This is a genomic window from Lentzea sp. NPDC042327, from assembly GCF_040647275.1.
Lineage (GTDB): Bacteria > Actinomycetota > Actinomycetes > Mycobacteriales > Pseudonocardiaceae > Lentzea.
In genome coordinates this window covers 1-57,671 of record NZ_JBEZBX010000022.1, presented here as the reverse complement: position 1 = coordinate 57,671, position 57,671 = coordinate 1, and the positions used below count along the sequence as shown (strand labels likewise).

The following is a 57,671-nucleotide window of genomic DNA, read 5'->3' as shown; positions in this document are numbered from 1 at the left end:
GCTGTTGCGCGGCGGCCAGGTCGTGGTGGCACGGCCGGGTGACGTCGACGCCGACGTGATCAGGGCCGCCGCCGGTCGCGGTGTGACCGCGATCTGGCTGACCGCCGGACTGTTCCGGCTCGTCGCCCAGGAGGCACCGGACGCGTTCGCCGGGCTGCGGGAGGTGTGGACCGGCGGTGACGTCGTGCCCGCCGCGGCCGTGCGCGGGGTGCTCGAAGCGTGCCCCGGCCTGACCGTGGTCGACGGCTACGGCCCGACCGAGACCACGACGTTCGCCACGTCGTTCCCCATGACCGACACCGTGCCCGACGTCATCCCCATCGGCCGGCCGCTGGACGGCATGGCCGTCTACGTGCTCGACGAAGGCCTGCGCCCGGTTCCCGTCGGCGTGCCGGGGGAGCTGTTCCTCGCGGGCGCCGGCGTGGCCCGCGGCTACCTCGGCCAGCCCGGCCTGACCGCCGAGCGGTTCGTGCCCGACCCGTTCGGCCCGCCCGGCTCCCGCATGTACCGCACCGGTGACATCGGCCGGTGGCGCGCGCACGGCGTGGTCGAGTTCGTCGGCCGCACCGACGACCAGGTCAAGATCCGCGGCTTCCGCGTCGAGACCGGCGAGATCGACGCCCTGCTCGTGCGCCACCCCGGCATCTCCCAGTCGATCACCGTCGCCCGCACCGACGACGGCCGCAAGCAGTTGGTCGCCTACCTCGTGGCCGACGCCGCCCCGGCGCACGCCGAGCTGCGCACGTGGCTCACCCGCGAGCTGCCCGACTACATGGTCCCCTCGGCGTTCGTGGTGCTGGACGCGCTCCCGTTGAGCGGCAACGGCAAGGTCGACCGCCGCGCCCTGCCCGCACCCGAGGCCCGCACCGCAGCCGACCGCCACGTCGAGCCCACCACGCCGGTGGAACGGGAGCTGGCGCGCGTCTGGGCCGAGGTGCTGCGCGTCGACCGCGTGGGCATCGAGGACAACTTCTTCGAGCTCGGCGGCGACTCCATCCTCAGCATCCAGCTCGTCGCCCGCGCCCGCCGGGCCGGTCTGCGGTTGTCGTCCAAGGACGTCTTCCTGCACCCCACCGTCGCCGGGCTGGCCGCGACCGCGACCGCGGTGGCCGACACGGTGGCGGACGCGGTGGTGTCCGGACCCGCGCCGCTGACGCCGATCCAGGAGTGGTTCTTCGACACCGCTCCCGCGAGCCCGCACCACTTCACCATGTCCACGCACGTGGAGCTGGCGCCCGAGGTGGACGAACGAGCGCTGGCCACCGCCGTGGACGCCGTGGTGGCGCACCACGACGCCCTGCGGACCCGCTTCCGCCGCGACGACGCCGGTCAGCCCGGCAACGCCCAGCCCGACGCCACTCAGCCCGGCAACGCGAGCGCCACCCCCGAGACCGCCCGCTGGGTCCAGGACCTCGCCCCCACCCCGCCGACCGGCGTCCTCCAGGTGCTGACCGGCCTCGACGACCACGCCTGCGACGAGGCCGCACTCGCCGCCCAGTCGAGCCTGGACCTCACCGAAGGCCCCCTGCTGCGGGCCGTCCTGTTCCGCCTCGCCGACGGCCGCTGCCGCCTCTTCCTGACCGTGCACCACCTCGTCGTGGACGGCGTGTCCTGGCGCGTGCTGCTCGCCGACCTCGACACCGCCTATCAGCAGCTCGTCCGCGGCGAACCCGTCGCGCTGGAGCCCGTGCCCACCGCGTTCGCCACCTGGGCCCGCCGCCTCACCGACCGGGTGCGCGCCGGCGAGCTGGACGCCGACCTCGACCACTGGACCGGCTTCGCCGCCTCCGCCCCCGCCGAGCTCCCGCTGGACCACGACGGCGACCCCGCCGAGGACGTCCGGTCGGTCACCGTGCGGCTCAGCCCCGCCGACACCGACGCGCTGCTGCACCAGGTGCCCGGCGTCTACCGCACCCAGGTCAACGACGTGCTGCTCAGCGCGCTCGGCCGCGCGCTGGCCGGGTGGACCGGCCACGACCGCGTGCTCATCGGACTGGAGGGCCACGGCCGCGAGGACGTGCCCGACGACCTCGACATCTCCCGCACCGTCGGCTGGTTCACCAGCCAGTTCCCGCTGGCTCTGCACGTCCCGGCCGGTGGCTGGGGCGGTGTGCTCAAGTCGGTCAAGGAACAGGTCCGCGCACTGCCGCGCCGCGGCCAGAGCTACGCCGCGCTGCGCTACCTGGCCGCCCCCGGCTCGCCGGCCGCGGCGCTGCGCGACGACCCGCACCCGTTGATCAGCTTCAACTACCACGGCCAGTGGGACGTCGCGGCCGACGCCGACGGGCTCGTCCGGGCCCGCTGCGCCCCGCTCGGCCGCGACAGCGCCCCCGGCAACGCCCGCGCGTACCTGATCGACGTCGTCGGGCTGGTCGAGAACGGCCGGCTCGAGCTCACCTGGCTGTACTCCGGGCAGGTGCACGACGAGTCGACCGTGCGGGGCGTCGCCGACGCGATGGTGCGCGGGCTGGCGGAGATCGTCGAGCACTGCGCCGAACCGGGTGCCGGTGGCCGCACGCCGTCGGACTTCCCGCTGGCACACCTGGACCAGGTCGCGGTGGACCGGCTGGTCGGGACCGGTGCCGAGGTGGAGGACGTCTACCCGCTGACGCCGTTGCAGGAGGGCATGCTCTTCCACGGCCTGGCCGACCCGTCGTCCACGGCCTACTTCGACCAGGTGCGCCTGCGGCTGACCGGCGTCACCGACGAACAGGCCCTCGCCACCGCGTGGCAGCGCGTCGTCGACCGCACGCCGGTGCTGCGCGGTGCGCTGGTCTGGGAAGGCGTCGAGCGGCCCGTGCAGGTGATCCGCTCGCACGTCGACCTGCCGACCGCGCACCACGACTGGCGCACACTGTCCGAACAGGACCGCGCACGCGAGCTGGAAGCGCTGGCGGCACAGGACCTCGACCTGCGCCGGGCACCGCTCATGCGGATCGACCTGGCCCGGCTGCCCGGCGACGAGGTGCTGCTGGTCTGGACGTTCCACCACGTGCTGCTGGACGGCTGGAGCCTCGCCCAGGTGTTCGCCGAGGTGTGCGAGCAGTACCGGGCGATCACCGCGGGCAGCGCACCGGAGGTCGTCTCGCGGCGGCCGTTCCGCGACTACCTGCGGTGGCTGGACGCCCAGGACCGGTCCGAGGCCGAACGCCACTGGCGTGCCGTGCTGGCGGGCTTCTCCGCACCCACCGCCCTGCCGTACGACCGGCCGCCCGCCCGCGACCACGCCACCGAGTCCTCCACGGCGGTGCCCGTCGCGCTCACCGCCGAGCAGACCGACCGGCTGCGCCACACCGCCCGCCGCCACGGCCTCACGGTCAACACCGTCGTGCAGGGCGCGTGGGCGTTGCTGCTGGCGCGCTACAGCGGCGAGTCCGACGTCGTGTTCGGCACGACGGTCTCCGGCCGCCCCGGCGAGCTGCCCGGTGTGGAGCAGATGATCGGCCTGTTCATCAACACCGTGCCGGCCCGGGTGTCCGTGCGCCCCGACGCCGAGGTCGCGACCTGGCTCGCGGAGGTGCAGGCCGCGCAGACGGAGTCGCGGCGGTTCGACTTCGTGTCGCTGGCCGACCTGCGGTCGTGGAGCGACGTGCCGGCGGGGTCGGCGTTGTTCGACAGCGCCGTGGTGTTCGAGAACTACCCGCTCAACGACGTCACCGAGGTCGGCGGCATCCGCGCGACCGAGGTGCAGGCGCGGGACACGACGACCTTCGCGCTCACCCTCAGCGCCGTCCTCGACGACCGGCTGCGCCTGGACCTCGCCTACGACCCGCACCTGTTCGACGCCGACACGGCCCGGCGCCTCGCCGACCGCCTGCTCCTGGTCGTCGACGCCATCGCCGCCGACTCCGCGCGACCGGTGGCGGACCTGCCGCTGATGACCGGCGACGAACGCCACCAGGTCCTCACCGAGTGGAACGCGACCACCCGTGACGTGCCGGAGAAGTCGGTCGTCGAGGTGTTCGAAAGTCAAGCCAGGACCACGCCGGACGCCACCGCACTGGTGGTGGGGGAGCGGTCGCTGTCGTTCGCGGAGCTGAACGCGTGGGCGAACCGGGTGGCGCGTGCTTTCGTCGCCGCTGGTGTGGGGCCGGAGCGGCTGGTGGCGTTGTCGTTGCCGCGGTCGGTGGAGTTCGTGGTGGCGCTGCTGGCGATCTGGAAGGCCGGCGGCGTGTACCTGCCGGTCGACCCGACGCTGCCCGCGGACCGGGTGGAGTTCCTGCTCCAGGACGCTGATCCGGTGCTCGTGGTGCGCGACGCGCTGCCCGAGGCCGACCGCTCGGACGACCTCGCACCGGTGGGACCCGAGCACGCGGCGTACGTGATCTACACGTCCGGCTCGACCGGGCGCCCCAAGGGCGTGGTGGTCGAACACCGCAGCTTGGTGAACCTGCTGGTGAACCACCGCGAGGACTTCGCCGCCGGCAAGCGGTTGCGGGTGGCGTTGTCGGCGGTGTTCTCGTTCGACACGTCGCTGGAAGGCATCGTGCTGATGGCCGACGGCCACGAGCTGCACGTCCTCGACGACGACACCCGGCTCGACCCGCCCGCCCTCGTCCGGTACGTGACCGGCCACCGGATCGACTTCCTCGACCTGACCCCGTCCTACGCACGGCAACTGGTCGAAGCAGGCCTGCTGGACGGCGAACACCGTCCGCAGGTGCTGATGCTGGGCGGAGAGGCGATCGGCGAGGACCTGTGGCGGCGCCTCGCGGACGCCCAGGGCACCGCGAGCTACAACTTCTACGGCCCGACCGAGTCCACGGTGGACGCGCTGTCCGCCAGGGTCAGCGGGCACGGGCGCCCGGTCGTGGGACGTCCGCTGCTCAACACCCGCGCCCACGTCCTGGACGACGACCTGCGCCCGGTGCCCGTCGGCGTGCCGGGAGAGCTGTTCCTGGCCGGGGTGCAGGTCGCCCGCGGCTACCTCGACCGGCCGGGGCTCACCGCGGACCGGTTCCTCGCCGACCCGTTCGGCGGTCCGGGGGAGCGGATGTACCGCACCGGCGACCGCGTCCGGTGGCTCGCCGACGGCACCCTCGACTACCTCGGCCGCACCGACGACCAGGTGAAGATCCGCGGTTTCCGGATCGAGCCCGGCGAGGTCGAGGCCGTGCTGTCCCGGCACCCCGACGTCCGCGAGGCCGTCGTCATCGCCCGGCAGGACCACGGCCACCAACGGCTCGTCGCCTACGTCACCGGCGCCGCCACCGACCTGCGGACGTGGCTGGCCGAGCGGCTGCCCGACTACCTGGTGCCCTCCGCGTTCGTCGAGCTCGACTCGATCCCCCTCAACGCCAACGGCAAGGTCGACCGCCGGGCCCTGCCCGCACCCGACTTCACCGAGGCCCGCACCGAGCACGTCGCACCGCGCACGGACGTCGAACGCGACGTGGCCGACATCTGGTCCGAGGTGCTGGGCGTGCCCGGCATCGGCGTGCGGGACAACTTCTTCGAGCTCGGCGGCGACTCCATCCTCAGCATCCGGGTGATCTCCCGGCTGCGGGCCGCGTTCGACGTGGAGATGTCGCCGCGGGCCCTGTTCAGCCACCCGACCGTCGCGGGGATCGCCGCGCTGGTCGCGGAGTCGGCACAGGCGCGGCTGGACGAGATCCCCGTGGTGCCGCGCGACGGCGGTCTGCCGTTGTCGTTCGCGCAGCAGCGGCTGTGGTTCCTCGACGAGTTCGAACCCGGCGGCGTCGAGTACCTGTCGCCGTCGATCCTGCGGCTGCGCGGACCCCTGGACGTCGGCGCGCTGGCCGCGGCGCTCACCGCGCTGGTCGCGCGGCACGAGTCGTTGCGCACCACGTTCGAGACGGTCGACGGGCGCGGTGTGCAGGTCGTGCACCCGCCCCAGCCCGTCGAGGTGCCGGTGGTCGACGTGACCGAGGACGAGCTGGCCGACGTGCTGACCCGCGAGACGACCACGCCGCTGGACCTGCGGCACGGCCCGCTGGTGCGGGTGCTGCTCGCGCGGCTCGGTGCGGACGACCACGTGCTCTCCCTGGTGCTGCACCACATCGTCACCGACGGCTGGTCCAACGGCGTGCTGCTCGGCGAGCTGGGCGCCTGCTACGAGGCCGCGACGTGCGGCCGGGACGCGAAGCTGCCCGACCTGCCCGTGCAGTACGCCGACTTCGCGGTGTGGCAGCGCACCGCTGCGACCGAGGAGGTGTTGCAGGAGCACCTGGCGCACTGGCGGCACGCGCTCGACGGCGTGCGGCCGCTGGAACTGCCCACCGACCGGCCCCGCCCCGCCGTTCGCGGCAAGCAGGGCGCGCTGATGCACTTCCAGGTGCCCGCCGAGGTCACCGAACGGCTCAGGGCGCTGGCCCGCGAGCACGACGGCACGCTGTTCATGGCACTGGTCGCCGCCTGCCAGGCGGTGTTCGCCCGGTGGTCGGGGCAACGCGACGTCGCCGTCGGCACCGTCGTCTCCGGCCGCGACCGCACCGAGCTGGAGGGCCTGGTCGGGTTCTTCGTCAACACGCTGGTGCTGCGCAGCGACGTGGACCCGCGCCAGGGCTTCGGGCAGCTGCTCGGCCAGGTGCGGGAGACCGTCCTGGACGCCTTCGCCCACCAGGACGTGCCGTTCGAACGGGTCGTGGACGAGGTCCACCCCGTGCGCGACCCCAGCCGCACCCCGCTGTTCCAGGCGATGGTCGTGCTGCAGAACACCGGCGGCGACGAACCGCGCCTGCCCGGCCTGCGCGTCGAGGAGCTGCCGCCGCCGTCGGTCGCGGCCGGTTTCGACGTGTCGTTCCAGTTCCAGGAGGTCGACGGCCGGCTGGAGGCGGTGCTCACCTACGACACCGCGCTGTTCGACACCTCCACGGCCGAACGGCTCGTCGCACACGTCGGCGTGCTGCTCGACGGCGCGACCGCCGAACCCGGCCTCCCCGTGGCCGACCTGCCGCTGCTCACCGACGACGAGCTGCTCGACGTGCTGGAGCGGTGGAACGACACCGGCACCGCCAGCCCGGTACCGGCCTACCACGAGGTCTTCCAGGCCCGCGCCGCCCGCACCCCGGACGCGACCGCGCTGGTCGACGGCCTCCGGTCGTGGACCTTCGCCGAGCTCAACGCCGACGCCAACCGGATCGCCCACCACCTGATCGCCGCGGGCGTCGGGCCGGAGTCCGTGGTGGCACTGGCGCTGCCCCGCTCCGCCGAGCTGGTGCTCGCGATCCTCGCCGTGCTCAAGGCCGGTGGCGCGTACCTGCCGGTCGACCCCGAGCACCCCGCGGAGCGCATCGCGTTCGTCCTCGACGACGCCCAGCCCGTGCTCGTGGTGGCCGGGACCGACATCGGCGGCGACCTGCCGCACGTGCGGCTCGACGACCCCGCCGTGGCCGCGCGCCCCGCGACCGACCCCACCGACGCCGACCGCACGGCACCGCTGTGCCCGGAGCACGCCGCGTACGTCATCTACACCTCCGGCTCCACCGGCCGCCCCAAGGGCGTCGTCGTCGAGCACCGCAACCTCGCCGCGCTCGTCGCCGACCACCACGCCCGCCTGCTGCCCCAGGACGGCACGGTGCTGCGCGGCATCGCCACCGCCGCCTACACCTTCGACGCCTCCTGGGAGGGCCTGCTCCTGCTCGCCGGCGGCCACGAGCTGCACCTGCTCGACGACGACGTCCGGCTCGACCCGCGGGCCGTCGTCGAGCACATCGCCCTGCACGGCATCGACTTCCTCAGCTGCACCCCGTCCTACCTGCACCAGCTCCTGCCGGAAGGCGTGCTCGAACGGCCGCTGCTGCTCGCACTGGGCGGTGAGGCCATCAGCGAACCGCTGTGGCGCGCGCTGGCCGAGGCCGACGGCGTCACCGCGGTCAACCTCTACGGCCCCACCGAGTGCACGGTCGACTCGGTCTGGACGGAGGTCACCGACCGCGACCGGCCGGTGATCGGCACGCCGGGGCAGGGCCTGCGCGCCTACGTGCTCGACGACGGGCTGCGCCCCCAGCCGGTCGGCGTGCCCGGTGAGCTGCACCTGGCCGGTGACCAGGTGACCCGCGGCTACCTGCACCGGCCCGGCCTGACCGCGGACCGGTTCGTCGCCGACCCGTTCGGGCCGCCCGGCAGCCGGATGTACCGCACCGGCGACCTGGTCCGCTGGACCGCCGACGGCGTGCTGGAGTACCGCGGCCGCGCCGACGACCAGGTCAAGATCCGCGGCTACCGCGTCGAACCCGGCGAGGTCGAGGCCGCACTGGCCGGCCTGCCCGGTGTGGCGGAGGCCGTGGTCGTGGCCCAGGAGTTCGAACCCGGCGCCCACCGACTCGTCGGCTACGTCGTCGGTGCGGCCGACGCGGACTCGCTGCGCGCGCAGCTGAAGCGGCAGTTGCCCGACCACCTGGTGCCCTCGTTGTTCGTGCTGCTCGACGAGCTGCCCACCACCGACAGCGGCAAGGTCGACCGCCGCGCCCTGCCAGCCCCCGACGCCGCGGGCTCGCAGGACCACGTGGCACCGCGCACCACCGTGGAACGGGAGCTGGCCCGGGTCTGGGCCGAGGCGCTGCACGTGGAGCGCGTCGGCGTGCACGACAACTTCTTCGGCCTCGGCGGCGACTCGATCCTGAGCATCCAGGTCGTGTCCAAGGCCCGCCAGGCCGGCCTGGAGCTGGTCACCAAGGACCTGTTCACCCACCAGACCATCGCCGAGCTGGCGACCGTCGTCCGCACGAGCGGGCAGAAGACCGCGCTCCCGGAGATCGCCGGCCCGGCGCCGCTCACGCCGATCCAGCGCTGGTACCTCGACTCCTGTGGCGATGCCCCGCACCACTTCACCATGTCCGCGCACCTGGAGCTCACCGACGACGCCGACACCGGCGCGTTGGCACGAGCCCTGGCCGCGGTCGTGGCGCACCACGAGGGTCTGCGCACCCGCTTCACCCGCGTGGACGGCGAGTGGGTCCAGGACGCGGCCGACGCCGTGGTCGAGCTGGAGGGCCACGACGTGTCCACAGTGGAGGAAGAAGCGCTCGTCACGGCCGCCCAGGCCGGACTGGACATCGAGCACGGTCCGGTCGTGCGCGCGTTGTTGTTCTCCGGCAAGCGGTTGAGCCTGGTGGTCCACCACCTCGTCATGGACGGCGTGTCCTGGCGGATCGTGCTCGGCGACCTGGAGACCGCGTACCGCCAAGCGCTTGCGGGACAGCGGATCACCCTCGACCCGGTCGGCACCCGGTTCACCCAGTGGGCGCACCGGCTGGCCGAGCACGTGCGGTCGGGCGCGTTCGACGGCGAGCTGCCGCACTGGACCGCCGCGCTCGACGTGCCCGGTGACGTGCCGGTGGACCGCGACGGCCCCAACACCGCGGGCTCCACGCGCGTGGTGTCGGTGCGGCTGGACCGCGAGCACACCGACGCCCTGCTGCACCGCGTCCCGGACGTCTACCGCACGCAGGTCAACGACGTGCTGCTCAGCGCGCTCGGCCGGGCGTTGTCGGCGTGGACCGGACGGGACCGCGTCGCCGTGACGATGGAGGGCCACGGCCGCGAGGACGTCCTCGACGGCGCCGACATCTCCCGCACGGTCGGCTGGTTCACCACGCAGTACCCGGTCGCGCTCACCGTGCCCGCCGGCGACTGGGGTGCCGCCCTCAAGTCGGTCAAGGAACAGCTGCGGGCCGTGCCCGGCCGCGGCTTCGGGTTCGAGGCGCTGCGCCAGCTCCGCGCGAGCTCCCTGGCTGGATCGGCGTTGCCGCCGGTCAGCTTCAACTACCACGGCCGGTTCGACGTGGCGGCTGCCGGGGAAGGTCTGGTCCGCGGCCGGCTGGAGGACAGGGGAGCCGACGCGGCCGCCGACAGCACCCGGCCGTTCCAGCTCGACGTCGTCGGCGGTGTCGAGGACGGCGAACTGGTGCTGTCCTGGTTCTACTCCGAGCACCTGCACGACGAGTCGACCGTGCGGACCGTGGCCGAGGCCGTGGTGCACGGGCTGGCGGAGATCGTCGAGCACTGCGCCGAGCCGGGTGCCGGTGGCCGCACGCCGTCGGACTTCCCGCTGGCACGACTCGACCAGGCGGCGGTGGACCGGCTGGTCGGCACCGGCGCCGAGGTGGAGGACGTCTACCCGCTGACGCCGTTGCAGACCGGGATGCTGTTCCACACGCTCGTGGACGACACCTCGACGGCGTACTCGAACCGGTTCCGGCTGCGGCTGTCCGGGGTGACCGACCCGGACGCGCTGGCCGAGGCCTGCCGCCGGGTCGTGGACCGCACACCGGTGCTGCGCGGCGGCGTGGTGTGGGAGGGCGTCGAAACCCCCGTGCAGGTCGTGCGGCACCGGGTCGACGTGCCGATCACCGTGCACGACTGGCGCCACCTGCCCGTCGAGGAGCACGACACCGCGGTCGGCGGCGAGGAGCTCGACCTCACCACGCCACCGTTGCTGCGCCTGGCCATCGCACGGCTCACCGACGACGAGGTCGTGCTGTTCTGGACCGCCCACCACGTCCTGCTCGACGGGTGGAGCTTCGCGCAGGTGCTGGCCGAGGTGTGCGAGCAGTACACCGCCCTCGCCCGCGGAGCGGAGCCAGAGCTCCCGCCGCGCCGGCCGTTCCGCGACTACCTGCGGTGGCTGGCCGACCAGGACACCGCCGCGGCCGAACAGCACTGGCGGCAGGTCCTCGCCGGCGTCGAGTCACCGACCCCGTTGCCCTACGACCGGTCACCCGTGCAGGCCCACCGCGCCGAGTCCAGCGCGTCCGTCCACGTCGAACTGGATGCCGACCGGTCGGCCGCGCTGAACCGGGTCGCCCGCGCCGCCGGCCTGACCGCCAACACGGTGGTGCAGGGCGCGTGGGCGTTGCTGCTGGCGCGCTACAGTGGTGAGCCCGACGTCGTGTTCGGCACCACGGTCTCGGGACGTCCGGCGGAACTGCCGGGCATCGGGTCCATGGTGGGCATGTTCATCAACACCGTTCCCACCCGCGTCCAGGTCGACCCGGCCGCCGCGGTGCTGCCGTGGCTGCGGGACGTGCAGGCCGCGCAGACCGAGTCGCGGCGGTTCGACTTCGTGTCGCTGGCCGACCTGCGGTCGTGGAGCGACGTGCCCGCCGGTTCGGCGTTGTTCGACAGCGCCGTGGTGTTCGAGAACTACCCGATCGACGAGCTGCTCGACGACGCCCAGGTCGTGCGGGTGCTGGAGGTCGAGGGCGCCGACACGACCAGCTTCCCGCTGGCCCTCAGCGCCAACCTCGGCGACCGGCTGCGCCTGGAGCTGGACTACGACCCGCGTCTCTTCGACACCGGCACCGTCGAACGCCTCGCCGCGCGGCTCGCGTTGGTGCTGGAAGGCATCGCGGCCGACCCGCACCGGTCGCTCGGCGAGCTGCCGCTGATGACCGGCGACGAGCGGCACCAGGTGCTCGTGGAGTGGAACGCCACGGCCGGTGAGGTGACCGCGGCCTCGGTGGTCGAGGTGTTCGAGGACCAGGTGCGTGCCACCCCGGACGCCACCGCACTGGTCGTCGGCGACCGGTCGCTGTCGTTCGCGGAGCTGAACGCGTGGGCGAACCGGGTGGCCCGGTCCTTCGTGGCCTCGGGTGTCGGCCCGGAGCGGCTAGTGGCGTTGTCGTTGCCGCGGTCCGTGGAGTTCGTGGTCGCGCTGCTGGCGATTTGGAAGGCCGGTGGCGTCTACCTGCCGGTCGACCCGACGCTGCCCGCTGACCGGGTGGAGTTCCTGGTGCAGGACGCTGATCCGGTGCTCGTGGTGCGCGACGCGCTGCCCGACGCCGACGACCAGGACACCTCGAACCTGGCACCGGTGCGCCGCGACCACGCCGCCTACGTCATCTACACCTCCGGCTCCTCCGGCCGCCCCAAGGGCGTGGTGGTCGAGCACGGCAGCCTGGTGAACCTGCTGGTGAACCACCGCGAGGACTTCGCCGCCGGCAAGCGGTTGCGGGTGGCGTTGTCGGCGGTGTTCTCGTTCGACACGTCGCTCGAAGGCATTGTGCTGATGGCGGACGGCCACGAGCTGCACGTCCTGGACGAGGACGTGCGACTCGACCCGCCCGCACTGGTGCGGTACGTCGTGGACCAGCGCATCGGCTTCCTGGACCTCACGCCGTCCTACGCCCGCCAGCTGCTGGAGGCCGGACTGCTCGACGGTGAGCACCGCCCGCAGGTGCTGATGCTGGGCGGAGAGGCGATCGGCGACGACCTGTGGCGGCGGCTGGCCGACGTCCCCGGGGTCGCGAGCTACAACTTCTACGGCCCGACCGAGTCCACTGTGGACGCGCTGTCCTGCCGGATCACGACCGGCGCTCCGGTCGCGGTCGGCCGGCCGTTGCGCAACGTGCGCGCCTACGTGCTGGACGAGCAGCTGCGGCCGGTGCCCGTCGGCGTGCCGGGAGAGCTGTTCCTGGCCGGCGACCAGCTCGCCCGCGGCTACCTCGGCCGGCCCGGCCTGACCGCGGACCGGTTCCTCGCCGACCCGTTCGGCGAGCCGGGGGAGCGGATGTACAGCACCGGTGACCGGGCGCGGTGGCTGCCCGACGGCACCCTGGACTACCTCGGCCGCACCGACGACCAGGTCAAGATCCGCGGCCACCGGGTCGAACCCGGCGAGGTCGAGGCCGTGCTGTCGCAGCACCCCGGCGTGCGCGAAGCCGTGGTGGTCGCCCGTGCGGTCGACGGGCACCAACGGCTCGTCGCCTACGTCACCGGCGCCGCCACCGACCTGCGCACGTGGCTGGCCGAGCGGCTGCCCGACTACCTGGTGCCCTCGGCGTTCGTCGAGCTCGACTCGATCCCCCTCAACGCCAACGGCAAGGTCGACCGCCGGGCCCTGCCCGCACCGGACCTCCAGGCCGCCGCCTCGGCGTACCGCGCCCCGCGCACCCCGGCCGAGGAACACGTCTGCCGCATCTGGGCCGACGTGCTGGGCGTGCCGCGGGTCGGGCTCGACGACAACTTCTTCGAGCTCGGCGGCGACTCCATCCTCAGCATCCGGGTGATCTCCCGGCTGCGGGCCGAGCTCGACGCACCGGTGTCGCCGCGCGTGCTGTTCACCTCGCCCACCGTCGCCCGGCTGGTCGAGGAGATCGGAGCCGGGACGGGTGCGGCCGAGGACGTCATCCCGCGGACGCCGCGCAACGGCGCGTTGCCGCTGTCGTTCGCGCAGCAGCGGCTGTGGTTCCTCGACCAGTTCGAACCGGAGAGCACCGACTACCTGTCGCCGTCGATCCTGCGGCTGCGCGGTCACCTCGACGTCGGCGCGCTGAACAGGGCGCTGACCGCGTTGGTGGCGCGGCACGAGTCGTTGCGCACCACCTTCGACGGCGTGGACGGCCACGGCGTCCAGGTCGTGCACCCGCCGCACGTCGTCGAGGTGCCGGTGCTCGACGTCCCGGACAACCTCGACGAGGTGCTCGCCCGCGAGTGCACCCGGCCGTTCGACCTCTCCCGCGGCCCGCTGCTGCGCCCGCTGCTGCTGCGCGTCGCCGACGACGACCACGTGCTCCTGCTGCTGGCGCACCACATCGTGACCGACGGCTGGTCCAACGGCGTGCTGACCAGCGAGCTCAACCACCTCTACCGCGGCGGCACGCTGCCCGACCTGCCGATCCAGTACGCGGACTACGCGGCCTGGCAGCGCGACCGGCTCACCGGAGCGTTGCTGGACGAGCAGCTCGCGTTCTGGCGGGACCGGCTCGCCGGCGTCCCCCCGCTGGAGCTGCCGACCGACCGGCCCCGCCCGGCGGAGCGCACGAACCACGGCGCGGTGCACCTGTTCAGCCTGCCCGTCGAGGTCGCCGACAAGCTCAAGGCGCTTGCGCGGCACCAGGACGGCACCCTGTTCATGGCGCTGGTCGCCGCGTGCCAGGTGCTGTTCGCCCGCTGGTCGCGGCAGGACGACATCGCGGTCGGCACGGTGGCCTCCGGCCGCGACCGCGCCGAGCTGGAGGGCCTCGTCGGGTTCTTCGTCAACACGCTGGTGCTGCGCTCCACAGTGGACGGCGCGACCACGTTCCGCGAGTTCCTCGGACAGGTCCGCGGTGGTGTGCTGGACGCGTTCGCTCACCAGGACGTGCCGTTCGAGCGCGTGGTCGACGAGCTGCGGCCCGAGCGCGACACCAGCCGCACCCCGCTGTTCCAGGCGATGGTGATCCTGCAGAACACCCCCGACGCCGCACCGGACCTGCCCGGTCTGCAGGTTGAAGACCTGCCGCTGCCCGTGGTGGCGGCCAACTTCGACCTCACCTGGGAGTTCCAGGAGGACTCCGACGCCCTGCACGCGGCGGTCAACTACAACACCGACCTGTTCGACCTCGCGACCGTCGAGCGGATGGCCGGGCACCTGCGCGTGCTGCTGACCGCCGCCGTCGCCGACCCCGACCGGCCGCTGTCCGACCTGCCGCTGATGGACGAGGACGAGCAGCGGGCCGTGCTGCACGAGTGGAACGACACGGCCCACGCCGTGCCGGACGCCACCATCACGGAGCTGTTCGAGGCCCAGGTGGTGCGGACGCCGGAGGCCACCGCGGTGGTGGACGGCGGCGAGACGTGGACGTACGCGCAGCTCAACGCCCGTGCCAACCGGGTGGCGCACGGTCTGATCGCGCAGGGCGTCGGCCCCGGCCGGTACGTCGCGATCTCCCTGCCGCGCTCCGCCGACCTGCTCGTGGCCGTGCTGGCGGTGCTCAAGGCGGGCGCCGCGTACGTGCCGGTCGAGCCCGACCAGCCCGCGGACCGGGTCGCGTTCGTGCTCGACGACGCCCGGCCCGTCCTGGTGCTCGACAACCGCGGCCTCCTGCGCGCCGACGGCAGGGACGACAACCCCCGTGACCACGACCGGATCGCACCACTGTCCACTCGCGACCCCGCGTACGTGATCTACACGTCCGGGTCGACCGGCCGGCCCAAGGGGGTCGTCGTCGAGCACCGCTCGGTGGTCGACTACCTCGTCTGGGCCAGCGAGGTCTACGGCGGCCTGCGCGGTGCGGCGGTGCTGCACTCGCCGGTCTCGTTCGACCTCACCGTCACGACGCTGTTCGGCCCGCTGCTCGCCGGCGGCCGGATCGTCGTGAGCGACCTGGAGGAGGACGCGGCGCAGGTGGAGCAGGCGGCGTTCCTCAAGGCCACGCCCAGCCACCTGGCCCTGCTCGGCACGGTGCCGGCGCAGCTGTCGCCGACCGGTGACCTCGTCGTCGGCGGCGAACAGCTCGTCGGCGCGGTCGTGGACGAGTGGCGGCGTGCGCACCCGACGGCCGTGGTGATCAACGAGTACGGCCCCACCGAGGCGACCGTCGGCTGCATGGAGCACCGCGTCGAACCCGGCGCGCCACTGGACCCCGGACCCGTGCCGATCGGCCACGCGGCCTGGAACACCCGCCTCTACGTGGTGGACGACCAGCTGCGGCCGGTGCCGCTCGGCGTGCCCGGTGAGCTGTGCATCGCGGGCGACGGCCTCGCCAGGGGCTACCTCAACCGGCCCGGTCTCACCGCGGCCGCGTTCGTGGCGTGCCCGTTCGGCGCGCCGGGGGAGCGGATGTACCGCTCCGGCGACCTGGTCCGCAGGCGCGCCGACGGCGTGGTCGAGTACCTGGGCCGCATCGACGACCAGGTCAAGATCCGCGGCCACCGCGTGGAACCGGGCGAGGTCGAGTCCGCGCTCCTGCACCACCCGCTCGTCACCGAGGCCGCCGTCATCGCCGCCGACACCGGCCAGGGTCACGCCCGCCTGGTCGCGTACCACGTCGCCGGTGGCGAGGTGGGGTCGGCGGAGCTGCGCGCGTTCCTCACGGACCGCCTGCCCGCCTACATGGTGCCGTCCGCGTTCGTGGCGCTGCCCGTCCTGCCGGTGACGCCCAACGGCAAGCTCGACAAGGCGGCACTGCCCGCGCCCGAACCGATCACCGACACGACCGCGCACGTCGCACCGCGCACACCGGTGGAGACCACGCTCGCCGAGGTGTGGGCGGACGTGCTGGGCGCCGACCGGGTCGGGGTGCGGGACAACTTCTTCGAGCTGGGCGGTGACTCCATCCTGGTGATCCAGGTGGTGTCCCGCGCGCGGAAGGCAGGACTCGCCCTGACCACCAAGTCGTTGTTCCGCAACCAGACCATCGAGGCACTGGCGCCGTTCGTCACCGAGATCGACACCGCGCCGGCGAACACCGCCGAGGTCGTCGGCGACGTCCCGCTCACCCCGATCCAGCGCTGGTTCTTCGAGACGCACACGCTCGCGCCGCACCACTACGCCCAGTCCATGCTGCTGGAGCTCACCCCGTACGTGGCCGAGGACGCGCTGGAGAAGGGACTCGCGGCCGTGGTGGCGCACCACGACGCGCTGCGCATGCGCTTCGAGCACGTCGACGGTGAATGGCGCCAGCACAACGCCCCCGTGCAGCACGGCACCGTGCTGGAACGCCGCGACCTCAGCTCCACCGCCGAGCCGGAACGCCAGGCGCACCTGGAGAAGATCGCCGACGAGGCGCACGCGGGCTTCGACCTCGCCACGGGTCCGCTGTACCGGGTCGTGCTGTTCCACGCCGACGACATGCCCTCACCACTGCTGTTCCTGACCGTGCACCACCTCGTGGTCGACGGCGTGTCCTGGCGCATCCTGCTCGACGACCTCGACACCGCCTACCGGCAGGCCGTCCGCGGCGAGGACGTGGACCTGGGTGCGAAGTCGACGTCGTTCCGCGACTGGGCGAACGGCTTGGCGCAGCACGTCGCCGACGGCGCGCTCGACCACGAGCTCGACCACTGGGAGGCGGCACTCGACGCGGCACCGCTGCCCGTCGACCACGACGAGCCCACACCCGGCACACCGCCGGGCGAGGTGCACGTGGTCCTCGACGCCGCGGACACCGACGCGTTGCTGCACGACGCCCCCACGGCCTACCGCACCAGGATCAACGACGTCCTGCTCGCCGCACTGGCCCGCGCGCTGTCGCGGTTCACCGGCGAACAGACCGTGTCGCTGGACATGGAGGGCCACGGCCGCGAGGACGTCCTGGGCGCCGACCTGTCCCGCACGGTCGGCTGGTTCACCACCCTCTACCCGGTCCGCCTGACGCTGCCGGGCGAGGACGCGTCGTGGCGTGACGTGGTCAAGGCGGTCCGCAGGCAGCTGCGCACGGTGCCGGGCAACGGTTTCGGCTTCGGCGCGCTGAGAAACCTGGGAGCAGGGGACCGTCTCGCCGGTCAGGGTCCGCAGGTGGTGTTCAACTACCTCGGCCAGTCCGGCAGCACCGCGGACCAGGCCGACGGCGGTCTGTTCCGGACCGTCCTCGACGCGATCGGGCAGGACAGCTCCCCGGCCGACCGCGGACCGCACCTGCTGGAGATCGTCGGCGGTGTCGCGGGCGGCGAGCTCCGCTTCACCTGGCACCACCAACCCGACCGGCACGACGAGACCACCGTGCGCCGCGTCGCGGAGGACTTCCTCGAAGCCCTGCGCGGCATCGCCGCCGACTGCCGGAGCACCCGATGACCACGTCCCTGTCGCGCAACCGCAACTACCGGCTCCTCTGGGTCGGCCAGGCGCTTTCCGAGGCGGGGGCGAGCGCGTCGGTCATCGCGCTGCCCCTGCTCGTCCTGACCCTCACCGACTCGGCGGCGACCTCCGGCTTCGTCCTCGGCGCCTCCGCCGCGGCCCAGCTCGTCGTCGGCCTGCCCGCGGGGGCACTGGTCGACCGCTGGAACCGCAGAACGGTGATGCTGATCTGCGAGGCCGTGCAGGCCCTCGCCGTGGCGTTCCTGGTCGCCGCCCTGTGGTGGCAGGCGGTCGGCGTCGAACACGTCGTGCTGGTGGTGATCGTGCTCGGCGTCTGCCGCGCACTGTCAGAACCGGCCGAGGACGCCGTGCTGCCCGCCATCGTGGCCGAACGCCACCTCTCCGACGCCGTCGCGATGAACACCGCCCGCGGCTACCTCGGCCAGCTCTCCGGCACCGCACTGGGCGGCCTGCTGTTCGGCCTGGGCCGTTGGCTCCCGTTCGCGGTGGAGGCGGTGACCCACGTGGCCACGTTCCTGGCGCTGCTGTTCGTCCGCGTCCCCCCGCGCCAACGGGAACCCGCACCCCTGGGCCGGTTCCACCGCGAGGTCGCCGAGGGCCTGCGCTGGGTGTGGACCCAGCCGGTGGTGCGCGTGGTGGCGTTCTGCGCGGTGGGCCTCAACCTGTTCTTCCAGGCGTTCTACCTGCTGATGATCGCCATCGCCCACCAGGAGGGCGTGCCCGCGGGCCAGATCGGCCTCATGGGCGCGATGCTCGGCGTCGGCGGCATCCTCGGCGCCCTGGTGGCCCCGCGGCTGCACCGCACCCTGCGCCCGCACCGCGCCATCGTCGGTGTGTTCTGGGTGATCACCGCCCTGATCCCGGTCGCGCTGTTCCTCGACCCCGGCCTGCCCATGGGCGTGCTGTTCGCGGCCGCCGCGTTCCTGGCCCCCACCGCCAACACCACCATCACCACCTACCAGCTGCTGCTCACGCCCGACGAGCTGCGCGGCAGGCTCAGCAGCGTGATGGGCGTGGCCCTGGGCGTCGCGGCGATCGCCGGCCCCGCGGTCGGCGGCCTGCTAGTGGACTTCCTGACACCGACGCAGGCCATTCTCACGTGCACGGTGGGCACGGCATTGTTGACCGTCTTCGCGACGACGAATCGCACGCTGCGCCGGTTCTCCCAGGAGGAAAGCGCGAAATAGCTCGCTCACCGACTGTTTCGACGTGCCTTTGTGACGTACTCCCGCAGCAACGCTCGCAGCGTGTCGGCGTTGTAGCCGTTCAGATCGATCAAGTAGGTGACGCCGTCGAGGCCGAACTGCACGGTCTCGATGTCGTCCGCGGTGGTGCCGTCCAGGTCGTCGGTCAGCTGGACGAGGAATTCATGCGCCATTCATCGGCTCGCAATGTTCGACGAGTGATCGGCGGTCTGCTCGAAGTTAGCAGCCGCTCGAGCTGCTCGCGAACCTTCCCGCATGATGAGCACGCTGGTTGTGCGCAGCGTTTGTGCCGCATGTGGTCCGCGATGCCTCGTCGATGAACCCGCGGGTCTCGCAACCCCAGGAAGCCGCTACGGCCTGTTGTGAGCGGGGCTCGTTGCGGTGGTGTGAGTCCGAGGGAACGGCTGGGACTGCGAGATCTCCCGTTGCACGAACCTCGTGAGGTCTAGGTCCAAACTCTGGCTGCTTTCGTCTGCGGCGAGTGCGGCGTCCAGTGCGGCTTGAGCCTTTGCTCGATTGCCGGCATGCGCCCAGATGACGGCCAAGTCGACCAGATCGATCACAACGGTGGGGTGCTCGGCGCCGAATTCCCGAGTGCGGTCGAGGACAACTCCTTCAAGTTGCTTCGCCGCCTCATCGGGGTTTCCGGTCCGCCAGAACCATCGTGCGATGACTCCCCGCGTCGAGAGGGTGTGTGGATGATTATCTCCAAGCACTCGCGCCCGGTTTTCCAAGACCGCTCGCAGGGCGGCTACTGCTCCGACCGGATCCCCGGCCATTCCTCGCCAGTGCGCGTAGTTGTGGGCAGCGGTCAGCGTCGCGGCGTGGTCCTCGCCCAGCACCCGGCGCAGGTCGGGTAGCAGTTCCCGATATGCGGAGACCGCGGCACACGGATAGCCGGCCTCACCGTAGAAGCGGGCAGCGTTGCCCCTTGCCGTGAGCGTGAGGAGGTCGTCCTCTCCCAGTTCAGCGATGAAATCGGGCACCATGGCCACGAAATCGAACAGTGCGCCGTGTGGGTCGTCCGCCTGTCCACGCCAGTGTGCGAGATCGCTGCGTGCCTCCAAGACGGCCCGGCTTGTTCCACCCTTTGCACGCACGACGTCGGACAACAAGGTTTCCATCTGTTCGACCGCCTGCGTGGGATACCCGGCCTCGCCGGTCCACCGCGCCAGGTACTTCCGTGCTTGCAAGGTGGCTGGGGCATCTTGTCCGAGGAGACGTTCGGCGGACGCCGTCAAGCTGAGGAACGCTGTACGCGCAGCCACCACTCCACCGTTGTGCCCCAGGCTGATTGCCGCTCGAAACAGCACCTCACGGCAGGAGCACCGCCAGAGCAACTCTCCTGTCGACGCTGCGAGTGCATCTGTGTTCGCCCTCAACGACTGCCCGAGCACTGCGTCTTTGAACTCCTCCGGCCACACCTCCACCAACGCCTTTGCGCCGGCATGAGTGAGTTCTTCGAGCTGTTCGGTTGTGATCGTGTCCCTGGTGACCCGCTGAACCAGTCTGTGCACCCGGACGGCCTGGTCATCCGGGTTGCGGGCGGAGCTGATCAAGCTCAACCTGTGCAGGCACCACAACCCGTCACGGCTTTCCTCAGCGCTCACCCGGCGGCCTGCCGACCGTGTCAACCACTCCAGCACGGACGGCGTGGAGAAGACGTCGAGCGGAATGCCGTTGGGATCGAGGAGACTCGCCACCATCAACAACGGCCTGGCAAGTCCGGCAGGAACCAGCTGGTCGGCGAGTTCGACGGACAAGGACCAGGTAGCTGCGACGGTTCGCTGGTGCCCATCGGGCAGATGTTCGCGATCGGGGAACAGCGTCGCGAGTGTCCGTTGCCTGTCCGCGAACCGGGCGCGGTAGCGATCACAGGGAAGATTGAGGTCGACCATGTATGCGCTCGCTTGCGCGAGCGCCAGCGGTAGGTGCCCCAGATCAGGCCCCAACTCCGCAGCTTCGGACAGGAGGTGCGTGTGGTCTTCCAGCGCGCTTTCCAGATAGGACAGCGACTCCGCAGGGTGGAAAACCCCGATGTTGATCAGTTTGCGCCCATCGCCTCGAATCGCCGCATCGGTTCGCCGGGTGGTGACCACCGTGCGTCCGTTCGGCGATTTGGGAGGCCAGAGCCGATTCAAGTCGGTTGGACGCATCACGTCGTCCAGCACGACGAGCCACCGCGCGCTCGTGCGAGCCAGCCATTCCCACAGTCGGACCGCGCCTCGTTCGAGGTCGACGTCCTCGATACCGGTGAGATCGCGGGCGAGAGACGCGTAAGCGCTCACCACCGCGTCCCTGGAGTCAGCGGTAACCCATACGAGCAGGTCCACCTGCCCTGCCTCCCACGCACGTTCGGCATGGTCGAGCGCTAGTTGTGTCTTGCCCACGCCACCAAGACCGGTCAACACGATCGTCCGTGTCTCCGGTTCCACTGGCAGCTCCACCTGGCGCGGCTGGAAGAAGCCCGCCCTCACAGGAGAAGCTCCCGCCCGGTGCGGCAATTCGACCACCTGTTGCGGGCGCTGGTTCATGTGCACGTCGCCGTTGATCGTGCCGGCCATCAACGTCTGGCCATGCACATCGCCGCCCACCACGTTATGAGTGTGACGGTCGCCCAAGTCGTCCATCTCGCTGAACACCCCGATTTTGGTTTGATCAAAGCTACGAAGTTTAGGCAGGTCCGTAATTCCACATGACAAGAGGTGGCGGGTGCTGCCTCGGAACTCTTGGGCCTGCGGTGACAGCAAAGCGGTATAGCAGCCGAACGGGTGATGTATCAGCTTAAATAGCATTCGGTAACGGCGCACTGGCCTGCGCAGATCGTCGGCAACCACGCACTCGATGGGCCAGCGTCGGGCAGTACCGGGACCATGGCGCGAGAACGAGCGAAGAAGCAGCCCAGACACGGTTCAGCCACGGCGACGCGAATCTTTGTGGTGAGAGCGCTAACGCTGCAACTACGTGGGTTGGGCTGCGGTCGTGGTAACGGCGGTCGTCGCGATCACACTGACTGTTCCCGCGTTGCCGTTGCAGCGGGGCAGGCTATCCGGCTGGAGCAACGGCACGACCGTCCTGACATGTCACGAACTCCGGCGGCTGGTTGACCCGCGGGCAAGATGTTCTGCACAGCCAACCGCCTGTTCGGCACACCTGAGCGGCAGGTATACCTCTGCCGACGACCATCATCGGCCAGGACGGTGCCGACCCTGCTGCGGCGTTGTAGTGGCACTCGACATGAACGTCGCATATGGAACCTGAGTTCGCCACGCCCTGGTGTGCGGCGGTGGCCTGGCATGAGCCCTGAACTTCGATCACGGCTGTCTCCGTCCCGGCCGACTGGGGCTCCTCGACGGACACGGGCGAGGCGGGTGACGAACGCCGGGGTTGGTCACCGATCCCGGCCGCGTCGCTGACGCGTTCCCCGGCTCGCTCACGCGCACCGTGCCGACATCGGTGAGCTCGGCACCACGACCTCGCGGTAGTCCTCCTCCGGCAACTCGTCGGTGTACTCGCGGTAGACCGGGTTAACTTGCTCCTCCACCGGGTCGAAGGCAACGCCCCCGGCTTCGAGCAACGTGAGCAGCGCGGGAGCGGCGTCCTCGCCCACCGTCCGGACCCACTCGCGCCGTTCGATCTTCATGAACCACCTCCTGCCCGTCGGACAACACGGACAAAGCCTGTTCCGGGTGATCATCCGGTACCGCCGGTGTGCCAGAATCTCCTGCAGCGCCGTGAAGTCGTACCGGTGTGGAATCGGCAGCGAGCCGCTGCGGTCCACAGTGGAGTCAGGTCCGCGCAGTACCCGGAGGAGTTGACGTGCCCGAGTCGAACGACGAGCCCTTCCCGTTGCCGGGCGTCGACCTGACGCGACCGAGCGTCGCCCGGATCTACGACTACTACCTCGGCGGGACCACCAACTGGGAGGTCGACCGGCAGTTCGCCGAACGCGTCCTGCGCGACTACCCGGTGATCAGGTCGGTCGCGTACGCCAACCGGATGTTCCAGCGCAGGGTGGTGCGGCACCTCGTCCGGCTGGGCATCCGCCAGTTCATCGACATCGGGTCCGGGGTGCCCACAATGGGGCACGTGCACGAGGTGGGCGAGCAGGTCGCGCCGGGTGAGGTGCGGGTCGCCTACGTCGACCACGAGCCGGTGGCCGTCGACCACGCGAACCTGCTGCTCCAAGAGCACGGTGACCCGAGCCGGCACGCGGCCGTCCACGCGGACCTGCGCGACCCGGACCGGGTCTGGTCGCGGATCTCGGACACCGGGGTGATCGACCTGCGGGAACCGGTGGCGGTGCTCCTCATGGCGGTGCTGCACATCCAGCAACCACCCGCACCCGGCAGCGGCGACACCGAGGACCTCGGCCCCCGCCTCGTCGCCACCTACCGCGACCTGCTCGTGCCGGGGTCGTACCTCTCCCTGTCCCACGTCACCGACACGGAGGTCTCACCGCGCAGCGCCGCGATGCTGGGCGAGCTGAAGAGCATGTACGCGAACTCGGTCAGCCCGGCCATCTTCCGCGACCGCCGGGAGGTCACCGCCCTCTTCGGGGACTTCACCCTCCTGGAGCCCGGCGTCACCTGGGCGCCCGACTGGCATCCGGAAGAGGCGAGCGAGCACGACCAGGTGGTGGACTTCAGCGATCCGAGCGGGTCGCTGCTCCTGGTCGGCACCGCTCGGAAGTGACGCGCCGGACCGGAGTGGGCCGGTCCGGCGCCGAAGCCGGTCAGCCGGGGCGACGGGCCGTGCGCCACATCGGTTGCAGCAGTTCCTGGCCGTCGAGGACGACCGGCGGACCGAGCGGCGTGTAGTCGCGGGCACCGAAGAAGCCCACCAGCCGCTTGCTCGACGCTTCGCCGTAGGCGTCCCGGCCCAGCTCGTCCAGGACCTGGTGGTGGTGGTTCAGCAGCAGGGTGGCCGCACCGTTGTTCTGCTCGGTCGGGCGCACGGCGAGGTAGGCGCCGTAGTAGTGGGACTGGTGCGGGTGCGCGGAGAGGAAGGCCGCCTCGAACCGGGCGAACCGTTCGAAGTACGGACCGGTGAGGTCCCTGAGCCAGCTCTCCCGTTCCGGCGTCGGCTCTGGCTCGACCGCGTGGTCGAACGCGACGAGGGCGGCGGACAGGTCCGGGAGGGTGTAGACCACACCGCAGGCGATGGCGTCCCGAACCTCCCGTTCGAGGTAGTGCGGGCCGATCTTCCACCAGTCCTCCAGGTCGTCCACCAGCCAGCCGGTGAGGTCCAGGTCGCGGAACGACTCCGTGATGAGTTCGCCGAGCGCCGGAGCGTCCGACTCTGTCGCGAGCACGATCTGCATGGCAGAACTCCTAGGTGAAAACCGGGCGGCCGGTGGGGACCGCCGCGCGGTGCATCGTCACAGCGGGCACGGTCGGCCCGCTGACCCGTCCACGACCTCCTGCCCGAGCGCGCTCGGAGGTCCGTCCGCCGGCGCACACCGCCCTGGGCGGCTCACCGGGACTCCACCAGCCCTGTTTCTTCCGCCGCGACAGCGACGACCTGGTCGAGCAGGGAGCGGTAGTCGGCGTCCGAGGCGTTCGGGTGCAGGAGGGTGAGCTTGAGCCACAGCTTCCGCTGACCGTCCACTGAGTCCGGCAGTGCGGCCCGCCCCACGATCGCGGTCCCCCTGGCCAGCAGCTCACGCCGGACGCGGCCGACGAGCGCGTCCCCCGCGGCGATCGGCAGGTCGTCGAGGACGGTCGGCCGGAAGAGCACGGTGGACAAGGACGGGCTCTGCCACAACCTCAGGTCGGACCGGCGGTCGATCTCCGCCGCGACCTCCCGCGCGGTCGCGCAGCAGTGCTCGACCAGGCGACCGAGCCCGTTGGTGCCCAACGCCATCAGCGTGACCGCCATCCGGAACGCGTCCGCGCGCCGCGAGGTCCAGATCGACCTGCCGAGCAGGTCCGGCAGGCCGGCGTCGACGTCGTCGGAGGCGTTGATGTAGTCGGCGCTGATCGTGAGCGCGCCGAGGTCCGCCGCGTTGCGCGTCGCGAGGAGACCGGCCGCGATGGACTGCCAGCCGAACTTGTGCATGTCCAGCGTCACCGAGTCCGCCAGCTCGACGCCGTGCAGGTGCCGGCTCCACTCCTCGCTGCACAGCGCGAGCCCGCCGTAGGCCGCGTCCACGTGCAGGCGCACCCCGAACCGGCGGCACATCCCGGCGATCTGGTGGAGCGGGTCGATCCGGCCGGTGTTGGTGGTGCCCGCCGTGGCGACGACGAGGGTGGCCGGGCCGAGCCGCTCCAGAGCGGCCTCCAGTGCCGCCGGGACCATCCGGTCGTCCTCGCAGGCGACGACGACCGGGGTGGGCAGTCCGAGGAGCCAGGCCGCCCTCGTCACGCTGTGGTGGGCGTTCGCGCCGCACACCACCTGGAGGCCGGCACCGAGCAGGGTGCGCGCGAGGAGCAGCGCCAGGAGGTTCGACTCGGTTCCGCCGGAGGTCACCACGGCGTCGGGGGAGGGCTCGGCCGGGTAGCAGAGCCCGGCGATGCCCGCGGTGAAGTCCCGCTCGATCTCACTGGCCATCGGCGCCAGCTCCCACACGTCCATGGACGGGTTGAGCGCGCTCGCCACGACGTCCGCGGCGACGGACACCGCCAGCGACGAGCAGACCAGGTGGGCCGCGCAGTGCGGGTGGGCGGGATCGGCGGAGCCCAGGCCGAGGAGCCTGCTCATCTCCTCCAGCGCGCGTTCCTCGCCGATGCCCTCGAGGGGCAGGCGGCCCGTTCCGCCGCCGGCTGCCGCGAGGGCGGCCGAGACGACGGCGGGCCCTCCCGCCGGCAGCGGGCCGCCGCGTTCGAGGATGCCGGCCTCCATGCCGCGCAGGGCCACCCCGAGCAGGGCGCCCAACTGCTCGGCGCCCTGCGGTCCGCTCGCCAGCTGGACACCGTTGTGTGCGCTCATGTCGACGCTCCTCCTCGAATCTGCGCTGCCGGGACCTCGACGGCTTCGACCGAGACCCGGTTGTCGTGGAACACCGCTCCACCACCCATGTCCGCATCCCGTTCGTCCACCGTGGCGTTGACCGTCACGCCGCCGGTGAGCTTGAGCCAATGGCCTTTGGTGGTGCTGAGGACACCGCGGCGGACCCGTGCGTCGACCAGCACGTCCGCGGTGAACTCACCGCGGCTGTTGAACACCCTCACGCGGGTTCCGGTGGCGAGCCCGTGCGCGAGGGCGTCGTCGGGGTGCACGACCACGGTCGGCGAACCCGCTCTTCTCCGCAGTTCGTCGTTGTTGCCGAAGATCGTGTTGATGGCGAAGTGCGACGCGCCCGCTATGAGCACGAACGGATGGCGTGCGGCCATCTCGTCGTCCACGACCTCCAGCGGCGGGGTGTAGCCCGGCATCGGGTCGAGGCCGTCGGCGGCCGCTGTGGCCGAAACGAACTCGAACTTCCCCGACGGGGTGGGGAACCCGTGCTCGAACGGTGCGAGCGGGCTGGGGTAGTTGAGCCGGGCCCACCCGCCGGCCCGCAGCCCGTCGAGCGTGATCCCGTGCAGCGAGGGGTGGTCGGAGTCGAGGAGCTGCTCGGCGAGCCGTTCGTCGGAGTCGTAGAGGCTGGGCTCGCGCAACCCCATCCGCGCGGCCAGGTCGCGGAAGGTGTCCGTGGTCGACCTGCATTCGCCCGGCGGCTCGACGGCACGTTCGTTCCACGCGAGGTAGAGGTGGCCGTACGCGTCCATCAGGTCCGTGTGCTCGTGCTGCATCGTCGCGGGCAGGACCAGATCGGCGTAGTCGACGGTGTCGGTCGGGAAGTGTTCGAGGACCACCGTGTACAGGTCCTTTCTGGACAGACCCGCGCGGACCCGGTTCTGGTCGCTGGTGCTGACCACCGGGTTGGCGCCGTACACGACCAGCCCCATCACCGGCGGGTCGCTCGCCTCCAGCAGCCCCTCGGCGAGCCGCGTCATCGACAGCGTGCGCACCGCTTTCGGGCGCAGGTCGTCGCGGAACAGCGCCTCGCGGTTGCCGCCGAAGTAGGTGTCGGTGGAGAACATCAGCCCACCGCCGGGCCGGTGCCAGTCGCCCGTGACCGCGGGGATGCAGGCGAGCGTCCGCAGCGTCGCGCCCGCACCGGCGTGCCGTTGAACCCCCTGGGAGGTGCGGATCGCGGTGGGCCTGGTGCGCGCGATCCGCTCACCCAGGTCCCGGATCTGCTCCGCGGGGACACCGGTGATGGACGCGGCGCGTTCCGGCGTGAAGGCCAGCACGCGTTCGCGGAAGTCCTCCCAGCCGAAGCAGTACCGCGACAGGAAGTCGTCGTCCTCCCGGCCACTCGCGACGATGACGTGCATCAGGCCGAGTGCGAGCGCGCCGTCGGTCCCGGGCATCGGCGCCAGGTGCTCGTCCGCGGCGGCCGCGGTCCGCGTGCGCATCGGGTCGATGGCGACGACGTGTCCACCGTTCTTGCGGCCCGCCTCGATGAACCTCCAGAGGTGGTGCCCCGACGTCAACGTGTTCGTGCCCCACAGCAGGGTCAGCTTGGAGAGCGCGAAGTCCTCCGGGTCCATGCCCCTGCTGGTGCCCAGCGCGTACGTCAACCCGGTCAGGCCCGCGATCGAGCAGATCGTCATGTTGTGGTGGGACGCGCCGAGCACGTTCCACAACCTGGTGCCCGCTCGCCCCTGCACCCCCTGCAGGTACCCGAGCGCACCGGTGCCCTGGTAGGGCCACAGCGCCTCACCGCCGTGCTCGTCGATGATGCGGGAGAGGCGGTCGGCCATCTCGTCCAGCGCCTCGTCCCACCCGATCCGCTCGAACCGGCCCTCGCCCTTCGCCCCCACCCGGCGCATCGGGTGCAGGATCCGGTCCCGGTGCGAGGCCTGCTCCAGGTAGCGGTTCACCTTGACGCACAGGGTGCCCCTGGTGACCGGGTGCTCCCGGTTGCCGCGCAGCCCGGTCGCCACCCCGTTCTCCACGGTGACCAGCCAGCTGCAGCAGTCGGGGCAGTCGAGCGGGCACGCTCCGGCGACCTCGCTCGTGGCGCTGGTGATGGGCAGGTTCTGGCGTGGCACGACACTCCCTCAGGACGGTTGCAGTTCTTCCAGCCGCGAGGTGAGGCCGGCCGCCACCCGGCCCGTGGCGACGTGCTCGACCTCACCGGTCATGAGCACGGAGCCCCGGCGGTCGAACCGCGCGGTGAAGGCACCGCCGCTCATGACCACCTCGACCCGGTCCCCGACCAGGCCGAGGCGGCGTGCGGCCGCGGCGGCCGCGCAGCCACCGCTGCCGGAGGCCAGCACGCGGCCGGCGCCCCGTTCCCACACCACCACGCCGAGGACGTCCTGACCGAAGACCGCGGCGAACTCGACGTTCACCCTGCCGGGAAACCGCGGGTGCGCGGACAGCAGGGGACCGACCGAGTCGGCCAGTTGATCGTCCACAGCGGACAGGACCAGCACCGCGTGCGGGTTGCCGTTGTTCAGCGCGGTGACCTGCCACCGGCCGCCGCCGACCTCGATCGGCACGTCCACGGCCTCACCGGCGCAGCCCAGCACGGGCACCGCCTGCGCGGAGAAGTCCGGGCGGCCGAGCTCGATCGACACGATCCCGGCGTCCACGTCGTCGACGAAGACCGTGGACGTGCAGAACCCCGTGTCCACGACCAGCTGCCGCGTCCCGTGCCGGCGCGCGTGTTCCAGTGCGAACGCGCGCAACCCGTTCGCACTCCGCTCGCACGCCGAACCGTCGGCGTTGTGGATGCGCACCTCGACCACGCCCGCCGCGGCCGGTCGTCCCAACGGCCCGAACACCACCCCGTCAGCGCCGACCCCGAAGTGGCGGTCGCACAGGACGCGTGCGGCGAGCGGACCCGCGGCCACGCCGTCCTGCGGCTCGACGAGCAGGTAGTCGTTGCCCATCGCGTGGTACTTGGTGAACGCCACCATGCCGGTCAGTCCGCCGCGGCACCGGACGGGGCGTCGGCGAGCGCCTGCGCGTCGTGCTCGTCGCCGTACCACTTCCGGCTCCACCGGGAGAACGCCGCGATGAAGATGTCCCTGTTGGCCGGGCGGCCGTCGATCGACTCCACGTCCGTGACGTCGTGCTGGATGGCCCGGTCGTCGAGCAGGACCGCCTGCCCCTCCTCGATGGTGCCGCTCCAGAAGGGTTCGTCCGCACCCGGCTTCCACAGCCTGGTCAGCGCGCCCCCGACGTTGGCCCGCCGGAGCACGCCGATCATCACGTAGTCGTGGCCGTCGTGGTGCACGCCCTCCGGGGTGAGCGGCGCGGTCACCGCGCTGGTCGCCTGCGACCGGTTCTGGTGCAGGTTGATCGACCAGTCCTCGGAGAGGTCGAGCGGGAACCCCTGCACGCCCGCGCGGAGCAGGTCGGTGAAGTCGGCCTCGACCGGCTCGTACCGGCGCCGGATACCGCCCGCCACCGGGTTGAACTTGACGAAGGTCGTGTAGTCGCGCTGCGGCAGCAGCTCGAACGAGCAACCGGAGTCCTGGTCCTGGGACAGCCGGTACTGGCAGAACCGCTTGAACCTCGTGCCGTGACCCATGTACTCGTCGACCGGCAGGTCGTCGTAGCTCGCCAGCAGCTCGGTTGACGCCGCCGGGAGGTCGATGATGCTGAAGCCTGCTTCGTTGAGTGCCACGTCCGGGAACCCCTTCCTCGTGAAGATGCGGGACGGCCGCTCACCCGGCGGTCGTGAGCCTCGCGGACAGGTCCACTTCGGACATGCGCTCGTCGAGGTAGCGCTGCGACGAGTTCAGCCGCCACAGCGTGCCGCGGGCGATCCCCCTGCGCATGGCCGGTGACGTGGCCGCGGGTTTGATGACGTTGTGGAACCAGCCGGCGGCGTGCTGGGCGTCCACGGTGATGTGCAGGCGGTGGTAGACGATGCCCACGTCCGGCAGGCCGAGCCGCTCCCAGGCGTGCACCACCTGGACGAAGCGGTCGGGGACCAGCCACTCGGTCATGCCGAGGAAACCGACCGCCTCCGGGTAGCTGGAGCGGTAGCGGCACAGCATGACCGCGAGGTTGCCGGACAGCAGCGCGTTGGCGGTGAGGGCGCTCTCCAGCTCGTCGTCGGTGATGTCGAAGACCTCGAAGATCTGCTTGAACAGGTGGGTGTGGACCTCCGCCGGGTTCCCGTTGCCCATCTCGTCCCAGAAGTTCCGCGCGATCTCCATCTTGGCCGGACCGTTCGTGCCCACCTGCATCAGCGCGAGGAGGTCGTCGAAACGCCCGTCGATCACCGACTCCTGGATCATGTAACGGCGGATCGCCTCCGCGTCGGCGTGGTCGCGGATGAAGTCGGTGTAGTACGGGTGCTTGAAGACGGTGTGCCCCCGCGCCAGCTTCTTCAGCCACGACACGAACTCGGCGGGGTCCGCGGGCGCGTCGTCGAGCGATCCCGCTTCGATCCGCGCGTCCTCCGCCGCCGCGGTCGCCCGCTCCAGCGAGCGCGTCACCCGGTGCACCGCGGTGGAACCCTCGGCAGACGGTTCACCGGGCGCCACCCGCAGCTGCATGCCGTAGATCCGCGACAGCAGGAGCTGCTGCCGGTAGAACATCTCCCGGTCACCGGCGGCGGCTCGGCTGTTGAGCTCGTGGACCGCACCGAGCACCCGTTCCAGCTCCGCCGGGTGCACCAGCCGGTCGACCTCGTCCGCGGGCCGGCCGAGCCACTCCGACACCCGCTCCACTGCATCGCTCACTGGAAACCCTTTCCGGAGGCCAGGTCTGAACGACTGCGAGTGTCCCTCCGGTGTAGACGGAGCTCGACCGCCGTCCCAAGCGAGGACAGAGAATCACCCGCACAGGCCGGAGTGGTGTGCCGCACACCCCGACTGCCCCCGCGCACCAGCCGATCGACCCGAACACCCACGTGGAATACGTGCGGAACCAAATGCTCAACCGCGGTGCGGTCGAGCGGCCGGATCTCCGCCGCGCCGGCCGGGAGCACGCTCACCTGAGCCCGGAGTGGGAGACGGCCAGCGCCTCCACCCGGTCGTGCAGTCGCGGGATGAAGTCCTCGAACTCCGGCTTCATCAGCACGCTGCGGATGATCCGCGCCTCGGGGGCATCGGCGGCGACACCGGGATGCCGGCGGACGAGTGCGTCGGAGCGCACCTTCACCGTGCTCAGGAACACGGGATCTGCTTCTGTGCCACCGCTTTCCAGCATCCTGGCCGACACCTGGTCCACCAGCCGCATGCTCGCGGGCCGGACGACCGGGAAGTAGGTGACGATGTCCAGCTCGGGTTCCTGGTACAGCTCGAGGGCCTCGGACGACGCGATCCTGGCCGACCAGTCCAGGGCGGCCCGCCTGCCGGCGCCCAGGACCCGGCCCAGTCCTGACGGGGCCGGCGGCAGGACCCGGAAGGTGAGCCAGAGAGCCGCCGCGGCCGCACCGGCCCGTGAGCACTCCAGGCTCGTCTCGCCGGGGTTGAACCCGGCCGGAGCGCAGTAGGTGTACGGGGAGTCGTGGGCGTAGAACCGGTTGACGTCCGGGTCGTTGAAGAGCACCGCGCCGCAACCGTAGGGCTGCAACCCGTGCTTGTGCGGATCGACCACCACGGAGTCGCACCGGGAGATCGCCCGCCACGGCTCCGGCGGCAGCGCCTCCGCGGTGTCCGATCCCGCGAGCAGCGTGAAGAAACCGCCGTAGGCGGCATCGACGTGGATGCGGACGTCGTAGCGCTCCCGCAACGCGAGGACCTCGTGGATCGGGTCGACCGCGCCGAGACCGGTCGTGCCGGCGGTCAGGACGACCGTGCCGATCCGCTGTGTCCGCAGCAGCTCCTCCAGTGCCTCGACGTCCATCCGGCCCCGGTCGTCGACCCGCACCGCATGACTTTCGATGCCCAGGACGCGGCACATGCGGCTGTGCGTGAAGTGGGCTTCCTCGCTGAACGCGACGCCTTGGCCGGGCCGGAGCTCTCGTGCGACGTAGAGGGCTTCGAGGTTCGCGATCGTGCCGCTGGTGGTCAGGTGACCGAGCGGGGCCTCGAACCCGAACATGCCGGACAGCTGGGCGACGACCTCCTGCTCCATCTCGACGGTGGCCGGGCCGCCGTCGAACGCGTGGTTGTTCGGGTTCACCAGCATGGCCGCCAGATAGCCGATGGTGGCGGCGGAGTGCGGCGGGCGGACCATATGCCCGGCGTACGACGGGTGGAAGAAGGGGTAGTTCTTCCCGAGCCGCTCCGTGAAGTCGTGGAAGGCCGCCGCGAACACGTCATCGTCGACCTCCATCGACGGGTGGGGTGAGAACGGCGGAAAGGAGTCCTGCCACCTGGCGTTCTCCTCCTGTGCCCGGATCATCCACTTGGTCAGGTCCACGGGTAGCCTCGGCCTCCGTCGAAGGAAGAATCGTGCTGAGGGCGCTGCTCGCCGATCGGCCAGAAGAGCCGGTTCTCCGTGCACTGCCGCAAGTACTCGATGCCGTCCGTGCCGCCGGTGCCGTTGCTGTCGCCGATCATCGATCGCGCGATGGAGTGGTGAGTGCGCTTCCACTTCTGATGGCTCTGTTCCAGCAGGTGCACCGCGTTCGTCACCACCGCGCTCTCCGCGTCACTCCACCTGCTCTGCCGGCGACGGTGCCACGCGGACAAGGAGTCGAGCCCGGACAGGGCGCGCAGCCGCACGCGCGGAACGGAGAGGAAGGCGGGGGAGTCGAGGCGACCTTTCCTCGGCAACGCGCAGAAGATCTCCACCAGCTTGTACGCCTCCGACTGGATCGCGCTCGACCCGTCGGTCTGCATGCGGAAGGCCTGGAAGTTCGCCGGTGACATGGTGGCCAGCAGGCTGAACAACCCCGACGCCTGGTCCAGCGTCGTCGCAGCCGACTCGATCCGGGCGGCGACCTCGAAGGCGCATCCGGACTGCGCGACCGCTGCCGCCTCCTCCAGCGTGGCCGCCATCATCGTGAACACCGTCTCGTAGCACTGCAGAACTCGGATGAAGAGGTACTCGTCGTGGTGGTCGGAGACGGGGAGGACGCTGAAGCGGATCACGTCCTCGACCGGTTCCGCCACGAGCCCGGGTCTTGTTCCCAGCGGGTCGAAGTGCTCGCCCAGGGAGGCCGCCTTGCGAATCCTCTTGAGTGCGAGCTGACGGCGTGGCCGGCCGCTCGGGAGGAGCTCGCTCTCGTCGTCGTCCTTCATCGTCATCCACTCGAACTCGGCCAGGTCGCGCAGGAGGCGCGCGACGAGGGTCCGTCCGGTGTGGACGTTCTCGGCCGTCGGGAGGAGGGGCTTCAGGACGTCCAGGGCCAGGTAGCTGCGGTAGGAGTACCGGTCCTCCGCCTTGTCCAGAACGCAGTTGTAGAACTCCGCGACCACCGGTCCGGTCGCGGCGTCGGCGCGGCCCGCTCTGGCCTGTTCCAGGGCGTCGTCCCCGAGCCGGTCCTTGCCGTGCCGCAAAATCCGCAGGCGTATCGAGCTCGCCAGGTCCGGTGTCGGGCCGCCTTGCTGTGCGTCGACGGCGGAGGTTGTTGTCGCGTGCTCGTCCACTGTCGTCCCCCGTGGCTCAGACATCACGCTGGAGACCGGGCGGAACTGCCGCGCCCATCCTGCTCAGCGCGTAGGCCTGATACGGTCCGGAGTAGACGTTGATGGCGTGGTTCAACCCGGCATGGGCATCGCGCCAGAAGCGCTGCATGGGCCGATCCGACCGCAAGGCGTTTCCGCCTGAGTGGCTGTAGAGGCGGTCGAGTGCCTCGACAGCGCGCCGGCTGCCGCGGACCTGGTCGCAGCGGGCTGCCGCGCGGAGCTCGAACGGCACTTCCTTGCCGGAGTCGACGATGTCCCACATGCGGCCCACGTTGGCCATCATCTGGACCCGTGCGGACTCGACCTCGGAGCAGCACTCGCTCAGCTGTGCCAGGAGGAAGTTGTCCTCACGCACCAGCCGGCCGGACTCGTCGACCCGATCGCGCTGGTAGTCGAAGGACGCCGCCAGAGCGCCACGGCACATGCCGATGATGGACGCCGTGATCGCGTTGGGGAAGATGGCCGACCAGGGCATGCGGAAGAGGGTCTCGCTCCTGCCTGCCTCCCTGGCCGCGACGCCGCTGACGACGTCCTGCTCAGCGATCACGCGCTCGGCAGGCACGAACGCACCGCTCACCGCGACGTCCTTGCTCCCGCTGCCACGCAGCCCGACCGCGTTCCACGACCCGTCGATGATCGTGTAGTCGCTCCGCGGCAGCAGCATGTGCAGCGTGCCCTCGGACCCGACGCGATCGCCCTCGGCATCGACCACGGTCGCACCCAGCCAGGCCCACTCGCAGTGGTCCGTGCCGGACGAGAACGCCCACCTGCCGCTCAGCAGATAGCCTCCCTCGACCTTGCGCGCCTTGCCGAACGGGGAGAACGGCGACGCCACCCAGGTGTCCGGGTCAGCCGCCCACACGTCGTCCTGAACGGACTCCGGCATCAGGGCCAGCTGCCACGGGTGCGACCCCAGGACGCCCGCGACCCAGCCCGCGGCGCTGCAGGACTCGGCGGTCAGGATCACCGCGTCGAGGAACTCCCGCGGATCGGCCTCGAAACCACCGTGCTTCGCGGGTTGCAGCATTCTCACCACACCGGTCTTGCGCAAGATGTCCGCGGTGTGCGCGGGGAGTGACCCCATCTCTTCTGCTTCCGCAGTCTGGGCCCCGAGTTGCACACGTGAACCCTCGATCTGCTCAAGAACATCGTTCACCATGTGAGTGGTCCTTCATCGTGAAGTGTTTGGTACTTCTGTCTTCGTTCGGAGCTTCAACCGCGAATGCAGCAGATGTGCGGCTGCGGCAGCGGACAACGCGCAGACGACCGGGAGGGAGAAGGTCGACCGGGCGCCCAGCTCGTCCGCGATCCTGCCGACGGTGGCGGTGCCCGCACCGAAACCGAGCGAGAGACTGGACCACACCCAGTTCATCCCCTCGGTCTGGATCGCCACCGGAACGAGCTCGTCGAGCAGGTGGAAGGCGTTGATGATGGTCGGCGCCATGCTGAGACCGTTGACCGCGGAGCAGGCCATGAGGACGAGCAGGCTGTCCGCGGTCAGGTAGAGGGCGGGGAGCAGGCCGAACGCCGAGGCGCTCAAGGCGAGCCGCAGCGATGTCGGCCCGCTCCGCGTCCGTGAGCCGTACAGAACGGCCGAGACTCCGCTGCCCACTGCGAAGCAGGTGAGGACGAGGCCGGCGCCACCCGGCTGACCGAGTTCAGCGGAACGCGCGACGAGCAGCACCTCCGCCGCGCCGCAGGTGGCTCCCAGCGCCAGGAGCAGAACGAGCAGCAGCGGCATGCCCGGATACCGTGCGGCGAGGCGCCGGTGCACGCGAGCGACGGGAGGCTGCCTGGGCGGCTCGGTGTGCCTCTGGAAGAGCAGCCAGGTCGCGCCGCAGGCGGTGAGGAGAACGGCCGAGGCGACGGCCAGGTACGGCGAGACCTGGATCGCGAGAGCCGCTGTCAGCAAAGGACCGATCGCGAAGACGACCTCGTCCAGAACCGTTTCGACCGAGTAGGCGGCGGATCTCTCGGTGCTGCCGTCCGGCCACATCGTCGCCCAGCGCGCCCGCGTCATCGGCCCGGTGTTGACCGCTGAGACGCCCAGGAGAAGAGCCAGGAGCAGCGTGGCCGGAAGCGGCGCGTCCAGCGCGACCGATCCGAGCGTCATCGTGGCGAGCGCGAAATGCGCGAAGATGGACAGCAGCAGCGTTCTGCGCTGCCCGAAGCGGTCCGCGACGATTCCGGCGACGGGACTGCCGAGCGCGTTGCCGATCGTCCAGCAGCCGCTCACCAACGCGGCTTTCCCGTACTGACCGGTGGGCAAGGCCAGCAGGAGGAGCAGGCCGAGCGGGTAGATCCCGACGAACAGACGCGACAGCACGCCCGCGATGCAGAAGGACACGGCCCCTCGTCTGGCGAAGGCGCTGCGATAGCCTGCGAACACAGCGGACCTCCAACGGCGTTCGGACGAGTTGCTGAACGGGACAGCGGCAGTTCACCGCGCTCGTGGAGATCGGGTCGCCGCAGCGCTTCGACACTGTGCAGCGCGGAAGCCCGCGAATGCGAGCCGCGTTTCGCCTGGCGGGACGCTTTGTCGGGGAACCGGCCGGCGATGTCGCCGCCCGCGTCCGATCGGGAAGCCCGCCCAAGCGAACGGGCACACCTCTCCGGTTCGACGTTGACGGCCGGCGTCCGTCAGTCCCGCACGGGAACCAGGGCCTGTGTCGAGGTCCGTGTTCGCGACAGCCGGGCCTGAGGCGGCCCCTGGGGGCACGGGCGACCAGCCCACGTACAACACCGGTATGCGGGCTGTCCGCCCGCACCGCCAGGAACCACCTCAGGCGCGACTCTCATCGAACGGGACCTCGACACAGGCCCTAGGGTGCGACCGGGCGTTGTGGCACGGGCGAGCCCACCATCTCGCGCGGGTGCACGAGCGAGTGCTGCACCAGCCCGTCCAGCCGGGAACGCAGGAACGAGCGGTACGGGTTCGGCTCGCACAGGTCCGTCAGGGTGGTCACGGCCAGCGAGTGCAGGTCGCGGACCTCGCGGGCGTACAGCCGCACGGCACCGGGGGTGCTGGAGAGGTCCCGCAGCACCATCCTGGCGTGGGCGTTGCCGCCGGCCTCCTCGCCGAGCCGGATCATGTGCTGTCTGAGGTGCGTGCTCGCGATCTTGCAGGCGTTGGCGAGCAACAGCGGTGGTGTGCGGTCGTCTCCCGCGGAGTTCGCGGCGGCCTGATCGGCCAGCAGCCCGTACAGCCTCCCGAACTCGCGCCATCGCGGCCCGTCCGCGGCCGCGCAGGTCCGCACCGCCATCACCGCGTCGCGCGCGTACGCGTTGCTCCGTGCGCTGGACGTCGAACCGGGATCGGCCGCCGCCTCTTCGAGGTCGGCGGTCCACGTCCGGCGAAGTTCCTCGGTGATGTCGAGAGAACGCAGGTAGGACAACGGCAACCGGGTCGCCGCCGCGCCCGTGCGCGTTTCCGCACCGGCCCACCACAACGACGACATCACCGACACCGGCATGGCCTTGTGCGGAGAACCTCCCGCTGCCGCCGCGGTGACGACCGCGAACAGCCGGGCGAACACCAGCGGCGACTCCACCTGCTTGAGGAGCTCGGCGCTCGACGGGGCAGCCCGGTGGTCGTTCGTGAGCCGCAGGTCCGCGTCAACGCACCGAACGGCGATGCGCAGGGTCTTGGCGAAGTTGCCTAGTGGAGGCCGGGAACGGTGCTCGGTGATGGGCATGGTGGATCCCGACTGCTCGACTGGAGGGGGAACGGTCAGTGCCGCCGACGGCGTGCATCACAACACGCGATGAACCGGCGGTGAAGTCCTGACCCGCGCCGCGTCACCTTCGGACCGATGACCGTGACGGTTCGGGCAACCCCGGCGGTGCTCCTCAGGTGGCCGGTCGTGCCGAATCCGGTGGCCGTTCGTGAACAGGTCGACCGGTTCCGCGACACCTGTGCTGCGATGGCGGTAGAGGAGACTCCATGGCAAACAAGCGTTGGAAAGCGCTCACCGCGGCGGCGATGAGCCTCGTGCTCGGCACGGGGTCGGCAGCCGCAGCGCCGTCCCCGGTCGACGCGCGAGCGGGGTACGTCGAGAACTTCGACTCGCTCGACCCGGCGATCTGGCAGTGCGAGCACAGCTGCCCGACCGTCACCGACGGTGTGGCCAGGTTCGAGCTGAAGGCCGGCGCCCCGCCTCGCACCGCCGGCTCCTGGTCCAAGGTCCGGTACCGGCCGCAGCGCTTCACCTCGGGCGAGTTCACGACCCGGTTCGCGCTCAGCCACCGCCCCCGGCAGCAGGTCTGGTGGGGCGCCGCGTTGTGGGACAACGGTCCCGCCGCGGACGGGAGCCAGTTCAACGAGATCAACTTCGGCTACACGACCGACCAGAGCTACACGAACACCCAGCTGCGCTTCGAAAGCGCCAAGCGCGGCAAGGCCGTCTCCCTCAAGGTCGACACCGGCGTCGACCTCTACGACGGCAAGTACCACATCGCGACGTTGCGGTACACCTCGTCGTACGTCGACCTGCTCTTCGACGGACGGCACCTGATGAGGATCACGGACCGCTCGGTGATCCCGACCGATCCGATGAGCTTCGTCCTCGGGCCGCGCCTCGTCGCCGGAGCGCCGTTGACGGGGAACTTCACGCAGTCGGTGGGAGCCGCTGAGATCGGCTGACCGGCCAAGGCCGAGCAGTTGCACACCGTCGTGGTGCCCGGCCCACCGCAGCAAAGGGCTGGGCCACCGGAGTCAGTTCGTCCACCTGGTGGTCCGGTCGGAGGTCGCCGACCTGGCGATGTGAGCGAGGGGATCGGCGGTCAGGGCGGGTCGTCGTCGCCCGAGGACGTGGGCCGGAACCATTCCGTGCGGTGGGTGCGGTTGGCGTCGGCGACGTTCCCGGCGGCCGGCCCGCCGCCGTCCGGATCGACCACGGTGCCGCTCTCGGCGGCGGGGAGCCGGCTCCAGCCCGAGCAGCCGTTGACGCACGGGTGGTTCATCTCCGTCAGCACGAACGCGCCGTCCTCACCGGGCACCGGTTGCTGCCAGGTGATCGTGCCCGTGTCATCGCACAGGTCACAGCGGGGTTCGTGTTGCCGCACACCGCGAGCATCCACCAGATCGGTGGGAAGTCCGATTTCGGTCACCGGGACGGGCGAACCGGGCGGCCTGAACACCGCGGACACCTGCCCTCCACCATCGTGTACCTGCGGCGGGCCAGGCCAGCGCGAACCGCTGATCAGTGCGAACCTGGGTCCCGGTGACGAGGTCGACAACCCGTCCGGGGAAGGGTGGTCCAGCATGGCCGGCGGTGCACGGTGACGCACGCTCGACGCGACGGGATCTCAGACCTCACCATCGAGACCGTTGACCACGACGGCGTGCTGGTCGTGACGCTCAACGGCGACATCGACATCACCAACGCCGGTCAGGTGCGCACCGCGCTCGAAGAGCAGCTCAACACCCACCCGGTCGGGATCGTGGTGTGGCTGGCGGTGGGCTTCCTCGCGTCGACGGGGCTGTCGACGCTCGGTGAGGCCAGCCGCCGGGCGCAGCAGGCCGGCGTCGGGTTCGCGGTCGTCGCGGCGGCGCACTCGGCGCGGCGTTCTCTGCTGGTCGCCGGCATGGACAGCGTCCTGCTCGTGCACGAGTCCGTTCCGCACGCGGTCGAGGCGCTGCGCACGGCGGCGGTGGCCGAGCGGACCGACCTCGCACACTGACGGCGCCGGTCTCGACCGCTGTGCTCAGGTGACGGCCGGCCGCACGGCCTGGTCCAGGGGCGAGCACGTCGTGAGCACGCCGTACACCTGGCTGAACCGCAACGGCCGCAGCACGCTGTGGTGGTCCACCACGACTGCCGCCGCGCAGCGGTCACCTCGGGGCGTCGGCTCGCTGCTCGACCGGCAGAGGCCCTCCCGGCGCGTTGTCCGCCCTCACCGCCACGCCCGCCGGACAGGTGGTTTCGCTGTCCTGGCACGGGTTATCCGTGCGGGACGTCGAGCAGCCGGCGACATCGAGACCGCCTCGACCGAGGCGTGCGTTCACCCCACGGGAGTCGCCATGGCGACGAAGTCCTGCCCAGGCCGCGGAGCGGTCGTCACCTACCTCAACCCCGACGTGCTGCACCCGACCGTCTACCTGCGGGGTGTGGTGGTCGGACCGCACGTGGTGGATCCGCAGACCTCGCACGTGTGGGTGCCGGTCCTGCGGCCCGACCGCACCATCTCCGTCCTGGACATCGCCAACATCGTCGCCGTGCAGGAACCCGAACTTCCCTGACCAGGCCGGCCGTGGTCAGCGCCGAGACCGCTTGTGCCGGACCAGGTCCGCGATGCCCTCCACGACGAACCCGCCGGTGAAGCAGCCGGCCAGGATCAACGCCCAGGAGGCTTCCTCGATGAACACGAAGCCGATCACGTTCGCGATCACGAGCAGCAGACCGACGATCACGTAGTAGCGCGCGGAGTGCTGCCGTGGTGGTTGGTCGACCATCGGAACAGTCTTGCAACTCCGCCGGGCGGTCGCGACGCAGTTGACCGCCCGGGACGCCGGGCTCAGCGCACCTGCTCGGCCTTGAACTGCATCCGCGGCGTCGCGTAGAACTCCTGGGCCTGCACCAGGCGCAGCTCGCGCTCACCGGAGCGGTAGGTCAGGTCGATCAGGTCGAAGACGCTCGACGCGGTGCGTTCCAGCGCCAGCGCCGCGTCCTTGGTCTGGACGTAGTGGGCGGTGAACAGCGCGGCTGTGACGTCACCGGACCCGTTGGCCTTGAACGGCAGGTGCGGGGTGCTCACGAGCCACGACCCGGCGCTGTCCACGACGAGCATCTCGATCGTGCCCTCCTCCCGGTCGGGCCGCTCGACGCTGGTGACCAGCACGGTCGACGGGCCCATCGCGCGAGCGAGGTCGGCCGACGCCAGCGTCTCCTCGACGCTCGCCGGCTCGGTGCCGGTGAGGAAGCCCAGCTCGAACTGGTTCGGGGTGATGATGTCGGCCACCGGCACGACCCGGTCGCGCAGCAGCACGGGGATCTCGGGCGCGACGAAGCACCCGGACTTGGCGTTGCCCATCACCGGGTCGCACGCGTAGAGCGCCGCCGGGTTCGCCGCCTTCACCCTGCGCACCGCGTCGATGATCACGTCGGCGATGCCCGTGCCGCCCTGGTAACCGGACAGCACGGCGTCGACCTGCCCGAACACCCCGCGTTCCTCCACGCCGAGGAGGATCTCGGCCACGTCCGACGGCGGCAGGAGCGGACCGCGCCACGCGCCGTACCCGGTGTGGTTGGAGAAGTTCACCGTGGGGATCGGGACGACCTCGACCCCGAGGCGCTGCAGCGGGAACACGGCGGCGGAGTTGCCGACGTGGCCGTGGGCGACGACCGACTGGATGGACAGAACCTTCATCCGCCCACTCTAGAACGGCCACCTGACCAGCGCGGGGCTCCGGCCTGGCCGAGACGGTGTTGCGGGCGAGACGTCGGTCTCACGACGAACGCCTCCGCCCCGGCCACGGCCTGCGGGCAACGACCCGGGAGGACCTGAGCTCGGGGTCGACGGGGTCGGGCAGCTCCCTCACGGCTGCCGTTGCGCGGGGAGACGTCACCGCGGCCGTCGGGCTGATCACCCGATGCCGTGCTGCTGCAACCACATCTCCAGCACGCCGAGGTGCCACAGCTCGTTCCCGCCGGCCTTGGTGGCCTGCCCGTTCGGGTCGGCGAGCAGGCCGTCCACGTACTCGCGGCGCAGCACACCGCGTCCGCGTGCGGCGGGGGAGGTCATGGTCGAGCGCAACAGGTCGAGGACCTCACCGTCGAGCTGGATGAGGGCCGGCACCGGGAAGTAGCCCTTCTTCCGGTCGACCACGTCGTGCGGCAGCAGGTCGCGGCCGATGTCCTTGAGGATGCCCTTGCCGTCCTGGTCGGACTTCAGCTCGGGCGGGCACGCGGCGACCAGCTCCACCAGGTCCTGGTCGAGGAACGGCACCCGCGCCTCGACACCCCACGCCATCGCCATGTTGTCCACGCGCTTGACCGGGTCGTCGGGCATCAGCAGGTGCGTGTCCGTCCGCAGCACCGCGTCCAGGGCGGTGTCCGCGCCGGGGTCGGCGAGGTGGGCTGCGGCCAGGTCGCCGCTGACGTCACGGCCCAGGAGCCACTGCCGTTCCAGGACGTCCGCGAGCTCGTCGTGTTCGAGGTCGTGGAACGCCTCGCGCAGGACGTCCGCCGCCTGCCGCCGGGAAGCGCCCGCCGCAGGCTGGTGGTAGCGGTAGCCGGCGAACACCTCGTCGGCGCCCTGACCGCACTGCACGACCTTGACGTGCTGCGACACCTCGCGGCAGACCAGGTAGAACGCGGTGACGTCGTGGCTGCCCATCGGCTCGCTCATCGACCCGACGGCGTCCCGCACCGCCGCGGCGATCTGCTCGTCGCCGACGCGGAGCTGGTGGTGGTCGGTGCCGAACTTCTGCGCGATGGCGTCGGAGTAGGCGAACTCGTCGCCCTCCACGTCACCGCGGCTGGTGAACCCGATGCTGAACGTGCTCGGCCGCTGCTCCTCCGCGGCGAGAAGGGCGACCAGCAGGCTGGAGTCGAGACCGCCGGAGAGCAGGACGCCGACCTCCACGTCGGACACCGTGCGGCGGCGCACCGCGACCTGCAGCGCCTCGCGCACCGCCTGCCGCCAGTCCTGGGCCGTCCAGTCCGCGTGCTCGGGGCGCCGCGTGTACGACGGCTGCCAGTAGACGCGGTCACGCGGTTGCTGCCCGCGTTCGAACACGCGGATCGTGGCGGGCGGCAGCTTGCGCACCCCGCGCAGGACGGTGCGGGGTGCGGGCACGATCGAGTGCCACGTCAGGTAGTGGTGCAGGCCGACCGGGTCCAGCTCGGTGTCGACCCCGCCACCGGCGAGCAGCGCGGGCAGGCTGGAGGCGAACCGGGTCCGCCCCCGCATCTCGGAGACGTAGAGCGGCTTGATGCCGAGCCGGTCCCTGACCAGCAGCACCCGGTCGCGGCGGCGGTCGAACAGCGCGATGGCGAACATGCCGACCAGGTGGTCGACGAACTCCTCGCCCCAGTGGTGGTAGGCCTTGAGGATCACCTCGGTGTCGCTGGTGGAGGTGAAGCGGTACCGGCCGGACAGCTCCTCGCGCAGCTGCTCGTAGTTGTAGACGCACCCGTTGAACGCCACGGCGAGCCCGAGCTCGTCGTCCACCATGGGCTGCGCGCCGAGGTCGGACAGGTCGATGATGGACAGCCTGCGGTGCCCGAGCGCCACCCTGCCCTCCGACCACTGCCCGGCACCGTCCGGCCCGCGCGACCACATGGCCCGCGTCATGCGCTCCACCGCGCCGAGGTCCGGCCGGCCCGACTCGTCCGTGATGATCTCACCGGCGATTCCGCACATGGCCACTCCTCGGGTGTTCCGCTGACAAGGTGTCTGCCGGATACCCCGAATGCCGCTGATCATGATCCGGCTGTGGCACGGCTCGCGTGTGAGCAAGAGCACGAGCCCGTCGCCCGTTGGCAGGTTGACGCGGGCAGGCGGTGGGGTCGGCAATGGACCCATGGAACTCCCGGCCGCCGACCTCGACCAGGCGACCATCCCGCTGCTCGCACGCAGGATGGCGACCGGAGAGCTCACCTCCGCCGCCCTGACCCGCGCCTACCTGAGCCGCATCGCCGACGTGGACCGGCTCCTGCGCTCGGTGCTCGCGGTCGACCCCACGGCGGTGCGGCAGGCGGAGGAGAGCGACCGCAGGCGAACGGCCGGTCGCTCGCGCGGGCTGCTGGACGGCATTCCCGTGCTGCTCAAGGACAACATCGACACCAGCGGCCTGGCGACCACGGCCGGCTCGCGGGCCCTGCGCGTGCCACCCGCCGCCGACGCCGAGGTCGTCGTGCGGCTGCGGGCGGCGGGCGCGGTCGTGCTGGGCAAGACGAACATGACGGAGTGGGGCAACTTCCGCTCCCCGTGGGCGACGTCCGGCTGGTCGGGGGTCGGCGGGCAGACCGCCAACCCGCACGTGCTGGACCGCACCCCGTGCGGCTCGTCGTCCGGCTCGGCCGTCGCGGTGGCGGCCTCGCTGGCGCAGGTCGCGGTCGGCACCGAGACCAACGGCTCGATCGTGTCCCCGGCCGGTCACGCCGGTGTCGTGGGGTTCAAGCCCACTCCGGGCCGGGTCAGCACCGCGGGCATCGTGCCGATCACCGCCCGCAGGGACACGGCGGGCCCGATGGCGCGGCACGTCGTGGACGCCGCGATCCTGATGGCGGCCATGGCGGGCACGACCGCCGACCTCACCCCGGGCACCCTGCGCGGCGCTCGGGTCGGCGTGTGGCGCAGGACCGGCTTCGACGCCGACGTGGACCGGGTCGTGGCCGCCGCGGCCGGCGTGCTGCGCTGCGGCGGTGCCACCGTCGTCGAGGTCGACCTGCTCCACCAGGACCGCATCCAGGGCGCCGACCGTCCCGCGATGGTCGTCGAGTTCAAGCACGACCTGGAGCGGTACCTGCGGACCAGGCCCGGTGCGCCGCGCACGGTGCACGAGCTGATCGAGTTCAACGAGACCGATCCCGTCGAGCTGTCCGGGTTCGGGCAGGAGATCTTCCACGAGGCGGAGAAGACCCGCTCGCTCACCGACCCGTCCTACCTCGACCAGCGGCGCGCCGCGACGGAGTGGGCCCGCCGGTCCATCGACGAGGTGCTCACCGCAGAACGCCTGGACGTGGTCATGGCACCCACCAACGGCCCCGCGTGGAAGCCGTGCGGCAGCGACCCCGGCGGCCTGCGGACCGCGTTGCCCGCGGCCGTGGCGGGGTACCCGAACATCTCCGTCCCCGCCGGGTTCGCGGGCCCGTTGCCGATCGGGGTGTCGTTCACCGGCGGCAGCGGGGCGGACGACGCGGTGCTGCGGTTCGCGGCGGCGTTCGAGCAGGCGGCGAAGGCCCGCCGGGCACCGGGGCTGCTGCCGACGGTGCCGTGACGGCGGTGCTCAGTGCTCGAACATCCGGGTGAGGCCGGTGAGGCGCAGGAGCCGTTGCACCGGCGGGCTCGCCGAGACCAGCCGCAGCGAACCGGTCATCTCGACGGCCCTGGCCCTGCTGCGGACCAGGGCGCTCAGGCCGCTGGAGTCGCAGTAGGTGACCGCGGCGACGTTCACGACCAGGTGGTGCCGCCCCTCGTCGATCAACCGGTCCAGCTTCGCGAGCAGCGCCGCCGACCCGGCCGAGTCGAGCTGCCCCGCGACCTCCACGAAGGTCTGCGCCGCAGCCGTTCCGGTGACCCGGATCTGCACGGTGCACCACCTCCCTCCACAGTGGACCTTCGCTCAGCGCGGTGACCGGCCGGTCGGCCACCACCGGGCGTCGGTGGCCATGGGGTAACCCCGCACGACCACGGGCGCGACCTGCCGGCGCGACGCGCGCACCAGCAGACCCAGCCACAGCAACCCGATCGCGGAGATGACCGCCAACCCGGTCCACGTGACCACGGTGAACAGCTGCACCTGCGCGGGCGTCGGCTGCGGCAGGTACCCCTCCGCCAGCACCCGCTGGTCGGTCAGCACCAGCGTGATCAGCACGGCGATGGTGTTCATCGAGTCCCACAGGGCGTGCAGCAACGACACACCCAGGTACGCGGCGAGCAGGCGCCCGGTCAGCAGGAAGTGGTCGCGGGTGCTGCGGGAGAACAGCACGGCACCGAGGATCGCGGTCCACAGCCCGTGCCCGAACGGCGCGAGCAGGCCGCGCAGCAGCTCGGTGGTGACGAGGTCCAGCACCGACAGGCCGTTCTGGGTGAACAACGCCGTCAACGCGTACCCGGCCGACTCGAAGGCGGCGAACCCGAACCCTACGCTCGCGCCCAGCACCAGCCCGTCGCGCAACGACTTCTCCCGCAGGTGCCGTGTCAGCAGGGCGAGCGCACCCAGCTTCACCGCCTCCTCGATCAGGCCCACACCGGCGAACAGCCACGGCGACGGGTGCAGCAGGTAGCTCTCCAGCAGCGAGGCGCCCAGCACGCCGAGGACACCGCCGACCGCGAACGTGCGGAACACCAGCTCACCGGTGACCTCGCCGGAGTGCCGGTGCTCGAAGGCCCACGAGACGAACGTGGCCGGTACCAGGAAGCTGCCCAGCAGCACGATCGTGGGGATCAGGTTGGTGTTGCGGGTGCCGAGCGTGATCACCACGGTCGCCACCCACAGGGCCAGCCCGACCGCGAACATGCGCAGCCACGGCCGTGAGCGCTTCCCGGTGTGCTGGTCGGCTGGTCCGGTGAAGGCCACGGGCCCCGCCCTTCGTCGGTCGCGAACACCTCGACCGGCCAGGCGTGCCGGTCAGTGGTGGTCTTCCCGCGCCACGCCCGGCTAACCGCCGCCGGAGCGACGCGTGATCTCGCAGGTCCGCTTGTTTCAGTTGTGGGTAACCGGGTATGCGCCTACTGTGGGATTTACACACACAATGTGCCTGCTCTTCGGGTAGTGGTTCGGACTGAAACAGGCAGCCGGGGCCGCACAGCATTGGCCAGCAGGAAGAGCACACCCATGGTTGCTCCGTCCCACGACGATGCCGCGCCCCTCACCGTCGAGGCGCACACCCGTGACGGCGTTCCCGTCCTCGTGCTCCGCGGCGAGATCGACCTCAGCAACGAGCACTCGCTCAGCGCGCGCATCGGCGCTCAGCTCGAATCGGGTTCGCCCGCTGTCCTGCTCGACCTGCGCGGCGTGGGCTACATGGGCTCAGCGGGCCTGCGGGTCCTGGTGGAGAACAACCAGCGGGCGGAGGACATGGGCGTCCGGCTCGTGGTGGTCGCCGACCACTCGGCCGTGCTGCGCCCCATCAAGATCACCCGGCTGGACCAGGTGCTGGAGCTGCACCCGGTGTTCCCCGAGCCGCTGCACCGCGCCTGACGCGTGCCGGCTCAGGCGGAGCGGAACGGCGGCTCGCAGGTGATGTCCGCCCACACCGTTTTGCCGTGCTCGCCCGAGGTGACGCCCCAGTCCTTGGCCAGCCGGTTCACGATGACCATGCCCCGGCCCCTGTCACCACCCAGCCGCGAGGTGCCGAGCACGGGGAGCTCGGGGGAGGCGTCGTCGACCTCGACGCGCACGAGGCAGGGTTCCTCCGAGCGGTGCAGGCGCAGCACGTAGGGAATGCGCCCGTGGTCGAAGGCGTTGGCCACCAGCTCGGTGACGATCAGCTCGATGTCCCCCAGCTCGTCCTCGGTGACGTCGCGCAGCACGGCACGCGTCCAGCGCCGGGCGGACGCCAGCTCACCTCGTTGACCGGTGAGCGGCATCTCGGAGGATCTCGGGCCGTCGTCGGTCTGCTCGCTGTGCCCCACGTGCCTCACGTCCTCGTGACAGGGGACGCTCGTCCGGCGTCTCGACCCGCTCAGCCTCGGAACGTCCATCATCCCCCCGATCACCCGGCCCAGCACGACCGTTCGGAGCATCTGCGCGGTGTCGCGCAGCGCGGCTCCCACCCACCGCTCCCGCGGTCGAGGGGCTGGTCCGGTCCGATCAGGCCCGGTGCGCCCGACGGGAGGCGTACCTCCGCGCAGTCGGCGCAAAACCCGGGTTGTCACATCGGTGCCGGTGCTCACTCCTCGGACGTGAGCACCACGCTGGACGGGTCCCGGTCGGGGCGCAGCCCGCGCCACGCCGGGTGCCGCAGGCGGCCGTCCGGTGTCCACTGCCGGAACTCCACCTCGCCGACCAGGTCCGGTTCGACCCAGCGGGCGTCGCGGGCGTGCTCGCGCGGCACCCCGGCCGGGAACGGGCTGGTGGGCCGTTCCCGTCGTTCCAGCTCGCGCTGCAGGTCGGCGAGGACCGCCTGGCTGAAGCCCGTGCCCACGTGCCCCACGTACACCAGGTCACCGCGCTCGTCGTGAGCGCCGAGCAGCAGCGACCCGATCCGGCCCGCGCGGTTGCCCTGGCCCGCCCGCCAGCCGCCGATCACGACCTCCCGGGTGTGGCGGAACGGCGTTTTCACCCAGGAGGGGGACCGGCGACCGGGCTCGTAGGTGGACTTGACGCGCTTGGAGACGATCCCCTCGAACCCGTACTGGCTCGCCACGTGCAGCACGTCCGCCGGCTCGGTGTCCATGAACGTCGGCGGCACCTGGACGGCGTGGTTGCCGGGCAGGGCCAGTTCGGTCAGCTTCGCCCGCCGCACGTGGTAGGGCGTGGCCAGCAGCGACCGGCCGTCCAGCTGGAGCAGGTCGAACACGAAGTAGGCGATCCGCGGCCGGGTGTGCCGCAGCTCACGGACGCCGGGCGCGACCTTGTCCCGCTGCTGGAGCAGCCCGAAGCTGGGCCGCCCCTCGTCGTCCAGCGCCACGATCTCGCCGTCGAGCACGGCCGTCCGGTGCTGAAGGAGGTCGGGCAGGACGGTCAGCTCGGGGAACCGGCCGATGAAGTCCAGGTCGTTGCGGCTGTAGACCCGCACGTCACGGCCCTGGCAGTGCGCGACACCCCGGTAACCGTCCCACTTGAACTCGACGGCCCAGCCCTCGCTGCCGGGCGGGTCACCCGGTGTGGCCAGCATCGGGCGGATGACTTCCAGCGGCTCGCCCGCGGGTGCGGCGCTTCCCACCCGGCCACCTCCTCGGTCCGCCCACTGCCGTAGTCATGGTCGGTGAGAATCGCCCAGCTCGCAGGGCGACGCCGCGCTTCGTAAGATCGGCGGAACGGAACGACTGCGAATGACCAGGTGAGGTGTTCAGTGACATCGGACGAGACGACGTCGACGGCCAGCATGAAGACCAGCGACCACGACGGTGTGCTCGTCGCTGTCATCACCGGCGAGCTCGACATGGTCAGCGTCGACGAGGTGGGCGCGGAGCTGTTCGAGCACCTGGACAAGCGCCCGGCCGGCATGGTGGTGGAGCTGGCCGTCGACTTCATGGGCTCGTCCGCGCTGTCGGTGCTGCTCAAGCTGCACGCACGGGCGCAGAGCGACGGGGTGGGCTTCGCGATCGTGGCCGCGCAGGCAGCGGCACAGCGTCCGCTGATGGCCAGCGCGCTGAGCCAGGTGCTGCCGATGGCCCAGTCGACGGAGGAGGCCCTGAAGATGGTGCGCAAGGAACCGCAGCCGAGCCAGCCGGCCGAGTGACCCGGCGCCGCACGTCGCCGCGGAGGTGGAGCCGGGTCCACCTCCGTCCCGGTGGCTGATGCGGTGGAGGGCCTCGAACCTCGGCCCTGGGGACGCGCTTCACCGACGCGCAGCTGCTCGGGCATGCGTACGAACAGCCGACTCGCGCGGAAGGCTCCGCGTCACCTGCCGATGACCCGCTGAACCGGGCGATCTTGAACGCGAAGGCGACCACGTTGTGGCCCCCAGGCCATCCGGGCCGGAGATCGGTGGTCGTGGTTCAGAAGACGTCCGACTCCTGCCACTGCACACAGGTGGGGCGCATGCCGGTTTCAGCGAGCTCTTCCAGTGCCTCGCGCAACTGCTCCCACGCGATGGCAGCGTCGGCCGGGAACCGCGTTCGGGTGTCGAAGTCCACGAACAGCTCGGGTTCGTGATCGTTCACCGAACGGGCAGCCCGTGCGTACGAGCCCTTCGTCACCCAGGCTCGCATCACACCTTCAGCTGTTCCGCCAGCGGTGTCGTACCGCCGGGGGAGCTCGTGTGCTCGGTTGTCGGTCGGCAGGAAGTCGGTCGTTCCCATCGTGTGGATCGCTGCGATGCGATGGGGCACGTCGAGGTCGAACTTGAGCTGGTGGTCCGGCAGGTCCAGGGGACCGCCGAGCGTGGGACGGTCCTTCACGCAGACCACCGTGGGGTGGAACTGCCTGTGCGCGATCACCTCGTCCAAGACGCGTTCGAGATCAGCGCTCGACTCCACGGTGACGGGATCGTCCGCGTCGTTCGTGTCGGTGAAGTACCAGAAGTTGAGAGCGTGCCTCACCTTGAGCTCCTGCCGTGGAAAGGTCGACGTGCTCGCCGGTGGCGACCCTATCCAGGCCAGTCGGTGGGAACCCTCGGCTCGCAGGTGCTCAGCGATCGCTTGATGCTCGCCCTGCGCGTCCGAGCTGCTTTGAACCACGTCGAAGTTGCCGTGAACGGGCACCGCCTTGCATGACCTCCGTCAGCGACTCCGCCGCCCCGTGAGCGAGCTGGCTCGCCTGCACCAAAGCCGCGGTCACCTCGTCGGCCTTGCTCACCACCCGATCCAACTCGGCGGCGACCTCGTCCAACTTCGCCACGTGTGCCCCGTTCCCTTTCGGGCATCGTGGCACGGAGCGCCGGCAGTCGGCTCACCTCAAGAGCTGATCGGGCTTGGTCGTCGGGCATTGGGACGCCACCCGGACTCCGCGCGGGTCCTTCCTCAAGAAGATGCGGCCGACAGTCAGATCACACGTCGTTGCACCGCGCCTGCGTGAACTGCAGGTACCCGGACAGCTTGCCCGAACTGTCCACGCGACCCTGGCAGTCGATCGACCGGAACCCGTTGAACACGGTGTGCTCGCTGTCAGCCCAGTACTGGTAGAGGCAGGCGTACCCGCTCTTGCACATCGGAATCGCCTGCGCCTGTCCGGTGGGCACCAGCACGACACCGAGCGCGGTAGCGGCGACCAGCAGCATGCGACGGATCACGATCGCATCCCTCCCCCTGACGTTTTCCCTCCCAGCAGGGTCCCACCGCGAGCACGGGGTGAACACCACCGAGCGGGCCTCAGGGCGTTGCTGCGGCAGGTTCAGTCCGATGGGGTGGGGCAGTGCGGCGATCGGAGCCGGTGGAGCAGGCTCCACCACGAATGATCAGGCTGTCTGCATGGTTCGAGTCCACTGTGAACGGACAGGATTGGCCTTGTTCGCGTTACTCGGATGAAGGAAGAGCATGTCGAGACTGAAGTCCGTGCGCCGTGGAGCGGTCCGGGTGGCCGGGGTCGTGCTGATGGGTGCGTTCGCCGCAACGGCGATGACCGGCACCGCCGGCGCGATCATCAACGGGAAGGACTCCACCGAGAGGTACCCGTTCATGGCCTCGATCCCGTTGTCGGTGCCCAGTGCGGGCAACATCAAGGGGGTCTGCGGGGCTTCGCTGGTCCACCCGCGGTGGGTGGTGACGGCGGCGCACTGCGTCGACCAGGACACCGGTGCGGTGCTGGACGGGACCGTGCGCGTCGGCAGCGAGCGGCGGACGTCCGGGGGCACCGTCCGGAACATCGAGCGCGTGGTGCGCCACCCCGGTTACGAGGTGGCGCCGGGCATGCGGCCCAACCGCAACGACATCGCGCTGATCCGCCTCGACCGGCCCGTGACCCAGCGGCCGATCCGGATCGCCGACCGCGCCGGTGCGCCCGGCACTCCGACCCGGCTGCTGGGGTTCGGCACCACGGTCGAGGGAGCCGGTCCGGCGGAGTGGAAGTTCGCTGAACGGTTGCAGCAGCTCGACACCCGTCGTGGTGCCGAGTCCGAGTGCGCGCCCGGCTTCGCGGACCGGACCCGGCTGTGCACGGTCAGCCGCAAACCGGGTGCCATGGCGTGCTCCGGCGACTCCGGTGGGCCGCAGGTGCAGCGCGGCAAGTGGGGGCGGTGGGAGCTGATCGGCGTCACCTCCGGACCCGGTGACGAGGACGTGCCCTGCGCCAACGGTCCTGGCCTGTACACGAACGCGACCGCGTACGCGGGCTGGATCCAGAAGACGATCAGCACCAACCGCTGATCCGGCACCGGGTGCCGCCACCGTCCCCTCACACGGCGGCACCCGGTGTTCCGCGGCCGGCGATGCCGCGCTGAAGTGCAAGAGCTGCAACGGCTCCAGCAGCCCGGACGGCAGGGGGAACGCTCAGGCCGGGATGGGGAGGCGCGCCCAGACGATCTTGAGGTCGTCCTCGACGCGCACACCCCAGTCGGTGCAGAGCCGCTCGACGATCTGCATGCCGTGCCCGCGGTACGGGCCGATGCTGGACATGCCGACCACCGGCGTGCGGCTGACCGTGGCGTCGCAGGCCTCGACGACGAGCTCCGCGCCGCGGTCGGGGTGTTCCTCCCTGCGCAGCACCAGCCGGCGGGGGTCGTCGGCGTGGTCGCACGCGTTGGCCGCCAGCTCGGTGGCGACCAGCTGCACGTCCACCACGAAGTCCTCGTCGTGGGCGGCCAGCGCCTCGGCGATGCGTTCCCGCACCACCGACAGGTTGTCGCAGCTCAACGACGTGTTGATGGCCACCTCACCGGTGGTCTCGCCGGGGGTGGCGTGGCTCTCCCCGCGGGTGCCGGCCGCGGCCTGGTGGGCGAGGTTCGCCGTCGCGATCGCCGACGTGTACGGCTTGGCCCGGCCCTCGTCGGGGCGTCGGCTGGCATCGGCGTGCGCGGTACGTTGCTCGGTCACCCCGACCGGATGCCCACAGCGGCGGCCGGTTACACGGCGAGCACTTCGAACGGGCGACATCCCGGTTCAGTCCACAGTGGACTGAGATCAGCGCGGTGCCGCGGAGGCCCGCAGGGCCGCGGCCAGCCATTCGAACGGGAAGTGCTCGGGTTCCGCGCCGTTCACGGTACCGACCAGCGCCATGTACCGGTCGAACGGCCCCTCCGGGTCCGGTGGGGTGCGCTCCCACTCCGCGCCCGCGAGCATGTGGTCGGCGGTCTGGAGGCGGAACTCCGGCGTGTCCGGTGTGCGGGGGACGTCCGCCACCGCGAAGACGCCGGTCAGCCACTCGATCCAGCGGTCGGCGACGTCCAGCCCCCGCGGCGAGTCCGGTGGCACGCCCTCCCGTGCCGCGTCCATCGCCGCCTGGCCGATCGGCGTGGCCTCCTCGAAGGCCTCCAGCATCGGCGCCGAGGACATCACCGGTCCCGCGCCGGTGGTGCAGACCTCGTGCAGCTCACGGCGCAGGGCCTGCCGGACGTCACCGTCGCGCACCAGCTCCGCCAGCTCGATCCACGCCTCCAGCTGGGCTGCGGTGGGGTGGTCGGGCAGCACCGGCCGGGCCGCCCGCCACCACTCGACCATGCGCTCCGGTGCCTCCCAGCCCGTGGTGACCTCGGTCCAGAACTCGTCCACGAGCCGGTCGCGCTCCTCGTCCGACATCCCCACCAGCCGGTGCATCAACGTCGCCTGCTCCGCGGTCGAGTCCTGCCGCAGGATGGCCGACAGCACCGCGCGCCGGCTGCGCAACCGTGCTTCGTGCCCCTCCAGCAGGGTCAGGTGGGTGGCGGCCAGGTCGCGCAACGTGGCCTCACCGGCCAGCACCCGGCGGATCTCGTCGAGGCCCGCGTCGAGCTCGCGCAGCGTCCTGACCAGTTCGAGGCGGGCGATGGCCGACACGTCGTACAGGCGGTGCCCGGCCGGCGTGCTCGCGGCGGGGGAGACGACACCGGCGTCCGCGTAGTACCGGACCGCGCTGACGCTCAGGCCCGTCCGCCGTGCGACGTCACCGATCGGGTACAGCTCGTCCATGTCCATGACGATCACTATGCGATCTCAAGCGGCTTGAGGTGCAACCCCGCGCCCGGACCGGTCCGTAAGGTCCGCTGCATGACGAACAGCCCCTACGAGGTTCTGGCCGGTCTGCTGCGCGACCAGGAGGCGAGCGGCGCGGACCTGTACGCCGCCGCGTGCGAGGTGCGGGAGTGCTTCGTGCGCAGCGAACACCTCATCGGACTGTTGCCCGCGGACGCGCCGCGGCTGCTGACGGCGGGACTCACGCGGGCGGGCCGCGCCGGTGTGGTGGAGGCGTGGCTCGAGCTCGGCCGGCTGCTCGCGCACGGCGCGGCACCGTGGGCGCCGTACCCGGAACAGGACGTCCCGGCGTCGATCGAGGCGTACCGCGAGGCCGACCGCGCGGGCTCGCTCGCCGGTGCGCTCGGGTGGGTCCGGATCGCGTACTTCGCGACCAGCGCTGAGCACGAGCAGGACGCGGCCCGGCGGCTCGACGAGCTGCTGGCGGAGCACCCGGCGGACCCGGACGTCCTGCTGCTGTCCGGTTACCTGCGCTTCCGCGGCTACGGTCACCCGGCCGACCCCGCGGCAGCCGTGCCGTTCCACCGGGCGGCCGCCGAGCACGGCAGCGGTGACGCGGCGTTCGAGCTGAGCGTGCTGCACGCGACGGGGACGGGCGTGCCGGCGGACGACGACGAGTCGATGCGGTGGACCATGCGCGCGGCCGAGCTGGGCAGCGTGCGGGCCATGGGCAACCTCGGCTACTACTACGCGACCGGCCGCGGCGTCGAGCACGACCCCGCGAAGGCCCTCGACTGGTACGGCAAGGCCGCCGACGCGGGCCACGGGAAGAGCGCTTACACCGCGGGCGTCATGTGCCTGACCGGCGACGGGGGCCTGCCCGTGGACGAGCGCCGGGCGGCGGAGTTCTTCGACCTGGCCGAGGAGCTCGGTGTCGACGTGGACGACCACCTGGACGCGATGGGCCTGTCCCGCGCCTGACCCGGCGGGCCGGCGCGGCCGGTCCTACGGTTCTGGCATCCCCGTTGCCGTCCTGATCGGAGTCACCATGCGAAGGCGACTCACCCGCACCGCACTCGCGGGTCTGCTGGGCGTCACCAGCGCGCTCGGGAGCACCGCGGTCGCGGACGAGGACACCGCGCGCTACGTGGTGCTGCTCAGGAACACGCCAGCGCTGCCCGGCGTCGTGCACACGGCGACCGTCCTCGGGGGAGTGGTCCACAGGCGGTTCGACGCCCTCGGCGCGTTCTCCGCCGATCTGACGCCCGCGGACGTCGACCGGCTGCGCCAGGACCCGGCCGTCGCGCTGGTGCAGGAGAACCGGGTGCACCGCGTGGAGACCGCCCCCGCGGCCGCTCCCGCCGCCGTGCCGTGGCACACCGACCGCGTCGACCAGCGCGGCCTGCCCCTCGACGGCACCTTCGCCCCCGGTGGCACGGGAGCCGGCGTCGACGTGTACGTCGTCGACAGCGGGGTGCGCACCACGCACGCCGAGTTCGAGGGACGCGCGGAGAGCGCGTACAACGCGGTCGCGGACGGCAACGGCGACACCGACTGCGCCGGCCACGGCACGTTCGTCGCGAGCCACGTCGCGGGCCGGACGTACGGCGTGGCCAAGAAGGCGAACATCAAGGCGGTCCGCGTCCTCGGGTGCGACAACTCCGGCACGACCGAGGACATGGCCGACGGGATGAACTGGACGGCGCTCAACGCGCCGCGCGGCTCGGTGGTCAACGTCAGCCTGCAGAGCTCGCACGGCAACACCGACACCGTCCTCGACGCCGCGGCGGGGAAGCTGGTGGACAACGGGATGCTGGTGGTGCTGATCGCGGGCAACTTCGCCAGGGGCGACTGCCGGAACTCGCCGAAGGACCCGCGCGCGATCACCATGGGCGCCACCACGCGGACCGACTCGCGCAACACCGGCACCAACGCGTCCAGCTACGGCAGCTGCGTGACGGCGTTCGCGCCGGGTGCCGACGTCACCGGCGCCGGCAGCTCGGGTGACACGGCCGTGCTGAGCGGCTGGTACGGCACGTCGTTCGCCGCTCCGCTGGCCGCGGGCGCGGTCGCCATCGCCAAGGAGGCCGACCCGGACCTCACCCTGGAGCAGGCCGTGCGGCTGGTCGTCGACCGGTCGACGAAGGGCGTGCTGACCGACGTCGGCACCGGCTCGCCGAACCGGTTGCTCTACGCCGGGTCCTGATCGGACCGCCTGCCCTTCCCCGTGCCGGTCCCCGCCCACTACGGTGGCCGGTCACGGCTGCCACGCCGGGTGGGGCCGCATCGGAACGGGGGTTCTGATGGGTGTGGACGAACTCGGCGACGCACTGAGGTACGGGCCGTTCCACCGAGCGCTGCGGGTGGCGATCGACCGCCGCGGCCTGTCGCTGTCCCGGTTGCGCGCGCACCTGGCGCGGATGGACCTGGCCGTCGCCGAGTCGACCCTGAGCTACTGGCAACGCGGGATGCGCCGGCCGGAGGGACCGCGTGCGTTCGCGTTGATCAGGGGGCTCGAGTCCGTGTTGGACCTCGCCCCGGACTCGCTGACGACCCTCGTGGGCCCGCGGGACCACCCGGTGCGGGTGCCGACGACGTCGTTCATCGAGCTGTCACCGCTCGGGCCGACCACGACCGAGCTGCTGGCGAGCCTGCTCGACGACCCGGCCCGGTGCAACGCGGGGCTGGAGGTCGCGCTCACCCAGGAACGGGTCGTGCTGGGCGACCGCGGTGAGCAGCAGGACGTGACGACCCGGATCGTGCTCACCGCCGGCAACCCGGGCCCGACCCGGTACCTGGCCATCTACCACGGCGACGACGACTGCGACATCGAACGGGCGAGCGTCGTCGCCGGAGACGGGTGCCGGATCGGGCGGGTGCGCCGGGCCGACCGCTCGATGGTGTTCGAGCTGCTGTTCGACCGCAGCCTCGACGAGGGCGAGACGGCCGTCGTCAGCTACACGGTCAACGACCGGTCGGGCACGCCGTGTCCCGGTTACACGCGGATGTTCCGCGACGGCGCCGGTCCGTACCTGCTGCAGGTGGCGATGACCGCGGAGGCGCTGCCGAGCAGGTGCACGCGGGTGCTGGGCACGCGCGAGCACCAGCCGCCGGTGGAGGTCACCGACCTGATCTGCGACCGCGCGCTGGTCGCGAGCGCGTTCTTCCCCGTCGTCCACCGCGGTGTCGCCGGCATCGCCCTGGAGTGGCGCTGACCGGGTTCGCGGAAACATTCACACCGCCGTGGCGGAAGCCGACGTTCGCGTTGTGAACGGTCGCGCCGCCCGCGCACCGATCTTGTGCCCGTCCCCGCCTCGTGGCCATCGTTCGGCTGTGCCCGGAACTCACCGGGGAACACCCTCGACGTCCACGAAAGGAGGGCCCGTGAGCACCCTGCGCCCACGAGCTCTTGCCGCGGTCGCGGCGGTGGCGGCGGGATGGCTGCTCGTGCAGCCCGTCGCCACCGCGGCGCCCGACGTCTCCGCCCTCGGCCGTCTCAACTTCACCATGCAGGCCCAGGAGCAGACCCAGTGGTGCTGGGCCGCCGCCGGCACCAGCATCGCCCGCTACCACGGCACCTCGGTGACCCAGACGCGGTTCTGCCAGCTCGCCCACGACGAGTCGGGCACGAGCTGCCGCAACAACCAGGGCGACCTCGGCGAGGTCCGCGAGGCGTTCTACGACCTCGGCTACTCCTCGCCGGGCAGCTACCTGTCGGGCACCGTCACGTTCGCGTCCATCCGCGACCAGATCGACCGCGAGCAGCCGATCGAGACCCGCATCCTGTGGTCCTCCGGCGGCGGCCACATGCACGCCGTCTACGGCTACGAGGTCGACAGCAGCAACCGCCAGTGGGTCAACTGGGCCGACCCGTGGGGCAGCAACACCCGCTACAACCGCTCCACCTACAGCAGCTACCGCTCGAACACCTCGTTCACCTGGACGCACACGCTGACGGGCATCAACCGGTGAGGACGGCCATGAACACCCGCAACCTCACGGCCGCGGCGGTGCTGTCGGTCGTCGTCCTGCTCGCCGCGGGACCGTCGGCCCACGCGGACGAGGCGGTGTCGGCCGCCGACCTCCAGGCGGCACGGGCGGCCGCCACGGAGCAGTCCACCGTGGACGCCGTCGCGGACTTCCTCGGTGACCTGCGCGGCAAGGGCGCGGCGACCGTTGCCGTGCGGGACGGCGTCGTCCCGGTGTACACGCTCTCGCCGGAGTTCGTCTCCGGTGCCAGGGACGCGCAACCGGGCAAGCTCGCCTACGTGGCGGTGCCCGCGTCGTCGAGCGACGGTCAGACCTCGACCATCCAGACCGTGCGCGGCGCGGACGGCCGGTGGTCCGTGGCCAACCTGGCCTCCGGTGACCAGGAGTCCACACTGGCCGCGAAGCTGCCCGCCGGTGCCACCCTGCTGCACGAACCGCAGGTCAACGCCTGGTACGCGCAGAAGGGCACGCGGCTGACCGTGCTCGACGCCGGTGGCAGCGGTCGTCGTGCGGGGGAGCGGCTGACGGTCGCCGAGTACCAGCGGGCGGTGGCGAAGGCGTACGGCGGCAAGCAGAGCGGGTCCGCCTACGCCGCCCAGGGCCTCGCGGGTGGCTTCGGTCCGCAGTCCGGTGAGGACTCCGTGCTGCCGCTCGTCGGCCTCGGTGCGCTGGCACTGCTGGGATCGGCGGCGTTCGCGCTGCGCGTGGCTCGGCGCGACTGACGGGCCGATGGGGTGCCGCGCAGCCGCGGCACCCCGTTCCTCAGGCCTTGGGGTCGGAGGGCTTGCCGGCCAGCTCACCCGCGGTGTCCTCGGCGCTGATGCCTTCGGAGACATGCGCCCTGCGGCGTGCGTTCTCCAGGGCCACGGTCTCTTCGACCGGGTCCGGCGACCACGTGCTGCCCGCGACCGGGTGCCCGGCCGAACCGAGCTTGTTCATCTTCTTCGGCACCGACGCGCCCTGATAGGCCAGGGGGATCGGGTGGCCGTGGTCGTCCACCGGGCCCAGCGGCTGGTGGACCTCGATGAACTCACCGTGCGGCAACCGCTTGATGATGCCGGTCTCCACACCGTGCTCCAG

The 57,671-nt window shown here is 71.3% G+C and carries 40 protein-coding genes and 2 pseudogenes (1 of these 42 running past the window's edge); 15 read left to right on the top strand and 27 right to left on the bottom strand.

Annotated elements, in window-relative coordinates; genetic code table 11:
- On the top strand, positions 1–17,458 hold the 3' portion of the coding sequence (locus AB0A63_RS36790; protein ID WP_360400034.1) for a non-ribosomal peptide synthase/polyketide synthase. Its footprint begins 2,060 nt before the window's first position; 17,458 of the gene's 19,518 nt are visible here — the last part of the coding sequence; its start codon lies off the left edge, out of view; its stop codon occupies positions 17,456–17,458.
- The gene (locus tag AB0A63_RS36785; protein ID WP_360400031.1) at positions 17,455–18,669 is read left to right on the top strand and encodes an MFS transporter; all 1,215 of its coding nucleotides are present in this window, start codon (positions 17,455–17,457) and stop codon (positions 18,667–18,669) included. The genes AB0A63_RS36790 and AB0A63_RS36785 overlap by 4 nt, the downstream gene beginning before the upstream one ends.
- 17 nt (positions 18,670–18,686) lie before the next feature.
- Here AB0A63_RS36785 and AB0A63_RS36780 read toward each other — a convergent pair.
- From AB0A63_RS36780 to AB0A63_RS36770, 3 genes and pseudogenes are all read right to left on the bottom strand, one after another.
- Positions 18,687–18,860: pseudogene (locus AB0A63_RS36780) on the bottom strand (histone-like nucleoid-structuring protein Lsr2); the annotation flags it as partial.
- A gap of 177 nt (positions 18,861–19,037) precedes the next feature.
- A complete protein-coding gene (locus tag AB0A63_RS36775) occupies positions 19,038–21,329 on the bottom strand; it encodes a tetratricopeptide repeat protein (RefSeq protein WP_360400028.1) in 2,292 nt (763 codons plus the stop codon).
- A 791-nt stretch (positions 21,330–22,120) separates the two neighbouring features.
- Entirely contained in the window at positions 22,121–22,330 is a 210-nt protein-coding gene (locus AB0A63_RS36770) for a hypothetical protein (protein ID WP_360400025.1), read from the bottom strand.
- Between the two features lie 176 nt (positions 22,331–22,506).
- On the opposite strand from AB0A63_RS36770, the gene AB0A63_RS36765 reads away from it, so the two are divergent.
- A complete protein-coding gene (locus tag AB0A63_RS36765) occupies positions 22,507–23,382 on the top strand; it encodes an SAM-dependent methyltransferase (protein ID WP_360400022.1) in 876 nt (291 codons plus the stop codon).
- A gap of 40 nt (positions 23,383–23,422) precedes the next feature.
- On the opposite strand, the gene AB0A63_RS36760 is transcribed toward AB0A63_RS36765, so the two are convergent.
- The 11 genes from AB0A63_RS36760 to AB0A63_RS36710 all read right to left on the bottom strand — a co-directional run bounded on the left by AB0A63_RS36760 (position 23,423) and on the right by AB0A63_RS36710 (position 36,916).
- Positions 23,423–24,010 (bottom strand): hypothetical protein, encoded by a 588-nt coding sequence (locus AB0A63_RS36760; RefSeq protein ID WP_360400019.1) that lies wholly within the window; start codon positions 24,008–24,010, stop codon positions 23,423–23,425.
- 152 nt (positions 24,011–24,162) lie between these two features.
- Positions 24,163–25,617: an aminotransferase class V-fold PLP-dependent enzyme gene (locus AB0A63_RS36755; RefSeq protein ID WP_360400016.1), complete on the bottom strand. Its 1,455-nt coding sequence runs from the start codon at positions 25,615–25,617 to the stop codon at positions 24,163–24,165.
- Entirely contained in the window at positions 25,614–27,731 is a 2,118-nt protein-coding gene (locus AB0A63_RS36750) for a molybdopterin-dependent oxidoreductase (protein ID WP_360400013.1), read from the bottom strand. Before AB0A63_RS36750 ends, AB0A63_RS36755 begins: the two co-directional genes overlap by 4 nt.
- A gap of 9 nt (positions 27,732–27,740) precedes the next feature.
- Complete coding sequence (gene dapF / locus AB0A63_RS36745) at positions 27,741–28,604, bottom strand: diaminopimelate epimerase (RefSeq protein WP_360400010.1); 864 nt, start codon at positions 28,602–28,604, stop codon at positions 27,741–27,743.
- A gap of 5 nt (positions 28,605–28,609) precedes the next feature.
- Positions 28,610–29,317 (bottom strand): 2OG-Fe dioxygenase family protein, encoded by a 708-nt coding sequence (locus tag AB0A63_RS36740; protein ID WP_360400007.1) that lies wholly within the window; start codon positions 29,315–29,317, stop codon positions 28,610–28,612.
- Positions 29,318–29,357: 40 nt separating this feature from the next.
- Entirely contained in the window at positions 29,358–30,383 is a 1,026-nt protein-coding gene (locus AB0A63_RS36735) for an iron-containing redox enzyme family protein (RefSeq protein ID WP_360400004.1), read from the bottom strand.
- Between the two features lie 250 nt (positions 30,384–30,633).
- Positions 30,634–32,010 (bottom strand): aminotransferase class I/II-fold pyridoxal phosphate-dependent enzyme, encoded by a 1,377-nt coding sequence (locus AB0A63_RS36730; protein ID WP_360400001.1) that lies wholly within the window; start codon positions 32,008–32,010, stop codon positions 30,634–30,636.
- Complete coding sequence (locus tag AB0A63_RS36725) at positions 32,001–33,206, bottom strand: tryptophan 2,3-dioxygenase family protein (protein WP_360399998.1); 1,206 nt, start codon at positions 33,204–33,206, stop codon at positions 32,001–32,003. The genes AB0A63_RS36730 and AB0A63_RS36725 overlap by 10 nt, the downstream gene beginning before the upstream one ends.
- The gene (locus AB0A63_RS36720; RefSeq protein ID WP_360399995.1) at positions 33,199–34,305 is read right to left on the bottom strand and encodes an acyl-CoA dehydrogenase family protein; all 1,107 of its coding nucleotides are present in this window, start codon (positions 34,303–34,305) and stop codon (positions 33,199–33,201) included. The genes AB0A63_RS36725 and AB0A63_RS36720 overlap by 8 nt, the downstream gene beginning before the upstream one ends.
- Positions 34,306–34,392: 87 nt before the next feature.
- On the bottom strand, positions 34,393–35,568 hold the full coding sequence (locus AB0A63_RS36715) for an MFS transporter (protein ID WP_360399992.1): 1,176 nt from the start codon (positions 35,566–35,568) through the stop codon (positions 34,393–34,395).
- Between the two features lie 475 nt (positions 35,569–36,043).
- Positions 36,044–36,916 carry a hypothetical protein gene (locus tag AB0A63_RS36710; RefSeq protein ID WP_360399989.1) on the bottom strand — a complete coding sequence of 291 codons (873 nt, stop codon included), beginning with the start codon at positions 36,914–36,916 and terminating at the stop codon, positions 36,044–36,046.
- Positions 36,917–37,164: 248 nt separating this feature from the next.
- On the opposite strand from AB0A63_RS36710, the gene AB0A63_RS36705 reads away from it, so the two are divergent.
- Positions 37,165–37,863, top strand: coding sequence for a hypothetical protein (locus AB0A63_RS36705; RefSeq protein ID WP_360399986.1), 699 nt, complete (start codon positions 37,165–37,167; stop codon positions 37,861–37,863).
- A gap of 140 nt (positions 37,864–38,003) precedes the next feature.
- On the opposite strand, the gene AB0A63_RS36700 is transcribed toward AB0A63_RS36705, so the two are convergent.
- The gene (locus tag AB0A63_RS36700; protein WP_360399984.1) at positions 38,004–38,285 is read right to left on the bottom strand and encodes a hypothetical protein; all 282 of its coding nucleotides are present in this window, start codon (positions 38,283–38,285) and stop codon (positions 38,004–38,006) included.
- 216 nt (positions 38,286–38,501) lie between these two features.
- On the opposite strand from AB0A63_RS36700, the gene AB0A63_RS36695 reads away from it, so the two are divergent.
- Both AB0A63_RS36695 and AB0A63_RS36690 read left to right on the top strand, forming a co-directional pair.
- Positions 38,502–38,903 carry an STAS domain-containing protein gene (locus AB0A63_RS36695; RefSeq protein WP_360399981.1) on the top strand — a complete coding sequence of 134 codons (402 nt, stop codon included), beginning with the start codon at positions 38,502–38,504 and terminating at the stop codon, positions 38,901–38,903.
- Between the two features lie 340 nt (positions 38,904–39,243).
- A complete protein-coding gene (locus AB0A63_RS36690) occupies positions 39,244–39,462 on the top strand; it encodes a hypothetical protein (RefSeq protein WP_360399978.1) in 219 nt (72 codons plus the stop codon).
- 15 nt (positions 39,463–39,477) lie between these two features.
- Here AB0A63_RS36690 and AB0A63_RS36685 read toward each other — a convergent pair whose 3' ends face one another.
- From AB0A63_RS36685 to AB0A63_RS36675, 3 genes are all read right to left on the bottom strand, one after another.
- Positions 39,478–39,675 (bottom strand): hypothetical protein, encoded by a 198-nt coding sequence (locus AB0A63_RS36685; RefSeq protein WP_360399975.1) that lies wholly within the window; start codon positions 39,673–39,675, stop codon positions 39,478–39,480.
- Positions 39,676–39,737: 62 nt separating this feature from the next.
- On the bottom strand, positions 39,738–40,589 hold the full coding sequence (pdxY, locus tag AB0A63_RS36680; RefSeq protein WP_360399972.1) for a pyridoxal kinase PdxY: 852 nt from the start codon (positions 40,587–40,589) through the stop codon (positions 39,738–39,740).
- Positions 40,590–40,805: 216 nt separating this feature from the next.
- Entirely contained in the window at positions 40,806–42,587 is a 1,782-nt protein-coding gene (locus tag AB0A63_RS36675; protein WP_360399969.1) for an N-acetylglutaminylglutamine amidotransferase, read from the bottom strand.
- A 160-nt stretch (positions 42,588–42,747) separates the two neighbouring features.
- Here AB0A63_RS36675 and AB0A63_RS36670 point away from each other — a divergent pair, with 160 nt between their 5' ends.
- Positions 42,748–44,166 (top strand): amidase family protein, encoded by a 1,419-nt coding sequence (locus tag AB0A63_RS36670; protein WP_360399966.1) that lies wholly within the window; start codon positions 42,748–42,750, stop codon positions 44,164–44,166.
- A 9-nt stretch (positions 44,167–44,175) separates the two neighbouring features.
- Here AB0A63_RS36670 and AB0A63_RS36665 read toward each other — a convergent pair whose 3' ends face one another.
- Both AB0A63_RS36665 and AB0A63_RS36660 read right to left on the bottom strand, forming a co-directional pair.
- Positions 44,176–44,478, bottom strand: coding sequence for an STAS domain-containing protein (locus AB0A63_RS36665; protein WP_360399963.1), 303 nt, complete (start codon positions 44,476–44,478; stop codon positions 44,176–44,178).
- A 33-nt stretch (positions 44,479–44,511) separates the two neighbouring features.
- Positions 44,512–45,468, bottom strand: a complete 957-nt coding sequence (locus tag AB0A63_RS36660) for a PrsW family glutamic-type intramembrane protease (protein ID WP_360399960.1) — start codon at positions 45,466–45,468, stop codon at positions 44,512–44,514.
- Between the two features lie 258 nt (positions 45,469–45,726).
- On the opposite strand from AB0A63_RS36660, the gene AB0A63_RS36655 reads away from it, so the two are divergent.
- Positions 45,727–46,092 (top strand): STAS domain-containing protein, encoded by a 366-nt coding sequence (locus AB0A63_RS36655; RefSeq protein WP_360399957.1) that lies wholly within the window; start codon positions 45,727–45,729, stop codon positions 46,090–46,092.
- Between the two features lie 11 nt (positions 46,093–46,103).
- Here the strand turns inward: AB0A63_RS36655 and AB0A63_RS36650 are convergent, their stop codons facing one another.
- Positions 46,104–46,667, bottom strand: a complete 564-nt coding sequence (locus AB0A63_RS36650) for an ATP-binding protein (protein ID WP_360399954.1) — start codon at positions 46,665–46,667, stop codon at positions 46,104–46,106.
- Positions 46,668–46,783: 116 nt separating this feature from the next.
- On the bottom strand, positions 46,784–47,779 hold the full coding sequence (gene ligD / locus AB0A63_RS36645; RefSeq protein ID WP_360399951.1) for a non-homologous end-joining DNA ligase: 996 nt from the start codon (positions 47,777–47,779) through the stop codon (positions 46,784–46,786).
- Positions 47,780–47,908: 129 nt separating this feature from the next.
- Between ligD and AB0A63_RS36640 the strand changes: the two genes are divergently transcribed.
- Positions 47,909–48,298, top strand: a complete 390-nt coding sequence (locus tag AB0A63_RS36640; protein ID WP_360399948.1) for an STAS domain-containing protein — start codon at positions 47,909–47,911, stop codon at positions 48,296–48,298.
- Positions 48,299–48,557: 259 nt separating this feature from the next.
- Here AB0A63_RS36640 and AB0A63_RS36635 read toward each other — a convergent pair whose 3' ends face one another.
- The gene (locus AB0A63_RS36635; protein ID WP_360399945.1) at positions 48,558–49,100 is read right to left on the bottom strand and encodes an Imm1 family immunity protein; all 543 of its coding nucleotides are present in this window, start codon (positions 49,098–49,100) and stop codon (positions 48,558–48,560) included.
- Between the two features lie 446 nt (positions 49,101–49,546).
- The gene (locus AB0A63_RS36630) at positions 49,547–49,789 is read right to left on the bottom strand and encodes a hypothetical protein (protein WP_360399942.1); all 243 of its coding nucleotides are present in this window, start codon (positions 49,787–49,789) and stop codon (positions 49,547–49,549) included.
- 244 nt (positions 49,790–50,033) lie between these two features.
- Here AB0A63_RS36630 and AB0A63_RS36625 point away from each other — a divergent pair, with 244 nt between their 5' ends.
- Entirely contained in the window at positions 50,034–50,861 is an 828-nt protein-coding gene (locus AB0A63_RS36625) for a serine protease (RefSeq protein WP_360399939.1), read from the top strand.
- A 123-nt stretch (positions 50,862–50,984) separates the two neighbouring features.
- Here the strand turns inward: AB0A63_RS36625 and AB0A63_RS36620 are convergent, their stop codons facing one another.
- Both AB0A63_RS36620 and AB0A63_RS36615 read right to left on the bottom strand, forming a co-directional pair.
- On the bottom strand, positions 50,985–51,527 hold the full coding sequence (locus AB0A63_RS36620; RefSeq protein WP_360399936.1) for an ATP-binding protein: 543 nt from the start codon (positions 51,525–51,527) through the stop codon (positions 50,985–50,987).
- A gap of 87 nt (positions 51,528–51,614) precedes the next feature.
- Positions 51,615–52,604: a MerR family transcriptional regulator gene (locus AB0A63_RS36615; RefSeq protein ID WP_360399933.1), complete on the bottom strand. Its 990-nt coding sequence runs from the start codon at positions 52,602–52,604 to the stop codon at positions 51,615–51,617.
- A 72-nt stretch (positions 52,605–52,676) separates the two neighbouring features.
- On the opposite strand from AB0A63_RS36615, the gene AB0A63_RS36610 reads away from it, so the two are divergent.
- The 5 genes from AB0A63_RS36610 (at position 52,677) to AB0A63_RS36590 (ending at position 57,313) form a co-directional block, all read left to right on the top strand.
- Positions 52,677–53,582, top strand: a complete 906-nt coding sequence (locus AB0A63_RS36610; protein WP_360399930.1) for a tetratricopeptide repeat protein — start codon at positions 52,677–52,679, stop codon at positions 53,580–53,582.
- Between the two features lie 67 nt (positions 53,583–53,649).
- The gene (locus AB0A63_RS36605) at positions 53,650–54,807 is read left to right on the top strand and encodes a S8 family peptidase (RefSeq protein WP_360399927.1); all 1,158 of its coding nucleotides are present in this window, start codon (positions 53,650–53,652) and stop codon (positions 54,805–54,807) included.
- Between the two features lie 97 nt (positions 54,808–54,904).
- Positions 54,905–55,816 (top strand): hypothetical protein, encoded by a 912-nt coding sequence (locus AB0A63_RS36600; RefSeq protein WP_360399924.1) that lies wholly within the window; start codon positions 54,905–54,907, stop codon positions 55,814–55,816.
- 169 nt (positions 55,817–55,985) lie between these two features.
- The gene (locus tag AB0A63_RS36595) at positions 55,986–56,573 is read left to right on the top strand and encodes a papain-like cysteine protease family protein (RefSeq protein WP_360399921.1); all 588 of its coding nucleotides are present in this window, start codon (positions 55,986–55,988) and stop codon (positions 56,571–56,573) included.
- Between the two features lie 8 nt (positions 56,574–56,581).
- Positions 56,582–57,313: a hypothetical protein gene (locus AB0A63_RS36590; RefSeq protein ID WP_360399918.1), complete on the top strand. Its 732-nt coding sequence runs from the start codon at positions 56,582–56,584 to the stop codon at positions 57,311–57,313.
- A 40-nt stretch (positions 57,314–57,353) separates the two neighbouring features.
- On the opposite strand, the pseudogene AB0A63_RS36585 reads toward AB0A63_RS36590, so the two are convergent.
- Positions 57,354–57,671: pseudogene (locus AB0A63_RS36585) on the bottom strand (cytochrome b); the annotation flags it as partial.

Bases quoted from the DNA above. Each gene is read 5' to 3' on its own strand.
- AB0A63_RS36610 (WP_360399930.1), top strand. From the start codon at position 52,677: ATGACGAACAGCCCCTACGAGGTTCTGGCCGGTCTGCTGCGCGACCAG.
- AB0A63_RS36600 (WP_360399924.1), top strand. From the start codon at position 54,905: ATGGGTGTGGACGAACTCGGCGACGCACTGAGGTACGGGCCGTTCCAC.
- AB0A63_RS36755 (WP_360400016.1), bottom strand. From the start codon at position 25,617: ATGAGCGCACACAACGGTGTCCAGCTGGCGAGCGGACCGCAGGGCGCC.
- AB0A63_RS36590 (WP_360399918.1), top strand. From the start codon at position 56,582: ATGAACACCCGCAACCTCACGGCCGCGGCGGTGCTGTCGGTCGTCGTC.
- AB0A63_RS36655 (WP_360399957.1), top strand. From the start codon at position 45,727: ATGGTTGCTCCGTCCCACGACGATGCCGCGCCCCTCACCGTCGAGGCG.
- AB0A63_RS36685 (WP_360399975.1), bottom strand. From the start codon at position 39,675: ATGGTCGACCAACCACCACGGCAGCACTCCGCGCGCTACTACGTGATC.
- AB0A63_RS36725 (WP_360399998.1), bottom strand. From the start codon at position 33,206: ATGTCTGAGCCACGGGGGACGACAGTGGACGAGCACGCGACAACAACC.
- AB0A63_RS36690 (WP_360399978.1), top strand. From the start codon at position 39,244: ATGGCGACGAAGTCCTGCCCAGGCCGCGGAGCGGTCGTCACCTACCTC.
- pdxY (WP_360399972.1), bottom strand. From the start codon at position 40,589: ATGAAGGTTCTGTCCATCCAGTCGGTCGTCGCCCACGGCCACGTCGGC.
- AB0A63_RS36705 (WP_360399986.1), top strand. From the start codon at position 37,165: ATGGCAAACAAGCGTTGGAAAGCGCTCACCGCGGCGGCGATGAGCCTC.
- AB0A63_RS36710 (WP_360399989.1), bottom strand. From the start codon at position 36,916: ATGCCCATCACCGAGCACCGTTCCCGGCCTCCACTAGGCAACTTCGCC.
- AB0A63_RS36720 (WP_360399995.1), bottom strand. From the start codon at position 34,305: ATGGGGTCACTCCCCGCGCACACCGCGGACATCTTGCGCAAGACCGGT.
- AB0A63_RS36670 (WP_360399966.1), top strand. From the start codon at position 42,748: ATGGAACTCCCGGCCGCCGACCTCGACCAGGCGACCATCCCGCTGCTC.
- AB0A63_RS36675 (WP_360399969.1), bottom strand. From the start codon at position 42,587: ATGTGCGGAATCGCCGGTGAGATCATCACGGACGAGTCGGGCCGGCCG.
- dapF (WP_360400010.1), bottom strand. From the start codon at position 28,604: ATGGTGGCGTTCACCAAGTACCACGCGATGGGCAACGACTACCTGCTC.
- AB0A63_RS36625 (WP_360399939.1), top strand. From the start codon at position 50,034: ATGTCGAGACTGAAGTCCGTGCGCCGTGGAGCGGTCCGGGTGGCCGGG.
- AB0A63_RS36785 (WP_360400031.1), top strand. From the start codon at position 17,455: ATGACCACGTCCCTGTCGCGCAACCGCAACTACCGGCTCCTCTGGGTC.
- AB0A63_RS36760 (WP_360400019.1), bottom strand. From the start codon at position 24,010: ATGCAGATCGTGCTCGCGACAGAGTCGGACGCTCCGGCGCTCGGCGAA.
- AB0A63_RS36605 (WP_360399927.1), top strand. From the start codon at position 53,650: ATGCGAAGGCGACTCACCCGCACCGCACTCGCGGGTCTGCTGGGCGTC.
- AB0A63_RS36770 (WP_360400025.1), bottom strand. From the start codon at position 22,330: ATGAAGATCGAACGGCGCGAGTGGGTCCGGACGGTGGGCGAGGACGCC.
- AB0A63_RS36615 (WP_360399933.1), bottom strand. From the start codon at position 52,604: ATGGACATGGACGAGCTGTACCCGATCGGTGACGTCGCACGGCGGACG.